The organism is Streptomyces alfalfae, from assembly GCF_004127445.1.
GTDB lineage: Bacteria > Actinomycetota > Actinomycetes > Streptomycetales > Streptomycetaceae > Streptomyces > Streptomyces alfalfae.
The window spans coordinates 226151-282818 of record NZ_QEXM01000051.1 but is presented as its reverse complement, the minus strand read 5'-3'; the positions used below and the strand labels follow the sequence as shown (position 1 = coordinate 282818).

The following is a 56668-nucleotide window of genomic DNA, read 5'->3' as shown; positions in this document are numbered from 1 at the left end:
GGTCCACGAGTTCGTACGCGCCGTCCTCGTCCGAGATGAAGTGCAGCAGCGCGACGAGCGACAGGGCGACGGGCTTGTCGAAGTCCAGGATGCGGGAGGCCTCCTCGAGGATCCTCTCCGGCTCGCGGAAGTCCGCCTGGAGGTACTCGGTGACGCCCTGGGGCGTCGAGCGCAGCAGGGCCTCGGCGTGGGCGAGGACGATCGGGTCGTTGTCGCAGTAGACGACGCGCGCCTCGGGGGCGATCCCCTGGGCGATCTGGTGGAGGTTCGGTTCGGTCGGTATGCCGGTGCCGATGTCGAGGAACTGCCGCACCCCTTCGCCCGCGAGCCAGCGCGTGGCGCGCTGCATGAACGCGCGGTTGTTGCGCGCCATGGTCAGCACGCGCCCGTCCATGGCGACGAGCTGGCGGCCCATCTCCTCGTCCACCGGGTAGTTGTCCTTGCCGCCGAGGAACCAGTCGTACATCCGCGCGGGGTGCGGCTTGCTGGTGTCGATGTACGACGCGTCGGTCACGGCAGCTCCACGGGGCGAAAGGGGGGCGGGGACAGAGGATGCGGGGTCGCCCGGCCGCGGCGACGCGACAGGTGACGCGGTCGGCGGGACGGGATCAGAAAAGCAGAAAGTGCGGGGTCAGGAGAGCAGAAAGTCGGCATCGCCCGCCTTGGCGCCCTGGATGAACGCGTTGATCTCACCGTGCGTGTAGATGAGCGCGGGACCGTCCGGGTCGGCGGACTGGCGCACCGCGACCCTGCCGTCGTCCAGTTTCATGGCTTCGAGGCAGTTGCCGCCGTTGCCGCCGCTCCACGGCTTGTGCCAGCCGTCGCTGCCGAGGTCGCGTGCGGGCATGCCGTTGTAGATGCGGGACTCGCCGCGGTTCTCGGTGCGCGAGTCGTCGCGGGCTCCGGGTGAACGCGGACCGGCGGGACGCGTTCCGGCTCGATGTCGGTCCATGTGTCACAGCTCCTTGCGGACGTCCCGCAGGAAGTCCTTCGTGCGTTGTGCAGTGGCGGCCTGCGCCGCCATGCGGTCCATGACCTCCAGGTGAGTGGCCACCTCGGTGCGCGCGTCCAGGTAGACGGCGCCGGTCAGGTACTCGCTGTAGACCATGTCCGGCAGCTCCGCCATGGCGAAGCGGAAGAGCACGAACGGGCCGTACGTTCCGGGGTGCGGGCCCGCCGAGAACGGCGCGACCTGCAGCGTGACATGGGGCATGTCGGTGGCTTCGAGCAGCCGGTCGAGCTGGCGGCGCATCACCTCGGGCTCGCCCACAGGCCTGCGCAGCGCGGTCTCGTCCATGACCACCCAGAGCCGGGGCGCGTCCTCGCGGGTCAGCAGCGACTGGCGCTCCATGCGCAGCGCCACGTACCGCTCGATGTCGGCGGGCCGGGTCTGCCCTATGGCCCCGGACCGCATCACGCCGCGGGCGTACTCCTCGGTCTGGAGCAGGCCGGGCACGAAGTGCGGCTCGTAGGACCTGATGAGACTGGCCGCGCCCTCCAGGCTGACGTACATGCTGAACCAGCCCGGCAGGATGTCGTGGAACCGCTGCCACCAGCCGGGCTTGTTGGCCTCCTCGGCGAGCGTCACGAAGGCCTCGGCCTCTTCGTCGGGGACGCCGTAGGCCTTGAGGAGCAGCTGGAGGTAGGGGATCTTCAGCGCGACCTCGGCCGTCTCCATGCGGCGGACGGTGGCGGGGGCGACGCGCAGGATCTTCGCGGCCTCCTCGCGCTTCAGCCCCGCGCCCTCGCGCAGGTCTTGCAGGCGACGACCGAGAACGACCTGTCCGACGGTCGGCGCGGACCGCGGTTCGCTCACGTCTTCTACCTCCACCTGACTCCGCGCTGTGCCGACGCACACCGCACCGCGAGCTGTTGGGAGCAGTGTGCCATGCGCGCTCTCGGGGGAACACGCCACTGTGCACTTTTCAGAGTGGGTCTTGCCAAGGTGTTCTGGACGGGGCGATAGTGGATGGCGTGACTCCGCCCGCGCCGTTAGTGACCGAAGCCGCCCAAGGCCGTCTTGGCGTTCTCGCCGAGGCCCGGCCCGAGGGCGCCGCCGAGGTCTGCGTCAGTTTCGTGCTCGCCCCGCATCCGGGCTCCGTCGCGCAGGCCAGACGGCTGATGCGCGCGCAGTTCGGCGTCTGGGCCGTACGGGACGAGGACGCCTGCGACGCGGCGGCTCTCATCCTCTCCGAACTGGTCACCAATGCCGTGGTGCACACCGCGAGCCGGCGGATCATCTGCGAGCTGTGCGCGGAGTCGGAGAAACTGCGAATAACCGTGCGTGACGAAGGGTGCGGTTCAGGCATCCCGCGCCCGGCGCATCGGGGGATGGACGAGGAGCACGGGAGGGGATTGCTTCTCGTCGATGCGGTGAGCAGTGCGTGGGGCGTCCACGACGCGGGGCCCGGAAGCGGGCGGACGGTGTGGGCGGAGTTGCGACGAGTGGCGGAAGCGACGGCGCGGACGTAGGCCGGTCGCGAGGCGCCGACGAAGACCGACGTCGGCGGTGAGCACGAGAACGGGTGAGTCGAGCGTGGCAGTGACGCGGGCGGGAGGCGTGTGAGCGCGGGTACGGTGCGACCGTTGAACCTGGGCACGCTGGTCGGGCTTACCCGGCAGAGACAGCGCGCCGGAGCCCTGATGCCGGCGCACCTCCGGCTTGACCTGCCGGAGGGCATGACCCAGCCGCTCGGCTGCGACGCCGTGGCGGTGCCCGCACGGTTCGGCCCCCGGCTGATGGACCGTCTGCCACGCGTGGGATGCGTGTACGAGGACGGGCCGCGCTGGTGGTGGATCGTGCCGGCGGACTCCGACGTCGCCATGGAGTGGCCCGCGCCGGTCGCCTACTCGGCGGGTGCGGTGGTCAGGGACGCGGGATGCCGCCGTCCCGTGCTGATCAACCGCCCGGAGGGCGACGTCCCCTACACCCCGCCGATCCCTCTGTATCTGGCGCTGTGCGGCGAGACGGGCACGACCCCCGGGTGGTCACGGGCCTGCCTGTAGGGACGCCGCACCCGGCGCGAGGACAGGCCCGTCCGTGGTCGGCGTCATGCCGCCACGGCGGCCTCCGGCTCGCTGACGACCACCAGGAAGGCGTCCGACGCCAGGTCCATCACGACCTCCGCGCGCTGCCCTTCCTCCCGGCGGGCCCGCGCGAACTCCTCCGCGGGCCACGACCCGCGCGGTCCGCCTGCCGGGAACCGCTCCAACACCGTACGTCCGTTCACCATGGTTCCTGTCCCCCGTGCCGTTCCGTCGTGCGGACCGAAGGTCTCGGTGCCGCTTCTCGTACCGGGTAGAACGCGCGGGACACCCCGTAGGGCTCGCGATGTGACCGAACCGCAACGGAGTCGGGCCATGTTCCAGGGTTCTCCCGAGGCCGGCGGAAGCCCCGGGGCTCCGTGGGATCAGTCCTCGTACTCGTCGTGGTACCGCACCCGCGCGCTGCCCGCCGGCGCACCGAACACCGATGCCCGGCCGCGTGGCCGCTCCCACTCCTCCTGCCGGCCGAGCGCCGTGAGGTCGAGGAGGCTGCTGGTGGAGGCGATGCCGTCGAGCCCGCGGGCGAACGTGGCGTACGTGTGGAAGACGCGCTCACCGTCCCGCAGGAAGCAGTTGATCGCGGGCACGTCGTGGGGCTCCTCGTCGGAGGAGGCCTTGAAGTCGTGGTTGAAGTCGCCCCCGTCGGTCGAGAACCACGGCACCGTCCAGCCCATGCGGGCCTTGAAGGCGAGCAGTCTGGTGAACGGCGCGCGGGAGACGGCGACGAAGTTGGTGGAGCGGGCCCGCAGATGCGAGAGGTTCCCGATCTGGTCGAGGAAGGCCGAGCAGCTCCGGCAGCCCGCCTCCCACTCGGGCGCGAACATGAAGTGGTAGACGATGAGCTGGTCACGGCCGTCGAACAGGTCGAGCAGCGTGGCCTTTCCGTCGGAGCCGTCGAAGTAGTACTCCTTGTCGACCTCCACCATCGGCAGCCCGCGCCGCTCGGCGTTGAGCGCGTCTCGCGCGCGGGTGGCCGCCTTCTCCTTGGCCAGTAACTCCTCACGCGCGACGAGCCACTCCTCACGCGTGACGATGTCCGGAAGTCCCATGATGCGTCTCCTCCACCCTTCGGGCGCGTACCTCAGCGAAGGGTGGACCGGCCGCGCCGGCGGAACTCATCGCTCACGCCCGAAGAAGTTCCGGAAGAGTTCGGGAAGAGGTCCCGGAGGAGTTCCGGGAAGCCTCAGAAAGTGACCGGGAGTTCCCTGAGCCCCCTGGTCCGCATGGACGGACGCCAGCGGAGTTCGCCGCGTGGCACGCCGAGCGCGAGGCGCGGGAAGCGTTCGAGGAGGGCGGCGAGCGCGGTCTCGGTCTCCAGGCGGGCCAGGGGCGCGCCGAGGCAGTAGTGGATGCCGTGGCCGAGCGCGACGTGGCCGGTGGCGTCGCGGGCGGGGTCGAAGCGGTCGGGATCGGGGAAGCGCGCGGGGTCGCGGTTGGCGGCGGCGAGGCAGAGCAGCACGGTCTCGCCCGCGGGCACGGTGACGCCGGCGATCGTGACGTCCTGGAGCGGGAAGCGGCGGATGGCGAGCGGCGCGGGCCCGTCGTAGCGGTGGAACTCCTCCACGGCGGCCGGCAGCCGCGCGGGGTCGGCCCGCAGCGCGGCGAGGTGTTCGGGATGGTCGAGGAGGGCGAGCACGGCGTTGCCGATGAGCTGGACGGTGTTCTCGTACCCGGCGAAGAGGATCAGGAAGGCGAGGGACATCAGTTCGTCCTCGCTGAGCCGGTCGCCCGCGTCGCGCACCGCGATCAGGTCGGACAGGATGTCGTCGGCGGGCTCGCGCCGTTTGTCCGCGAGGAGGCCGGTGAAGAAGCCGAGCAGCGAGCCGACGGCCCGTTCGGTCTTCTCCGGGTGCGCGGGGTCGGGTGTGATCAGTGTGTCGGTCCACTCCCGGAAGTCGCGGCGGCCGTCGTCCGGGATCCCGAGGAGGTCGCAGATGACGGTGATCGGCAGCGGGGCGGCGTACGCGGTGATCAGGTCGGCGCGGCCGAGCGGTTCGACGGCGTCGAGCAGGGCGTCGGCGGTGCGCCGGACGGGGGCGCGGAGCCGCTCGACGCGGCGCCGGGTGAACGCCTTGCCGACCAGGCCGCGGATGCGGGTGTGGTCCGGCGGGTCCATGTTGAGGAGGTTGGCCTCCAGCGCGGGCGGCAGCGCGAAGCCGCGGTAACTCCCGGGCGTGGCATGGCTCTTGTCGAGCGAGAGCAGTGGGTCCGCGAGGGCCTCGCGCACGTCGTCATAACGGGTGACCAGCCAGGCGGGGTTCCCGTCGGTTCCCGCGATCCGGTGCACGGGCGCGGTCTCCCGCAACCGGGCGTACACCCCGTACGGGTCGTCGAGGAGGCCGTCGGCGGGGTCCTGGTGGTCGGGCTCGTGCCGCGTGGTGATCGCCATGGTCCCACCCTAGGCAGAGCCCCGACCCGACCCCTCACCCCTCGTACTCCTGGATGCGCTTCCCATGGCTCCGGTCGACGAGTGCGGGCAGCAGGGCGTTCAACTCGCGGACGACGCCCGGCACATCGACGGTGAGCGGTTCCCGGTCGCGCATCAGCACGCGGCCGTCGACGATCGTGTCGCGCACGTCGAAGGAGCGGGCGCTGTGCACGAGGGTGGCGGCGAGATCGTGGACGGGCTGGGTGTGCGGACCGGACAGATCTACGAGGATGATGTCGGCCCGCAGCCCCTCGGCGAGGCTCCCCACCTCCCGCCCGAGGCCGACAGCGCACGCGCTCTGCAGTGTGGCGTGGTCGAGGGCCTGGCGGGCGGTGAGCCAGGTGGGGTCGCGCTCCGTGTGCTTCTGCGTGAGGGCGGTGAGCGTCATGGACTCCCACACGTCGAGGGTGTTGTTGGACGCGGCGCCGTCCGTGGCCAGGCCGACCGGGATCCCGGCCTCGCGCAGGGCCCGTACGGGGGTCGTGTCCCAGCCGAACTTCAGGTAGCCGCGGGGCGCGGACGCCACGGCGACGCGTCCGCGGGCGCGGCGCAGCACGGGCAGGTCGCGGGCGGTGTCGAGGCCGGTGGCGTGCGCGATGAGGAGGTCCACGCCCTCGTCGAGGAGCCCGGCCCGCGCCAGCACCTCGACCGGGGTGTGGCCGTGCCGGGCCAGGCTGTTGTCGGTCTGCTCGCGGTTCTCGGCGGCGTGGATGTGGACCGGCAGGCCGTGTTGCCGGGCGAGGTCCGCGGTGGCCGCGAGGTCGGCGTCGTCGACGGTGTAGGGGGCGTGCGGGGCGAGGCAGGTGGTGACGCGTCCGCCGGCCGTGCCGCGCCGCCGCAGCGCGAAGTCGAGGGAGGCGGCCCTGCCCTCGGGCCCCTGCGAGGTGAAGTAGGCCTGGCCGAGGAGGGCGCGCAGGCCGCACTCCGCCGTGACGTCGGCCACCGTGTCCATGGCGAAGTAGTGGTCGGCGAAGGTGGTGACGCCGCCGCGGATCATCTCGGCGCAGGCGAGCCGGGCCCCCAGCTCGATCACGCGTGCGGTCAGATTGCTCTCGACGGGCCAGATCCAGTCGTTGAACCAGGCGTGGGCCGGCAGGTCCTCGGCGAGGCCGCGCAGGGCCACCATCGGCGTGTGCGTATGGCAGTTGATGAGCCCGGGGAGGGCGGCGCAGCCGCGCCCGTCGATGTGTTCGACGGCGACGGGGCGGGCCGCGGTCTCGCTCCCGGACCCGGTCTCGCCCCCGGTCTCGCTCCCTGTTGCCTCCGACGAGAGGGAGGCGATGCGTCCGTCGCGTACGGCGATGACGGCGTCGTCGACGAAGACGATCTCCCCTCGTGGGCCGTGGGTCAGGGCCGTGCAACCGGTGATGAGGAGGTCGGCGGGAGGCGGCGTCATCTCTCCACGGTAGTGCGAGCGGGGCATCCGGGGCCCGGCGACGGCGGCGGGGTCGGGCCCCGCCGCCGTCGTCCTCAGCCGCGCGGGAGGACGGTCGAGAGAACGCCCGGCAGCGGATACCAGTCGGCCGACACGACACTGGCGTGCCGCCGTGCGAGCAGCGCGACCCGTTCGGCGGCCTGGGCCTCGGTCGGCCGGGTGCCGTCGATGGCGGGCGCGACGTTGTGCGCGTCGGTCATGACGACCAGATAGCGGCGGTCGGCGTACCACTGGGTGTCGATGGCGCCGCCCGCGTACGTCGACGCGTCCCCGTCGAAGAGCACGAACCACGGCCGGATCGACGCGTCCGCGTACCGTCCGCGCGGGTCGCCCGCCTCGGCCCCGAGCACGGCGGGGAAGGCGGCGGCCTCACCGAGGCGGCCGGCCGCGGCGAGGTCGCGCAGGTGGGTGGCGTACTCGCGGTCGGTCCACAGGGTGTCCACGGGGTTGCCCTGCTCGACGGTGCCGGGTATCAGCTCGACGATGAACTTCCCCGCCAGGTCGGCGCGGTCCGGCCAGCCCTCGGCGCGCACGGCGTCGTCCAGGGTGGCGTGTCCGGCGGCCAGCCGGCCCGGCCGGTAGACGGCGTCACCGAGCGCGTTCGTGAGCAGGGCGTCGAGGTCGGCGGGCCCGCGCCCGCGCGTGCCGAGGAACCCGTCCTTCAGCTCCACCTTGAGGACGACGGGCCGGTGGCCCGGGTGGGCGTCGTGCCAGCTGCGGATGTCCCGCAGGCATCCGGCCAGGCTCTGGTTGCGGGACTTGGTGCGCAGCTCGGCCGCGCTCCGCGCGTTCTCGCAGTTGTTGTCGTTGCCCAGCGGATTGCTGTGGGAGACGCGCCAGCCGCTGCCGAACGCGTTGGTCCACACGTCCAGCTCCAGCATGGCGGCGCCGGAGTCGAGGGCGTCGGCGAAGTAGGGGTACTTCGCCTTCTCGTACGCGTTGTGCACGCCGACGCCGGTCGTGGCGGAGTAGGCGGCCGCGGCGGCACGGGCGGCCTCCCCCCGCGGTGCGGGGCCGTCGGCGGCCGAAGCCACGCCCCCGCTCCACGCTCCCCATGCCAGCACGGCCCCCGCCACCAGCCCCACGGCTCCCCTGCGCGCCATTCCGTACACCGTCCTCTCACGTACCGCTGCGGCCAACTCAGCGGAAACGTAGGGGAGTCGGGTGACGCAGGGAAGACGGCGTGGTGGACGTGGCATAGCCGACGGCGGGGTGCGACCGTGCCGGACGAGACGGGCGTGACACGATGACCCTGCGGGAGATCCGGTCGACGGCTCCCTTTCGGGTGACGCAGTGCGAGCGGGACGTTTCGGGCGAGGCATGAGGGCCGTGGGGACGACGGATACGGCGCCGATACCTGCCCCTGGGGCGAGCGGTGAACGGGCGCGCGGCGAACGGACGGCCGGTGAGCGGGCGCGTGGCGGGCAGGCTCGTGGCGAGCCGGCGGACGCCGGGTGGCCCGATCTTCCCGGGGACACGGTCCTGACGATCCGTGTCCCGGAGGCGGATCACCTGGTGCGGGCCGGTTTCCCGGCGCACATCACGGTTCTCTACCCGTTCCTCGGGGAGTCACGGTTCGACGACTCGGCGGCGGGGACCGACGGCTCGGGAGCAGGGGCCGACGGCTCGGCGACGGGGACCGACGGCTCGGCGACGGGGACCGACGGCTCCCGGCCGGAATCCGGTGGCTCCCGGTCAAAGCTTGGCGGCCCGGGAGCGGGGTCCGTCCACGCCGAGTTGGTGGGGCTCTTCGCGGCGCATGCCCCGTTCACGCTCACGTTCACGCGGTTCCGCCGCTATCCGGGGGTCCTCTACCTCCCCCCGGCCCCCGAAGCCCCCCTCCGCGCGCTCACCGAGGCCCTCACCGCCCGCTGGCCCGAGGCCGTCCCCTACCGCGGGATCTTCGACCCGCCCCTGGCCCCCCATCTGACCCTCGCGAACCACGAGGGCCCGGACACCTACGAGGCGGCCTACGACGCCCTGGAGTGCGAACTCGCCCCGCACCTCCCGCTGGTCAGCCGCGTGTCTTCGGTCGACCTCCTCGTGACGGACGGTCCCGGCAAGGGATGGCGGGAGTTCAGGTCGTACCGGCTCGGCGGCGCGGGGGAAGATCCGGCCTGACGCCCTTCCGAGGCCGCGACGTGCCGCCGCGCGGTGGCTACCCGCTGCTCACCGCGGCGTCGATCAGCCTCTCCGTCTCGGTGATCGCCGCGGCGAGTGCGTCGGGGTCCGCCTCCAGCGAGGACAGGACCCCGTCCACGCCGCGCAGCCCGGCCCGCTCAAGGAGCCGCTTCTCATTGGTCACCCACTCCCCGCGTGCCGCGAGCACCCCCTGCCCGGCCTGTGCCGCGGCCGTTGCGACGGCGCCCGCGACCTCGGTGAGGCGGGCGCGCGGGGCGTGGTTGGCGCGGGCGTACCCGAGGGTCGTGCGGGCCCGTTCCAGCCAGACGCGGGGGGCGGTGCGGCGGAGCGCCTCGGGGTAGGCGGGGCGGGGCAGTTCGCCCCGCAGCACGTCGTTGACGGCGAGCTCCGCCAGCACCAGGTAGCTGGGGATGCCGGCGAGGTGGAACATCAGCGGCTCCCACCGGAAGCGGCCCTGCTCCGCTTCGGCGAGCTCATGCTCCACCACGTCCAGATCGCGGTAGTGCACGTCGACGCGGCGTCCCTCCACGGTCAGCCACGCGCCGCCGTTGAAGACGCCGCCACCCCAGTCGCCGATGCCGTGGACCTCCCCTTCCCAGCCGATGCCGCGCAGGTCGGCGGGGTCGAACGCGGGCCCGCGGTAGTACACGGCGAAGTCCCAGTCGCTGTCCGGCGTGTGCGTGCCCTGGGCGCGTGAGCCGCCGAGGGTGACGGCGAGGACGCCGGGCAGGGCGGCGAGCCGGTCGGCGACCCGGTCGAGGAAGGCCGCGTCCTGGTCGGAACCGTCCGTCGCGCCCACCGCGCACTCCCCCCTCTGCCGTCGGCTCCCGCCGCCTCCGCCACCGCCACCGGCCTCACCCGGCACCCCCAACGTAACGCGCCCCGCCCACAATTCAGTGGCGAATCAGCCATGCCACCAGCACGCTGGCCCCATGAAAGCCCAGCACGCCGACAGCACCGCCACGTCCGCCGTCCCGGCCGCCCCGTCCGCCGAGCCGCCCACGCCGGGCCGTCAGATCCGCGCCCTGCACACGGACTCGACGATCACGGTCTACCAGGCCTACGCCCCCGGGCTCGGCGTTCCCGCGGCCCGCGACGGCCGCTTCCCCGCCGCCTGGAAGCGGGACCGCATGACGTGGATCAAACCGTCCTTCCTCTGGATGATGTACCGCAGCGGCTGGGCCACGAAGGAGGGGCAGCAGACCGTGCTGGCCGTCGAGATCACCCGCGAGGGCTTCGACTGGGCGCTGCGCAACGCCTGCCTCTCGCACTACGCGCGCGGCCTCCACCCCGACGAAGCCGCCTGGAAGCGCGCCCTGCGCCAGGCCCCCGCCCGGGTCCAGTGGGACCCCGAACGGGACCTCCGCCTCCATCCCCTGCCCCACCGCTCGCTCCAGCTCGGCCTGGCGGGCGACGCCTCCCGCCGCTACGCGGACGAGTGGACGGTCTCCATCACGGACGTCACCGCCCTGGCGCGGGACGTCCACGCCCTCGTACGCGCCGGAGACCTCTCGGCGGCCGAGAAGCTGCTCCCCGCCGAGCGGCCCTATCCGGCGGGCGACGCCGAACTGGCCCATCTGGGGGCGTGAGCGAGCGGCCCCGCCCGCCAGGCCGTCAGCCGCCGAGAACCGCTGTCAGGGCGCCCACCACGTCCTCGTCCGCCTCTCCCTCCGGCCACCAGTCGTCCGCTCCGGGCTCGCTCTGGTACGGATACCAGCGGCCGTCGCGGCCGAAGCGGAGCTGGAGGGCGCCCTCCGCGTTCGTGAGGTGGTTGCGGTGGATCGTCATGCGGGGAAGGTCCGCCGACGCGAGGGCGCCACGCGCTCGGTCGAAGGGTCCGGCCGGGGGGTCCCAGGGGGATTCGAGGACCGCCAGGCCGTCCTCGCCGCCCTGACGCCAGGCCGCCGCCGCCCGGGAGAGGTCGCCGGGGGTGCGGCCCACCGAGCGGGCCAGCTCGGCGAACTGGCGGCTGAAGGTCCTGCGGCCCGTCAGCCCCGGGTGCGAGGCCGCCAGGCGGACCGCGTCGTGCCAGGGGGACGCGGCCGTGAACGGGTCCGCCCCGGTGGTGAGGAACGCGTGCGCCCGCGTCGCCGCGTCCGTGATCAGGAATTCCAGGGAGGCCGGATCCGGGGCGCCCGGCATGGCCGGCAGGACCGGCGGCTCACCCGGGTGCGCCGGGGGCGCCTGCGGGGGCGGCAGGGGACGACGGACGTCCTTGGCGAGGACGTCCCTGGCCAGGACCCCCGGGAGCGCCGGGCCTCCCGGGAGCGCCGGTGCCGGACCGGCGGTGGGTGCGGGGGACGTGGGCTCGGGCGGGCGCGTGGGGGTGGGCTCCGGCGTCTGCGCAGGTGCGGCGGCGGGGGCCGCGGCAGGCACGGCGGCGGGGGCTGCCGGGGCTGGGGCGGGCGACGGTGCGCCGTCCGGGGCGGTCTGTTCCGCCGCCGAGGCACGGGCGTTGCGGTGGGCCAGCTCGTCCAGGAGGTCGGGCTCCTCGCCGCCGCGCAGGAGCAGCAGGACGAAGGGGTCGGCGTCCAGGAGGCGGGCCGTCTGGTAGGCCAGGGCCGCCGCGTGTTTGCAGGGGTGGCCGCGGTCGGGGCAGGTGCAGGAGGGGGACAGCTCGCGGGCGCCCGGCAGGAGGGGGACGTCCGCGCGGTCCGCCGCGTCGGCCAGGGCGTGCGGCATGTCCTTGTCCAGGAGGGCGGCGATGTGCGCGGGGTCGTCCGTCACCGCGTCCAGGAAGCGGTCCCAGTGCTCGGGCAGCATCGTGCGCAGGCGGATCTCCGCGCGGTAGGGGCGGGGGCGGCTGCCGTGGACGTAAGCCACGATGCGGCCGGGGGCGACGGTGATCGTGTCGACCGCGCCGCCACGCGCGTACGTCCGGCCGCGCGCCAGGCGGGCCTGGTCGAGGGCGCCGGCCTCCAGCGCGTCGATCCAGGCGTTGCCCCACCAGGTCGCGGCGAACGGCGCCTCGGGGTCGGGGTGCGGCGGCAGGGCGGGGAAGACGCGGCCGCTGCCCATGCGGCTCGTCTCGCTCATCCCGCTGGCCCAGCCGAGCCCGCCCCGGCGCCTCATGCCGTCCTCCGCAGGGCGACGAGGTCCGCGAGCTCCGCGTCGGACAGTTCCGTGAGGGCGGCTTCGCCGCCGTCGCCGAGCACCGCGTCCGCCAGCGCCTGCTTCGCGGCGAGCAGTTCGGCGATGCGGTCCTCCACCGTGCCCTCGGTGATCAGGCGGTGCACCTGGACGGGCCGGGTCTGGCCGATGCGGTAGGCGCGGTCCGTGGCCTGCTCCTCGACCGCGGGGTTCCACCAGCGGTCGTAGTGGATGACGTGGCCCGCGCGCGTGAGGTTCAGGCCCGTGCCCGCCGCCTTCAGGGACAGCAGGAAGACCGGGACCTCGCCCGACTGGAAGCGGTCCACCATCTCCTCGCGCCGCGCGACCGGCGTGCCGCCGTGCAGGAGCTGGGTGCCGACGCCCCTGGTGGAGAGGTGGGCCTCCAGGAGCCGCGCCATCTCCACGTACTGCGTGAAGATCAGCACGGCCCCCGCGCTCTCCGACTCGGTGAGGATCGTGTCCAGGAGTTCGTCGAGCAGCTCCAGCTTGCCCGAGCGGGGGCGGCCCGAGCGGGTGCTGAGCGCGCCGTCCTTCAGATACTGCGCCGGGTGGTTGCAGATCTGCTTCAGCGCCATCAGCAGCTTCATCACGAGGCCGCGCCGCGCGATGCCCTTCGACGCCTCGATGCGGGCCAGCGTCTCGCGGACCACCGCCTCGTACAGCGAGGCCTGTTCGCGGGTGAGCGTGACCGGGTGGTCCGTCTCCGTTTTCGGCGGCAGCTCGGGGGCGATGCCCGGGTCGGACTTCTTGCGGCGGAGGAGGAAGGGCCGGACCAGGCGGGCCAGGCGGACCATCGCCTCGTCGTTCTCGGCGTTCTCACCGCCCTCCACCAGGCGCGCGTGCCGGGCGCGGAACGCCTTGAGGGGGCCGAGCAGCCCCGGGGTCGTCCAGTCGAGGAGGGCCCACAGCTCGGAGAGGTTGTTCTCCACGGGGGTGCCGGTGAGGGCGACGCGGGCCGGGGAGGGGATGGTGCGCAGCGCCTTCGCGGTGGCCGCGTGCGGATTCTTGACGTGCTGCGCCTCGTCGGCGACCACCAGGCCCCAGGGCCTGGCGGCGAGGTCGGCGGCGCTCGTGCGCATCGTGGCGTACGTGGTGAGGACGAAGCCGCCGGTCAGGTCCGCGAGGGTGCGGCCCTGGCCGTGGAAGCGGCGCACCGGCACGCCCGGCGCGAACCGCTCGATCTCCCGCTGCCAGTTGCCGAGCAGCGAGGCGGGGCAGACCACCAGCGTCGGCGCGGGGTGCGCGCGGTGGAGGTGCAGGGCGATCAGCGTGACCGTCTTGCCGAGGCCCATGTCGTCGGCGAGGCAGCCGCCGAGGCCGAGGGAGGTCATGCGGTCCAGCCAGGCGAGGCCCCGCAGTTGGTAGTCGCGGAGCGTCGCGTGCAGGCCGGGGGGCTGGGCGACCGTGCCGAGGTCGCCCGTCACGCGCTCGCGCAGCCCGGCCAGCGCGCCGACGGGCACGGCGGGCACCTGTTCGCCGTCGACCTCGGCCGTGCCGGTGAGCGCCACGGACAGCGCGTCCACCGGGTCGAGCAGCCCGAGGTCCCGCTTGCGCGCCTTGCGGACGAGGTCGGGGTCGACGACCACCCACTGGTCGCGGAGCCGGACGACCGGGCGGTGCGCCTCGGCGAGAAGGTCGAGCTCCGCCTCGGTCAGCGGCTCGCCGGCCTGGTCGCCGAGCGCTATCTGCCAGCGGAACTCCAGGAGCTCCTCGGTCTTGAAGAAGTCGAAGTTGTCCGCGGCGGTGCCGGGGGCGGGGCGGACGACAGCCGTGGCGGTGAGGCCGCGCGTCAGCTCGCGCGGCCAGTGGACGGTCACGCCCGCCGCGCCGAGCCGGCCCGCCGCCGCGCCCAGGAGGTCGTACAGCTCCTCCTCGCTGAGCGGCAGCACGTCGGGCACGGGCCGTTCGAGCAGGCGGGCCAGGGGTGGCCAGACGCGGGCCGCGCGCCGCACGGCGAGCAGGGTGTCCACGGTGGCGCGGGGGCCGAAGTGGTCCGCGCCGGCCCAGAGCCGCGGCACGTCGGTGACGAGCGAGGGGTCGGCGAGGCTGTGCACCTGCACGACGGCCGCGGCGGGGCTGGCCACGGCCGCGCGGGAGACCCCTGCGCCCGCCGCCCGGTCCGCCTCGCCGCCGCCCTGGTCCGGCCCCTCCGCGTCCGCCCCGTCGAACACCTCGTGGGCCCGCAGGTCGAGCCGCAGCGACACCCGCACCCCGGCGTCGACCCCGGCCGCGACCTCCGCCGCCCAGCCCCGCGCCCCCGGCAGCCGCTGCGGCTCGCGCGCGGCGAAGGGGGCGCCCACGGCGTGCGCGGCGGCGGGCGACCGCGGCAGGGCGTCGACCACCGCGTCCACGAAGGCCCTGACCAGGGCGAACTGCTCCGGCAGCAGCAGCGGTCCGGCTCCCGGCAGCGGCACGGCGTGCGCCTCGGCGGGCAGGGCGGCGGCGATGGCCCTGAGCTGGGCCACGTCCGACTCGTCCAGCGGTCCCGCCCGCCAGGCGTCGACATCGCCGGTGGTGACACCGGGCAGCAGCCTGCCGCGCGCGGCCAGATGCAGGGCGTGCCGCGCGGCGGCGCCCCAGCAGGCCGCGGCGGGATGCGGGCGCGCGGCGCGCAGCAGCAGCGGCACGGCCTCGGCCACGGGCAGAAACAGCGCGGGGACCGTGCGGGCGCGGGCCCCCTTGCCGTGCCTGCGGGCGACGACGATCTCCCCCCGGTCTCCGGTCCAGGCCTCCCCCGGCCCGAAGCCGTCCGCCGGCTCACCGCTCCCCGGCAGGTCCCCGCCGTCCGCCCGCCAGAACGCGATCCGCCCCTCCCTCGGCGCCTCCGCCGGGAGGAAGACGGCCGCGCAGGATCGCACGACCGAGGCGTGGCCGGCCGTCGCCGCCTCCACCGTCACCGCCACCACCTCGCTCCCTCTCCCGGTGCGCACCCGGCGGGGCCCTCCCCCGAGAATCCACGCGACCTCACGAGAGCCCAGCTCAGAGCACCGGTCCCGCGCACCTGACCCGACATTCGCCACCCTAGGCCAGACCACTGACAACGGGCGCCGACGCCGAAGCGGTGGAGGCGGGGCGCGGCGAAAATCGGATGCGGTGGCGCCCCGGGGCCCCGCATCATCCCCCCATGGCCCCTTCGGAACGCACGGTCGTCCCCACCCTCTTCCCGCCCCCGGGCTACGCGCACGCCGCCGTGGTCGAGGCCGGCGCCCGGCTGGCCTTCATGGCGGGCTCCGTCCCCCTCGACCCGGCGGGCAGGCTCGTCGGTGAGGGAGACGTCACCCGCCAGACCGAGCAGGTCATCGCCAACCTCGACGAGGCCCTGCGCGCGGTGGGCAGCGACCTGTCGCAGGTGGTGGCCAGCACGGTGTACGTGGTGAGCGACGAGGTCTCGGCGCTCAGCGAGGCCTGGGCGGTCGTCCGCGCGTCCGCCCTGCACGCGGGCCCGCACACCTCGACGCTGCTCGGCACCACCTGCCTCGGCTATCCGGGCCAGCTCGTCGAGATCACGGCCACCGCCGTCGTCCCCGAGGGCGCCGGAGCCGGCCCGGACGCCGAGGGCGGCGCGTGATCGCCCCGGTCGAGCTGCGCCCGGCCACCGGGTCCGACGGCGCCGCCGTCGCCGACGTCTATCTGCGCTCCTACGACGCCGCGCTGCCGTCGGTGCGGCGGGCCCACAGCGACGACGAGGTGCGGGACTTCTTCACGTACGTCGTGGTGCCGCGCGGCGGGACCTGGCTCGCACAGGCCGCGGGCGAGCCCGTCGGCATGATGGTGCTGGAGGGCGACGAGCTGAGCCAGCTCTACCTCGCCCCCGAGTGGCGCGGGCACGGCATCGGCGACCGGTTCGTGGCCCTGGCCAAGGAGCACCGCCCGCAGGGCCTCTCGCTCTGGACGTTCCAGGTCAACGCCCCCGCGCACCGCTTCTACGCACGCCATGGCTTCACCGAGGCGGAGCGTACGGACGGCTCCGGCAACGAGGAGCGCGAGCCGGACGTCCGCTTCGTCTGGCGGCCCGGCGCTCAGGCGCCCGGGGGCTGATCCTTGGCCCGTCGCGCCAGGCCGAGGGCGTACTCGGGCCACCACTGCCCGGCCTTCGGCCCGCCGCGGCAGGTTCCGTCGGACTCTCCGGGCCGCTTGACCCACAGGTAGGCGTCGAGCGAGGCGTCGCCGGTCCTCGTGGTGGGCGGGGTGCCCAGCGCCCGGCCCGGCGGGTTGCACCAGGCGTCCACGCCGACGTAGGGGCCGTTGCCGTTGCGGCTGCTGTCGACGACGAAACGCCCGCCGCCGTCGAGCGCCCGGACGAGCCGGTGGCCGTACGCGGTGCTCGCCGCGTCCGTGTAGTGGTTGGCGACGTTCAGCGCGAAGCCGTCGGCCGCGGCGATCCCCGCGGCGCGCAGCGGGCCGACCAGGCGTCGCTCGTCCGGGATCCAGCCCGCGTTGCCCGCGTCCAGGTACACCTTGGTGTTCGGCACGCGCTTCAGGGTCCGTACCGCGTGGGCGAGCAGTTCGTACCGTTCGCCGGCGGCGGCCCCCTTGCAGCCGGCCACCATGTGCGCGACGGCGTCCGGCTCGACGATCACGTACGCGCCCGTGGCGCCGAGCCCGGCGGCGAAGTCGTCGATGTATGCGCGGTACTGGGCGGCGTCGCGGGCGCCGCCCGCGGAGTACGCCCCGCAGTCGCGGTGCGGGATGAAGTAGGCGACGAGGACGGCGGTGCGGCCCTGCTTCGACGCCGCCTCCACCTGGGCGCGCACGGTGGCGCCCGGCCCGTCCTCGTTCAGCCAGACGGCCTGCGGGCGGGCGGCGACGCGCTCGATCATGCGGGCGTCGTCCATCCTGCCCTGCCGTCGCCACACGGCGGCCTGCCGGGCGGCGGCGCTGTCGGGCTCGACCCAGAAGGCGCCCGCGCCCCCTCGTGCCGCCCCGCCGCCACCGGCCCCCTCCCGTGCCGCGGGCCCGCCGTCGGTGTGCGCGTGCCCGGTCGCCGCCGCGGCGAGCAGGAGGGCAGCGGCCGTGAGGACGCGGGCGAGGAGGCGGCGCCTGCCCCGGCGGAGCGGGGGGCGGGGGCGGCTCGGGAGCTGTTCTGGCACCGGGGACTCCACTGGCTCGGCGCCGGTCCTGCCCGGCGCGTTCCCCGGAGTGTGCGGTCGCCGCGCCCCTGCCGCGGCGGCTCCCCCGCCGGGACGGCGGCAGTTCACCCCGGAGAATCACTCCTACGGCAGCGGCGCTCGTCCGACGCCTCGCGCCCAAGTGCGCGCTCCCGCCCGGGGTTTGCTCCCCCGCACCCCGCGCCCCGCACCCCGACCCGCGACTCCCGACCCGCCTCCGCCGGAGCCGCGCTCACCTCGCCGGCAGGGCCCGCGTCACTCCCTGAACCGGTCCGTCGCCGCCGCCAGCCGGTCGGCGATCCCGGGCGCCCCCGCGTTGTGCCCCGCCTCGTCCACGAGGATCAGCTCGCTGCCCGGCCACGCCTCGCGCAGCCGCCACGGGATGCCGAGGAGGTTGCCGAAGTCCAGGCTGCCCTGGACGACCACGCCCGGGATGCCGGCCAGCGAGGGCGCGTCCCGCAGGACCACCTCGTCGCCGCCCAGCCAGTGGTCGTGGGCGAAGTAGTGCGTGACGGTCCGTGCGAAACCGGCCCGGAAGTCCGCGTCCTCGTAGCGTGCGATGGACCTCGGCGGCGCCGGTGCGAACGCCGTCTCCCAGTCCGTCCAGGCCCGCGCGGCGGCGGCCCGTACCGCCGCGTCCGGTGAGGCGAGCAGGCGGTTGTAGGCGGCGGCGAGATCCCCGTCCCGCTCGTCGGCCGGCACGCCGTCCCTGAACGCCCGCCATGCCTCGGGGAAGATCCGCCCCAGCCCGCGCGTGAGCAGCTCGACCTCGGCGCGGCTGCCCGTGGCGAGCCCCGTGAGGACCAGCTCCGAGACCCGGTCGGGGTGCGTCTGCGCGTACCGCAGTCCGAGGACGGAACCGAAGGAGACGCCCCACACCAGCCACTTCTCGATCCGCAGCGCTCGCCGGAGCAGTTCGAGGTCGCCGAGGAGGTGCTTCATGGTGTTGGCGCCCATGTCAGTGGCCGGGTCGCTCGCGTGCGGGGTGGAACGGCCGCTGCCCCGCTGGTCGAGCAGGACGATCCGGTAGGCGTCGGGGTCGAAGTACCGGCGGAAGAAGGGGGTGCAGCCGGAGCCGGGGCCGCCGTGCAGCACCACGGCGGGTTTGCCGAGCGGGTTGCCGCAGACCTCCCAGTACACGCGGTTGCCGTCGCCGACGTCGAGCATGCCGTGGTCGTAGGGTTCGATGTCCGGATAGAGGCCCATCGGCGCAGCCTAGACGCGCCCTCCGTCACTCCGCGCGGGCATTTCTCATGCGCCCGTAGGAGTACACGCAGCCCGCGAGCGCCAGGTCGGAGAGGAGCATGAAGCCGATGGAGTACGAGTCCTTGGCGCTGTAGATCGCGCCCATGACCAGGGGCGGCAGGAAGCCGCCGAGTCCGCCGACCGCGCCCACGATGCCGGTGACGGAGCCGACCTTCGGCTGCGGGGTGACCTGGGAGACGAGCGCGAAGACGCTGCCGCTCGCGGTGCCGAGACCGGCCGCCATGAGCAGGAAGCAGATCGTGCCCACCGGGTTCAGCCGGGGATCGAAGGCCTGTACGACGGCGAAGAGCGCGACCAGCGCGAGGGCGCCCGTGGTGACCGTGGCAGGGTGGAAGCGGTCCGACAGCCAGCCGCCGATGGGTCGGAAGACGACGGTGACCAGCGCGAACCCGGCCGCTTTGGTGCCCGCGTCGGTGGGTGAGAGGTCGTACCAGGTCTTCAGATAGGTGGGCAAGTACACGCCGAAGGCGACGATGCCGCCGAAGCCGATCGCGTAGAGGGCGGAGAGCTCCCAGGTGACCTGCAGCCGTCCCGCCTGCCCGAGGCGGGCGCCGAGGGGCTCGGTGGGCACGGGCCGGTCGGGACGGTCCCTGATGAGCAGCGCGGCGAGCGCCGCGAAGACCGCGAGCGCGATGGCCACGATGACGTACGGCAGGTTGTCGCCGTGTTCGGCGATGCGGGGCGTGAAGTAGCCGGAGAGCGCCACGCCGCCCATGCCCATGCCGAAGACGCCGAGCGCGAAGCCCCTGCGGGCCGGCGGGAACCAGGAGTTGACCAGGGGGATGCCGATGGCGAACGTGGTCCCGCCGAGGCCGAGCAGGAAGCCGACCGCGAGCATCGCGCCGAAGTTGTTCCTGGCCGGGATGATCAGCAGCACCGGGATGATCGTGAGCGCCGAGACGAGCGGGAACATCAGCCGGGCGCCGTAGCGGTCGGTCAGGGCGCCGACCGGCACGCGGCCGAGGGAGCCGACGATCACCGGGACGGCGACCAGGAGCGACTGCTCGAAGGAGCTCAGGCCCAGCCGGTCGCTGAAGTCGCTGCCGAGCGGCGCCACCAGGTCCCAGGCCCAGAAGGTGAGCGTGAAGCCGATGGTGGCGACGGCCAGGTTCCGGTAGGCGGCGCCGGAGGGCTTCCGCGCGCCGGTCGCCGCGGCGCCTGCCCCGGCCTGGGGACCACCGGAGGCACGGGAAGGCGGCTCGGCCGCACGCGTCTCATCCACGCCCTCACGCTAGGAACGGCCACCCGGCACGGCCTGCTCTGCTGGGCCGTTCGGGTGCAGACCCGCTTCGAAGGCCGCCGAGCGCAGCACCTCGCGCAGCATCCCGGGCGTGAGGCGTCCGGTGAACGTGTTGCGCTGGCTGACGTGGAAGCAGCCGAAGACGTCGAGCGGCTCCTGCCCCTGGCCGCCCGCGAGCCGCACATGTGTCCCGTGCCCGAACGCGGGGCGCGGCTTCGGCACCTGCCAGTCCGCCGCCGCGAAGGCGGGCAGCGCCGCCTGCCAGCCGAAGCCGCCGAGCACGACGACCGCCCTGAGCGTGGGCGCGAGCAGCTTCAGCTCACCCACCAGCCAGGAGCGGCACGTGTCGCGCTCCTCCGTCGTGGGCTTGTTGGCGGGCGGGGCGCAGTGCACGGGCGAGGTGATGCGGGTGCCGTACAGCGTCAGGCCGTCGTCGGCGCTCTCGGCGGTGGGCCGCGAGGCGAGGCCGACGTCGTACAGCGCCGGGTAGAGGAACTCCCCCGAGCGGTCGCCCGTGAACATCCGTCCGGTGCGGTTCGCTCCGTGCGCGGCGGGCGCGAGGCCGACGATCAGGAGCGAGGCGTCGTGCGGACCGAAGCCGGGCACCGGGCGCCCCCAGTACGTCCAGTCCTCGAAGGCCGCCCGCTTGGTGCGCGCCACCTCCTCGCGCCACGCGACGAGGCGCGGGCAGGCGCGGCAGCCGATGATCCGCTGGTCCAGTTCGCTCAGGCCGTCCATATCCTCCACCGTACGTACGCGGACACCGCCACCATGGCCACGCCTACCCGCGAACGCTCAGGTCAGCGCGGCAGGCTCGGCACGGTAGCCCCGAACCGTTCTGCCGGGCGCCGGACGCGGTCTATGGTCGGTGCATGGCTTCGGAGACTTCGGGCGGCGGCCAGGAACGCACGCCGGGCAGCACGCGGACCGACGAGGGCGCCGTGCGCGTGGACAGCTGGATCTGGTCGGTCCGCCTCACCAAGACGCGCTCCGCGGGCGCCGCCGCCTGCAAGGGCGGCCACGTACGGGTCAACGGGGAGCGCGTCAAGCCCGCGTACGGCCTGCGTGTGGGCGACGAGGTGCGGCTGCGGCAGGCGGGCAACCGGGAGCGGATCGTCGTCGTCAAGCGCCTCATCCGCAAGCGCGTCGGCGCCCCGGTCGCCGTGGAGTGCTACGTCGACAACTCCCCGCCGCCCCCGCCGCGCGTGGCCGCCGCCCCCGCGGGCATCCGCGACCGGGGCGCCGGCCGCCCCACGAAGCGCGACCGCCGCGAACTGGAACGCCTGCTCGGCAGCGGGGAGGGCTAGCGTCGGGGCGGCGGGGTGGCGCACTGGTCCGGCACCCGCCCCGCATCGGCTCTGTGCGCGTCCAGCGCGTTCCCGTCCTCCTTATCTATCCTGGAATGGAGGGAGACGAACGCCGATGTCGCATACGCACCGAATCCAGCACCACACCCGGCACCGCACCCCGCACCACAGCTCACACCCGCCCCGTACCGGCAGTGAACCGGTGACCGCGCGGAGTCCGCTCCGCATGCGCCTGTGGTTCAGCGTGTGGGGACTGCTCTGGGCCGCCTTCGGGACCACGGCCTTCGCCCTGACCGGGCGCACGGGCTGGGCGGTGGCGTGCGGTGTGCTGCTGCTCGTCGTCGCGGCCGACCTGGCGTGGGTGGCGCACCGGCTGCGCCAGGGCCCGCACTTCCAGCCGGGCCGCGACATCCCGCCGTACGAGCCGCCGGACCCGCGTTAGCCCGCATGGGCCGAAGACGCCCCGTGACGGTGCGGCGGTGACAGACGGGAGCGGGCTCAGCCCTCGTCGTCGAAGCGGGCCGCCGCCAGGTACTCCGGCTGGGGGTCGAGCGCCGCGGCGAGGCGGAAGTGGCGGCGCGCCCGCTCGGGCTGCGCGCCGCGCTCATAGGTGCGGGCCAGCGCGAAGTGCGCGAAGGCGTTGTCCGGCTCCCGCTCCAGGACGATGCTGAACTCCAGCTCGGCGGCGCGCAGTTGCGCGGAGGCGAAGAAGGCGCGCGCTCTCAGCAGCCTGGCCGCGGTGTTCTCGGGGTGCGCGGCGATGACCGTGTCCAGCAGCTTGACCGCGCCGCGCGGATCGCGCGCGGCAAGGAGCTGCTCCGCCGCGCGGAAGTCGATGACATGCGTTTCCGGGGTGATGTCGGGCACGCCGGACTCCTTCCCTCACTCCCCCGCGCCAACGCCCGCCGCAGCGGCATCTATTCCTCGGACACCGTCCGCCACAGCGGCAGGCATTCCTCGGACACCGTCCGCCACAACGGCAGGCATTCCGTGGACACCGCCCGCGACGTCACGGACGCGCCCTGCGTACGAGGTCCGCCCACACCTCGGCCACCCGCTCCCGGAGACCGTCGAGCGGCCCGTCGTTGTCGATCACGATGTCCGCGATCTCCAGACGCTTGTCGCGGGTGGCCTGCGCGGCCATCCGCGCGCGGGCGTCCTCCTCGCTCATGCCGCGCAGCCGCACCAGGCGGTCGAGCTGCGTCCGCGGGCTCGCGTCGACGACGATCACCAGGTCGTAGAGGGGCGCGAGGCCGTTCTCGGTGAGCAGCGGCACGTCATGGACGACCACCGCGTCCTCGGCGGCGGAGCGTTCGAGTTCGGCGGAGCGGGCGCCGACGAGCGGGTGCACGATCGAGTTGAGCACGGAGAGCTTCTCGGCGTCGGCAAAGACGACCGAGCCGAGGCGCGGCCGGTCCAGGGAGCCGTCGGGGGCGAGGACCTCCTCGCCGAAGGCCTCGACGACGGCCGCGAGGCCGGGAGTCCCCGGCTCGACCACCTCGCGCGCGATCTTGTCGGCGTCGATCAGGACGGCTCCGGACGCGGCCAGCAGCCGCGAGACTTCACTCTTGCCGGCGCCGATCCCACCGGTCAGGCCCACCTTCAGCATGACCGGAAGCCTAGACCCTGGGTCCGGCACCGGCTTCGGGGCCCCGGGCCGGCAACCGACCCCAGGGCCCCGGTGTCACGCCTCGCCCTCCCGCTCGGCGAGGAAGCGCTCGAACTCGCGGCCGATCTCGTCGGCGGAGGGGATGTCGGCCGGTTCGGCCAGCATGTTGCCGCGGTCCTGGGCCCCCGCGGCGGCGTCGTACTGGTGCTCAAGGCCCTGGACGAGCGCGACCAGTTCCTCGTCGCCCTCCTGGATCTGCCGGTCGATCTCGGTCTGGGTGCGGTGGGCCTCGGTGCGCAGTCCGTGCGCGGCGCCGGGCAGCACCAGGCCGGTCGCGGCGGTGATCGCCTCAAGGACGGTGAGCGCCGCGTCCGGGTACGCGGAGCGGGCGATGTAGTGCGGGACGTGGGCGGCGAGGCCCAGCACGTCGTGCCCCGCTTCCAGGAGGCGGTACTCCACCAGGGAGGCCGCGCTCCCCGGCACCTGCGCCTCGTCGAAGGGGCTGCGGTGGCCCGGCACCAGGTCGGTGCGGTTGCCGTGCGGGGTGAGGCCCACGGGGCGGGTGTGCGGCACGCCCATCGGGATGCCGTGGAAGTTCACCGCGAGGCGGACGCCGAGCCGCTCCACGATCTCCTTGACGGCCGCCGCGAACCGCTCCCACTCGATGTCCGGCTCGGGGCCGGAGAGCAGCAGGAAGGGCGCCCCCGTGGCGTCCTGGAGCAGCCGGACGTCGAGCGTCGGGACCTCGTAGTCGGTCCAGCGGTCGCGCCGGAAGGTGAGCAGCGGACGGCGGGCGCGGTAGTCGACGAGCCGGTCGTGGTCGAACCGCGCCACCACCTGCCCGGGAAGGCTGTCCGTCAGCCGCTCGACGATCTGGTCGCCGGTTTCGCCCGCATCGATGTAGCCGTCGAAGTGGTAGAGCATGACAAGACCGGCCGATTCCTGGGCCAGCGCCATGTCGACGACGGCCAGGCCCTTCGGCTCCCATGCGTACAAACCCTGCGGATCAAGCACTGTGACCGCTCCTCCTCGTGTTCCTGAAGAAGAACAAGCCGTCCGGCCCGCACATTCCCGCCCGCCCCGCGATTCCGCCCCGTGAACACCCCGACAGCGCCGCCCAGTTCACCCCCGGACGCCTCGCACGCACCTCTGGTCCAGACCTTGACGCGGACATGTCCCGCCCCTACGTTCATGTGGACACCCGGCGTTCATGTACGAGAACCGTGCGGGAACGCCCCCTCCGGACGGGAAGGCACCCCCCATGCGCACCCGACGCACACTGCTCACCGCCCTGCTGACCGCGACGGCCGCCACCGCCGGCCTGGCCGTGAGCGCCACCGCCGCCCCCGGCGCGGCACCCGCGCGGACCATCGAGGTGTCCACCGCGGCCCAGCTCAAGGCGGCGCTCACCGGCGCCTCCCCCGGCGACACGATCCACCTGGCCGAGGGAAGCTACTCCGGGAACTTCACGACCTCGGTGGCGGCGAGCGCCGGCTCCCGCATCACGCTGACCGGCTCGTCGAAGGCGGTGCTCAAGGCAGGCGGCGGCTACGGCCTGCACCTGAACGGGGCCGCCTACTGGACGGTCAAGGGCATCACCGTCACCGGCGGCCAGAAGGGCATCATGATCGACTCGGCCCGCGGCGTCGTCCTGGACGGCGTCACGGTGCACGGCCTCGACATGGAGGGCGTCCACTTCCGCAAGTCGAGCCGCGACGGCGTGATCAGGAATTCACGCGTCTACGACACGGGCAACGACGGCCGCGGCATGGGCGAGGGCGTCTACGTGGGCACCGCCAACACGCTGTCCGACAAGAGCGACAACGTCCGGATCCTCGGCAACACGATCGGCCCCGGCGTCGGCGGCGAGGCGGTCGACATCAAGGAGGGCACCACCGGCGGCACGGTCTCGGGCAACACCTTCGACGGCGAGGGCCTGACCGGCGTCCACTACGACGACTCGTGGATCGACGTGAAGGGCAACGGCTACGTCATCGAGAACAACACCGGCAAGAACACCACGAACAACGGCTACGAGACCCACTCCCAGCAGCCCGGCTGGGGCTGCGGCACGGTCTTCCGCGGCAACAGGTCCACCCTGACGGGCGCGACGGGCGGCAAGCAACTCGCCATCAACGTGACGAACCACAGCGGAAGCTGCAAGACGACGGTCCACGCCAGCAACACGGTGACGGGCGGCAAGGGCCTGACGAACATCCCGGTCACACCGTAGGAGAGCGCCGCCCCGAGTGGGCGAGGTCCCGCAGGGACGAGCCCTCGGGGGCGCGGGGAACTGCGCGACAAGCCCCCCACCAACCGCCGGCCGAAGGCCTCCGCACCCGAGAGGCCCCCACGCACAGCCCCCGGCACACGAAACGGGCCCGCATCCCCCCGAAGGGGAACGCGGGCCCGCAGCGCTATTCAGCTACGCCCAGGGGCGAGCCTCAGCTCTGGCCACCGGCCAGCTTCTCGCGAAGCGCGGCGAGCGCCTCGTCCGAAGCCAGGGCGCCGGAGTTGTCGTCCGACTCCGAGGAGTACGAACCGCCGCCGCCACCGGAGGCGGCCGGAGCGGCGCCGGCCGGAGCCGCCGCACCCTCGGCCTCGGCCTGCGCGTCGGCCTCGCGGGACTTGATGACCTGAGCCTGGTGCTGCTCGAAGCGCTGCTGCGCCTCGGCGTACTGGGTCTCCCAGGCCTCGCGCTGGGTCTCGTAGCCCTCGAGCCAGTCGTTGGTCTCGGGGTCGAAGCCCTCCGGGTAGATGTAGTTGCCCTGGTCGTCGTAGGACGCGGCCATGCCGTACAGGGTCGGGTCGAACTCGACGGCCGACGGGTCGGCGCCGAAGGACTCGTTGGCCTGCTTCAGCGACAGCGAGATCCGGCGACGCTCGAGGTCGATGTCGATGACCTTGACGAAGATCTCGTCGTTGACCTGGACGACCTGCTCCGGGATCTCCACGTGGCGCTCGGCCAGCTCGGAGATGTGGACCAGGCCCTCGATGCCCTCGTCGACGCGCACGAACGCACCGAACGGAACGAGCTTGGTGACCTTACCGGGAACGACCTGCCCGATCTGGTGCGTGCGGGCGAACTGCTGCCACGGGTCTTCCTGCGTCGCCTTGAGCGACAGGGAGACGCGCTCGCGGTCCATGTCCACGTCGAGAACCTCGACGGTGACTTCCTGGCCGACCTCGACAACCTCGGAGGGGTGGTCGATGTGCTTCCAGGAAAGCTCGGAGACGTGCACGAGACCGTCGACGCCGCCGAGGTCCACGAACGCGCCGAAGTTGACGATCGAGGAAACGACGCCGGAGCGGACCTGGCCCTTCTGCAGGGTCGTGAGGAAGGTCTGGCGGACCTCGCTCTGGGTCTGCTCGAGCCAGGCACGGCGGGACAGGACCACGTTGTTGCGGTTCTTGTCCAGCTCGATGATCTTGGCCTCGAGCTCCTTGCCCACGTAGGGCTGGAGGTCGCGGACGCGGCGCATCTCGACGAGGGAGGCCGGCAGGAAGCCACGGAGGCCGATGTCGAGGATGAGACCACCCTTGACGACCTCGATGACGGTACCGGTGACGATGCCGTCTTCTTCCTTGATCTTCTCGATCGTGCCCCAGGCACGCTCGTACTGAGCGCGCTTCTTGGACAGGATCAGACGGCCTTCCTTGTCCTCCTTCTGGAGAACCAGGGCCTCGATCTCGTCACCGACGGCGACGACCTCGTTCGGGTCGACGTCGTGCTTGATGGAGAGCTCGCGGCTCGGGATGACGCCTTCGGTCTTGTAACCGATGTCGAGCAGGACCTCGTCCCGGTCGACCTTCACGATGACGCCGTCGACGATGTCGCCGTCGTTGAAATACTTGATCGTCTCGTCGATCGCGGCGAGGAAGGCTTCCTCGTTACCGATGTCGTTGACCGCTACCTGCGGGGTGGTGGCGGTGGTCTCGGTGCTGCTCGTCATGTGGGTTAGGGCTCCGGTACGGACATTGAAGTCGTAGGTACTGCAACGCCGGGAGCCGATTTCGCTCTGCAGAAGCCGGACAGCCTAGGAAGCGCGACTTCCGGCGAGCGGAAGGCGCCTCGACAACCGAGGGGACATACAACAGACGCGAGCGCAGCCTGCTATGTCTGAGGAGCGCAGGCTCGCAGCGCAACTTGTAGCATACGGGGGCAGCCGGGCAGGGTCAATGCGCGAAGACGCACACCCGGGGCGGATCGCCGCATACCCGGCACAAAACCTGTCACATGAGGCCACACGGGCCGCACGGCGCGCCCTCGCGACGGTCCGACGAAGATTACGACGATGGAGCCGATCATCCAAGAGCCCGAACCGCCCGAGCCCGAAGCCACCCGCCGTGCCGCCGACGTCACCGAGAGCAGCCGCGCCAACCGCGGCTGGTGGGACCGGAACGCCGACGACTACCAGGTCGAGCACGGCACGTTCCTCGGCGACGACCGCTTCGTGTGGGGCCCCGAGGGGCTCGACGAAGTAGAGGCGGAGCTCCTCGGTCCGCCCGAGGAGCTGAAGGGCAAGGACATCCTGGAGATCGGCGCCGGCGCCGCCCAGTGCTCGCGCTGGCTGCTCTCCCAGGGCGCCAGGCCCGTCGCCCTCGACCTCTCCCACCGCCAGCTCCAGCACGCGCTGCGGATCGGCGGCTCGGTGCCGCTGGTGCAGGCCGACGCGGGGGTGCTGCCCTTCCGGGACGGCTCCTTCGACCTGGCCTGCTCCGCCTACGGCGCGCTGCCCTTCGTCGCCGACCCGGTGCTCGTCCTCAAAGACGTGCACCGCGTGCTGCGGCCCGGCGGCCGGTTCGTCTTCTCCGCCACGCACCCCATCCGCTGGGCCTTCCCCGACGAGCCGGGCCCCGAGGGCCTGTCCGTGGCGGCCTCGTACTTCGACCGCACTCCGTACGTGGAGCAGGACGAGGAGGGCAACGCCGTCTACGTGGAGCACCACAGGACCCTCGGCGACCGGGTGCGGGACATCGTCGCGGGCGGCTTCCGCCTGGTCGACATCGTCGAGCCGGAGTGGCCCGCCTGGAACACCCAGGAGTGGGGCGGCTGGTCCCCGCTGCGCGGCAACCTGATCCCGGGTACGGCCATCTACGTGTGCGTACGAGACTGACCGGGTGATCCCTGACGCCGCCGCACTGAACCTGCCCGTCCGCGAGGCGCTGCCCGCCCTCCGCGCCGCTCTGGAGGGCCCCGGCAGCGCCGTGCTCTGCGCGCCGCCCGGCACCGGCAAGACGACGCTGGTGCCGCTGGCGCTCGCGGGCCTGGCCGGCCCGCCGGACGACGCCTGTGCCGGAGTACGCCGTGTCGTCGTCGCCGAGCCGCGGCGGATCGCCGCACGGGCCGCCGCGCGGCGCATGGCCTGGCTGCTCGGCGAGAAGGCGGGCGACCGCGTCGGCTACACCGTGCGCGGGGAGCGCGTCGTGGGCCCGCACACGCGCGTGGAGGTCGTCACGACCGGTGTCCTGCTCCAGCGGCTCCAGCGGGACCAGGAACTGGCCGGCGTGGACGCCGTGATCATCGACGAGTGCCACGAGCGGCATCTGGACGCCGACACCGTGGCGGCCTTCCTCGTCGACGTACGGGCCGCGCTCCGGCCCGAGCTGCGCCTCGTGGCCGCGTCGGCGACGACCGACGCGGCGGGCTGGGCGCGGGTCCTCGGGGACGCGCCCGTGGTGGAGGCGCGGGGCGTCAGCCACCCCGTGGAGGTGGTCTGGGCGCCGCCCGCGGCTCCCGTGCGGCCGCCGCACGGCATGCGGGTCGACCCCGCGCTGCTCACGCATGTGGCGTCCGTGGTGCGGCGGGCCCTCGCCGAGCGGGACGGTGACGTCCTGTGCTTCCTGCCCGGGGTCGGCGAGATCGCGCGGGTGGCCGGGCAGCTGGACGGTCTGGGCGTGGAGGTGCTCCAGGTGCACGGGCGGGCTCCCGCCGCGGTGCAGGACGCGGTCCTCGCCGGGTCGGCGGGCCGCCGGGTCGTGCTCGCCACGTCTGTGGCCGAATCGTCGTTGACGGTGCCCGGGGTGCGGGTGGTCGTGGACTCCGGGCTGGCGCGCGAGCCGCGCGTGGACCACGCGCGCGGGCTGAGCGCCCTGGCGACGGTGCGTGCCTCGCAGGCGGCGGGGCGGCAGCGCGCGGGCCGGGCGGGACGTGAGGCATCGGGCGCCGTGTACCGCTGCTGGGCGGAGGCCGAGGACGGGCGTCTGCCGCGTTTCCCCGCGCCGGAGATCAAGGTGGCCGACCTCTCCGCGTTCGCCCTCCAGGCGGCCTGCTGGGGCGATCCGGACGCCTCCGGGCTCGCCCTGCTCGACCCACCGCCCGGCGGCGCGATGGCGGCGGCGCGGGGCGTGCTCACGGCGGTGGGAGCGGTGGACGCGGAGACGGGGCGGGTCACGGAGCGCGGCACGCGGCTGGCCCGGGTGGGCCTGCATCCGCGCCTGGCCCGCGCCCTGCTCGACGCGGCACCCCTGGTGGGCACGCGTGAGGCCGCGGAAATCGTCGCCCTGCTGAGCGAGGAACCGCCGCGGGAGTACGGGGACGACCTGGGCGCGGCGTGGCGGGCGGCGCGGCGGGGCGGGGACGGGTACGCGGGGCGGTGGCGCGCGGAGACGAGGCGGCTGACGGGGGCCTTGACGGCTGCCGGGCGGCAGGCCGGCGGGAGGGCGGACTCCCTCGGGGGCGGAGCCGTGGAGGGGACCGTGGCGGCGCTCGCCTTTCCCGAGCGGGTGGCTCGGCGGGTCGATGGCGGGGCCTATCTCATGGCCAACGGCACCCGTGCCGAGCTGCGGCCGGGATCGGCGCTGACCGACGCCCCCTGGCTGGCCGTGGCCGCCGCGGACCGTCCCGTCGGCGCCGGCCACGCGCGCGTGCTGCTCGCCGCCGCCGTCGACGAGGACGTCGCACGGAGCGCCGCCGCGGCGCTGTACCGGGCGGGGGACGAGGTGGCCTGGTCCGGAGGTGACTTGGTGGCGCGGCACGTCGAGTACCTCGGAGCGGTGGAGCTGAGCGCCCGCCCGCTCCGTGACCCGGACCCCCGTCTCGTACGAGAAGGCCTGCTGAGCGGTCTGCGGGAGGAAGGGACCGAGCTGCTGAAGTGGTCCCGGGGCGCGCGTGAGCTGCGGGAGCGGCTGGCGTTCCTGCACCGGCATCTCGGCGCGCCCTGGCCCGACGTGTCGGAGGACGCCCTCCACGCGCGCGTGGACGAGTGGCTGGAGCCCGAGCTCTCGCGGGCGCGGCGTCGCTCCGATCTCGGCAGGATCGACGCGGGGCAGTGCCTCCAGCGGCTGCTGCCGTGGGCCGGGGGCCGGGCCGCGCGCCTGGACGAGCTGGCCCCGGAGCGCCTTGAGGTGCCGAGCGGGTCGCGGGTGCGGCTCGACTACGCCGATCCCGAGCGGCCCGTCCTGGCGGTGAAGCTCCAGGAGATGTTCGGGCTCGCGGAGACGCCGCGGATCGCGGACGGGGCCGTGCCCGTCCAGGTCCATCTGCTCTCCCCCGCGGGGCGGCCGGCGGCCGTCACGGCGGACCTCGCCTCGTTCTGGCGCGAGGGCTACCGCGCGGTCCGTGCCGAGCTGCGCGGCCGGTACCCGAAGCACCCGTGGCCCGAGGACCCCGCGACCGCCGCGCCTACCCGGCACACCAAGGCCCGCCAGGCGCTGCGGGACGCCGGCGGCTAGGCCGTGGCCGGTTCCGGTTCGGGGTCGCTGGAGGCCGTCGGTCCGGGGCCGCCGCGACCTCGGCCGCGGGCCTCCAGCCAGAGCGAGAGGGCGAGCAGGAGCAGCCCGAGGCCGAGGCAGCCCCAAGGCAGGTACGAGGTCAGCAGGAGCACCAGGACGCGCTGGGACTTCACGAGGTCGACCGTGCTCTCGATGTAGTCATCGCGCATCTTCACGTGCCCCTCGAAGACCGTGAGCCTGTCGCGGTCGCCCAGGAGCGTGCCGCCGCGCAGCTCGTTCTTCTGGATCTCCTCGCCGTAGACGGGCGCTCCGGTGGCCGGCTCGACCCAGAACTTGCGGACGGTGGTGTACCAGCGTGTGGTGCCGGTCTCGGCGAGCGACGCGGCGGTGATGCCCTTGACCGGCATCACCTTGGGGAAGGGCACCTTCGTCCAGGGGATGGTCTGTTCGAAGTAGTAGACCTCCATGCCCCGGAAGGTCCGCGTCCCCTTGTAGTGGATGGGCTTGGTGACGCGGGCCTGCGCGTCGAAGTACTCGTAGTCCCGCTTCTCGGTCAGGAACGGCCACTTGAACTCCAGGCCCTGGCGTCTGACCGGGTCCCCGTCGACGGACTCCCCGGCGGCGTGCACCGGCTCCTGGCTGTGGGCGTCGAAGATGTAGCGCTCGGGGATCTTGGAGACCGGCCTGCCCTTGTCGTCCTCGACGTAGCTGAGGGCGTCCCAGACCACGACGTCGCGGTCGGTGCTCTCCTCGATCTTCTCGGAGGCCTCCACGTTGCCCTTGAGGGTCTGCACGATGGTCACCTTGTCGATCTTCTTGGCGGTCATCGTGGCGTAGTCGATCAGGGTCGGGTTCTTCGCCTCCAGGACCGCGTCCTGGTACTGGCCCGGCGGGATCTTCGCGAGGCGCGGGAAGGCGTACCAGCGCATGAGCGGGGACATCGCCGTGAAGAACACGGCGAAGGCGAGCAGAACGAGGCCTGCCTTGCGGCGCATCGCGGCGGCCCTCCCTCCGTCTACGGGGCTCTGGGCGGTGGCTACGGGTGCTCGGGCACCGTGGTGAGCAGCGGCTCCGGCGATGTCTCGCCCGGCGAGGCGCCGATCGCCGTCACGACCAGGACCAGGGCGAACGCTGCCGCGAGGCCGATGACGGCGGCGATGAGGGCACGCATACGGGGCCTCCCGGCGGAATCCGGACCGGAACTGATAGGGCGTCAGGTCCGGCACCGTAGCAACGCGGCGGCGAGATGAGAACACGTCGCACGCGACAGGACCGCCCCCGCGCCGTGGTCGGCGCGGGGGCGGTCCTGTCCGGGTTCGCGGGTGTCCCGCGGCTGGCGGGGCCGGGTCAGGCGGCGGGCTCGGTCGTCGCGTCCGGGGCGGTCGTGGCGTCCGGAGCCGCCGCCTGCGCCACCTTCAGTTCGACGGTGAGCGTGGCGCCGCCCTCGGTGACGATGCGGAGCACGTACGTGCCCGCCGCGTCGTCCGCGTACAGCCTCGGCAGCTTCAACAGGCCGTCGCCGTCGGTCTTCAGGCCCTTCAGGGCCCGCACCGGCTTGCCGTCCGCGTCCTTGAAGTAGGGGCCCTTGTCGTTGACGGACGCGTCCGCCGCGGACTTGACGAGGGTGGCGGTGGCCGCGACACCGTCGGCGGCCTCGCCCTTGTACGTGGCCTTGACCTCGACCCGGTCCGCGAACTCCTTGCCGGGCTCGCACATCAGGTCCTTGTCGCTGGTCCTCTTCAGGGCGTCGGCCCGGCGCGCGGTGACCTCGGCGGCGAAGTCGAGGCCCGGCAGCTTCCGGCCCACGACCGTGGCCCGCACGGTGAACGCGCCCGCCTTCTCGCCCGCCCTCAGCGCGGGAGCGGTGGCCTTGCCGGCGGCGTTGGTGGTGACGTAGACGCTGCGCACACCGCCTTCGAAGCGGGTGTCGGTGTCGCCGACGACCCGGAACTTCACCTTGACCTTGCCGACGGCCGCGCCCGACGTGGCCTCCGTGCGCACAGAGACGCGCCCGGCGAAGGCGTCGCCCGCCGTCGCGGCGAGCTTGCCGGTGCCCGCGTTCTCCAGGCGGGCGACCCGCTCGGTGGGCGAGGGGGTCGGGCCGGGGGTCTCGGAACCGCCGCCGGACGGGGGCTTGGTGGGACCGGTGCCGCCGCCGCCCGGCGTGGTCGGGTCCTTCGGCTTCTCAGGCTTGGCGGGGCCCTTCGGCTTGTCCGACTTGTCCGACCCGCCCGGTTTCGGGGTGGTCGACGGCGGGGTGGAGGGGACCGGCGTCGGGCTCGCGCCGGGGACGTTCTCGTCGCTGCGGTCGTCCGGCAGGACGCCCCTGCCGTCCGGGACCTCGTGGGTGCCCTTGCGGTAGTACTCCAGCCACGACAGGACGGTGTTGAGGTACTCCGTGGAACGGTTGTAGCTCAGGATCGCCTTGTGCAGGTCGTCGTCGACGGACAGGTCGCGGTCGTTGGCGCACAGGTAGTGGCCGGCCGCGAGCGCCGCGTCGTAGATGTTGTTGGGGTCCTTCTCGCCGTCGTTGTTGCCGTCCCGGCCCGCGAACGCCCACGTCGACGGAATGAACTGCATGGGGCCGACCGCGCGGTCGTGGACCGTGTCGCCGTCGTACGCGCCGTCGTCGGTGTCGGTGATCTTCGCGAAGCCGATGCCGTTGAGGGGCGGGCCGAGGATCGGCTTGAGCGTCGTGCCGTCGGCGTCGACGCGGCCGCCGCGGGCCTGGCCCGACTCGACCTTGCCTATCGCGGCGAGCAGCTGCCAGGGCAGGTTGCAGCCGGGCTTGGACTCGGCGAGCGCCGACTCGGCCTTCTTGTACGCGTCGAGGACGGTGGCGGGCAGGCCGGCCTCCGCCTCCTTGTCACCGCCGTTCGGCGGGGCTCCGGTCGGCGGCACGGGGCTGTGCAGGGGCGGCAGATCCGTGTAGTAGGGCGAGTCACCGGTCGCCGAGTCACCCGCCGGGGTGGGCGAGTCCGCGGCTCCCGCCGCCGTCCCGTCGCGCGGGACCGTCACACCCGGGGCCTGCGACGCGGCGAGCGCCGCCACCGCCGCCGCGGCGACCGCACTGGTCACCGCTCCCCTCCGCAGCCGCCTGCCGAATACCGGCGCCATGACCGAGCCACCCCTCCCCTTCGCAGACCGTTGCGCGCCGACCCCACCTCCGTACACGCTCGCCTTCCTGCGCGCGTGCTCCCCGATGGGGTGACCCTGGCGACACTACGACAACTTCCGGCGCCCAGGCACCCGTTCGTGCCCGGTTTTTACCGGTTGACCGGCGGTCGCGACAGGGCTGTTACGTCAACGGGCCGCCGCCCGGCCTCTCCGCCGGAGCCGAGCCGTCCGGAACCTCGCTGATCTCGCTCTCCGGGGTGAAGTCCTGGCTTGCGGCGCGCCCCCGGTGGAGGTTGCGGTGCACCGCCTGCGCGACCCGCTCCACGGTACGCACGCCGTACGCCATCGAGGGATTGCCGTGGGAGAGGATCGCCATGCGGTACGTGCGGCCGCCGCCGGTGAACGTGCCGATGCTGTGCACCCGCCAGCCGTGCCTGGCACGCGGCAGCCAGCCGTTCTTGAGGTGGGCGCGCAGGCCGCGCGGCATCCCCGCGGTGACGCCCCAGCGCTGGTCGCGCCGTACGGCGGCCATCTGCCGCAGCCCGTACGCACGCGCGCGTGCCGTGAGGACCCCCCGGTCGTCGGCGAGCGCGCCCAGCAGCCGCAGCTGGTCGGCGGCCGTGGTGGCGGTCAGCCCCCAGTAGCCGTACGAGCCCGGGGTGGTGCGGGTCGTCTTCGCGACGCGCAGGAACCGCTTGAGGTAGGCGTGGCCGAGGTCGGCCCAGAGCCGCCGGGCGGCCTCGTTGTCCGAGCGGGTGATCATGGGGCGGACCCTCGCCCGCTCCCAGGCGGTGAGGGGCCGCCGCCGCTCCTGCGCCCGGCGCAGCGTGGCCTCCATCATCAGGACCTTGGCGACGCTGGCCGCGTCGTAGCGGCGGTGGTTCGCCAGCCGGCAGACGGTGTGGGTGCGGGGGTCGTACATGGCGAGCGAGACGGAGCCCCTGCGGTGGGCCAGCGCCGCCCTGATGTCCTGGGTCATCCGGCCGGCGAGGGTGCGGTCCCGGTCGGTGGTGCACAGGGCGGCGTCTGTCGCCGCGGTTGCCGCGGCGGTGCCCCGCGGCCGGCCCGCGTCCGCGGCGGTCGCCGTACCAGCGCCCCGCGACCGGCCCGCATCGGCGGCGGTCGCCGGCACCGGGGTGAGGAGGGCCGTGGCGAGTACCGCGGCGAGCACGGAACGGCGGCGCTTCGGCGGGCGGCTCCTACGGCGTGGGCTCATCCCGCCATCCTTGCCCCGCCGCCCCTCCCGGGCGCGAGGGCAGCACCCACGCGAGTGAGATCCCCGCCCACCAGAGCCACGCCTCGCCAAAGCCGCGCCTGGGGGGCGCGGGGAACTGCGCGGCCCGCCACGACGCGCCCGCAGACACATCACACCGACACCCCCGGCGGGGACTCTGCGGGGGCCCGCAGGTCCGTGCTCGACCGCAAGCACGCCCGGGTTGCTCGCGCAGTTCCCCGCGCCCCCAAAACAGGGCACCTCCACCCCCGGGCAGGGGCAACAACCGCGCCCACCAGGGGCGCGGGAAACTGCGCGGCCCGCCACGACGCACCCGCAGACACATCACACCGACACCCCCGGCGGGGACTCTGCGGGGGCCCGCAGGTCCGTGCTCGACCGCAAGCACGCCCGGGTTGCTCGCGCAGTTCCCCGCGCCCCCAAAACAGGGCACCTCCACCCCCGGGCAGGCGCAACAACCACGCCCACCAGGGGCGCGGGGAACTGCGCGGCCCGCCACGACGCACCCGCAGACACTCACACCGACACCCCCGGCGAAGACACCACCGGGACCCACAAGTCCGTGCTCGACCGCACCCGCGCCCCCAGACGGGGCGCCTCCAATCCGGGCAGGGGTGGAACTCGGCCAGGGGCGAAGCCTCGGGTGGGGCCGTTGCCCGGCCCGGGAGGGCTAGTGCGCGGCGGATTCCCAGTTCGGGCCGACGCCCACCGAGACGTCCAGCGGGGCCCGCAGCGTCACCGCTCCCGCCATCTCCCTGCGGACCAGCTCCTCCACCCGGGAACGCTCGCCCGGGGCGATCTCCAGGACGATTTCGTCGTGGACCTGGAGCAGCATGCGGGAGTCGAGCTTCGCCTCCGTCAGCGCACGGTGCACGTTCAGCATGGCGATCTTGACGATGTCCGCCGCCGTCCCCTGGATGGGGGCGTTCAGCGCCATCCGCTCGGCCATCTCGCGGCGCTGGCGGTTGTCGCTGTTGAGGTCGGGGAGATAGCGGCGGCGGCCGAGCATCGTCTCCGTGTACCCCGTGGCGCGGGCCTCGTCGACCGCGCGGCGCAGATAGTCCCGCACCCCGCCGAACCGCTCGAAGTAGGTGTCCATCAGACCCCGCGCCTCGCCCGCGTCGATGTTCAGCTGCTGGGAGAGGCCGAAGGCGGAGAGGCCGTACGCCAGGCCGTAGGACATGGCCTTGATCTTGCGGCGCATCTCTGCGTCGACGGCGTCGCGCTCGACGGAGAAGACCTGCGAGGCCACCGTGGTGTGCAGGTCCTCGCCCGAGGTGAACGCCTCGAGGAGGCCCTCGTCCTCGGAGAGGTGCGCCATGACGCGCAGCTCGATCTGGCTGTAGTCCGCGGTCATCAGCGATTCGAAGCCCTCGCCGACCACGAAGCCGCGGCGGATCGCCCGGCCCTCGTCCGTGCGGACGGGGATGTTCTGGAGGTTCGGCTCCGTGGAGGAGAGGCGGCCCGTGGCCGCGACCGTCTGGTTGAACGTGGTGTGGATACGGCCGTCCGCGGCGATCGACTTGATCAGGCCCTCGACGGTGACCCGCAGCTTCGCCTGCTCGCGGTGGCGGAGCATGATGACGGGCAGTTCGTTCTCCGTCTGGGCCGCCAGCCAGGCCAGGGCGTCGGCGTCCGTGGTGTACCCGGTCTTGGTCTTCTTCGTCTTCGGCAGGTTCAGCTCGCCGAAGAGGACTTCCTGGAGCTGCTTGGGCGAGCCGAGGTTGAACTCGTGGCCCGCCGCGGCGTGCGCCTCCTTCACCGCCTGCTGCACGGCTCCGGCGAACTGCTGCTCCATCGCCTCCAGGTGCGCGCGGTCGGCGGCGATGCCGTGCCGCTCCAGCCGGGCCAGGAGCGCGGACGTCGGCAGCTCCACGTCAGCGAGCAGCTCGCTGGCGCGGACCTCCCGCAGCTTCTCGCCGAAGGCGGTGCCCAGGTCGAGGACGGTGCGGGCCTGCGACATCAGCGAGTCGGCCTCGGCCCGGTCGTCCTCCTCCGTGCCGAAGGCGAGCTGCCCGTCGGCGGCGGAGGCGGGCGCGAGCTCACGGCCCAGATACTCCAGGGAGAGCGCGTCCAGCGCGAAGGAGCGGCGACCGGGCTTGACGAGATACGCGGCGAGCGCGGTGTCCATGGTGACGCCGGCCACGCTCCAGCCGTGCTCGGGAAAGACCCGCATCACCGACTTGGCGTTGTGCATGACCTTGGGCTTGGCCGGGTCGGAGATCCACGCCGCGAAGGCGTTCTCGTCCGCCTCGTCCAGGGCGGCCGGGTCGAACCAGGCGGCCGCTCCCCCGGCGGCGGCGAGCGCCACCTCGGTGACCGTGCCCGAGCCGAGCTGCCAGGTGTCGACCGTGGCGACGCCGAGGACCGCCTTGCCGTGCTCGGCGAGCCACGGGGCGAGCTCGCCCGCGCCGAGCACCGCGCCGTCCAGCTCGACGCCCGGCTCGGCCGGGGTCTGCTCGGCCTCCTCGGCGCCCGGGTCCACCGCGAGGAGCCGCTCGCGCAGCGAGGGGTTACGGATCTCCAGGGTGTCCAGGACCATGGCGAGCGCCGTCCTGTCGTACGGAGCGCGCTCCAAATCGGCGACTGTCCTGGGCAGTTCGACGTCGCGGACCATCTCGGTCAGGCGGCGGTTGAGCTTGACCGCCTCCAGGTGGTCGCGGAAGTTCTGTCCGGCCTTGCCCTTGACCTCGTCGGCGCGCTCGACCAGCTCGGCGAAGGAACCGAACTGATTGATCCACTTCGCGGCGGTCTTCTCGCCGACGCCGGGGATGCCGGGGAGGTTGTCCGACGGGTCGCCGCGCAGCGCCGCGAAGTCGGGGTACTGGCTGGGGGTGAGGCCGTACTTCTCCTGGACCTTCTCGGGGGTGAAGCGGGTCAGCTCCGAGACGCCCTTCGTGGGATACAGCACCGTGACGTGGTCGGAGATGAGCTGGAAGGAGTCCCGGTCACCCGTGACGATCAGCACCTCGAAGCCGGCCGCCTCCGCCTGCGTGGCGAGCGTCGCGATGACGTCGTCCGCCTCGAAGCCGTCGACGGCGAAACGCACCGCGTGCATCGCGTCGAGCATCTCGCCGATCAGCTCCACCTGCCCCTTGAACTCGTCCGGGGTCTTGGAGCGGTTCGCCTTGTAGTCCGAGAACTCCTCGGAGCGCCACGTCTTGCGCGAGACGTCGAACGCCACCGCGAAGTGCGTGGGCGCCTCGTCGCGCAGCGTGTTCGCCAGCATCGACGCGAAGCCGTAGATCGCGTTCGTCGGCTGGCCCGTCGCCGTCGTGAAATTCTCCGCGGGCAGCGCGAAGAACGCCCGGTAGGCCAGGGAGTGCCCGTCCATGAGGAGCAGGCGCGGGCGCTGCCCGGCGCTCGCCTCGCCGGCCTTCGTCGCCACGGTCTCGGACTTCTTCTTCGCTGCTGTTTCTGCCACGTCCCCGATCCTGCCACGCCCCACTGACAGTCCAGGACTCCGCGGCACCCGGACCCCGCGATGTCACTGCCGCGTGGCAGGATCGACAGACGCAGCCGACACCCGTGCTCGAAGGGGAGCCGACCATGGCAAGCAAGCCGCCCAAGGGCGATCCGGTCCAGGACGCGCCGCAGGTCGCCCCGGCGCGGCACGCCGCGGCCGGCCTTCCCGCCATCGGGCACACCCTGAAGATCGCGCAGCGGCAGATGGGCGTGCGCCGCACCGCCCTGACCCTGCTCCGCGTCAATCAGAAGGACGGCTTCGACTGCCCCGGCTGCGCCTGGCCCGAGCCGGACCACCGCCACAAGGCGGAGTTCTGTGAGAACGGCGCGAAGGCGGTGGCCGAGGAGGCCACGCTGCGCCGCGTCACGCCCGCCTTCTTCGCCGAGCACCCGGTGGCCGACCTCGCCACCCGCAGTGGTTACTGGCTGGGCCAGCAGGGCCGCCTCACCCACCCGATGTACCTGGCGGAGGGCGCCGAGCGGTACGAGCCCGTCTCGTGGGAGCGCGCCTTCGACATCGTCGCCGAGGAGCTCACCGCGCTGGACGGCCCGGACGAGTCCGTCTTCTACACCTCGGGCCGCACCAGCAACGAAGCGGCGTTCCTCTATCAGCTCTTCGCCCGCGAGTTCGGCACGAACAACCTCCCCGACTGTTCGAACATGTGCCATGAGTCGTCCGGCTCCGCCCTGACCGAGACGCTCGGCGTCGGCAAGGGCAGCGTCCTCCTCGACGACCTCCACCAGTCGGACCTGATCATCGTCGCCGGGCAGAACCCGGGCACGAACCACCCGCGCATGCTGTCCGCCCTGGAGAAGGCGAAGAACAACGGCGCGAGGATCATCACCGTCAATCCGCTGCCCGAGGCGGGCCTGGAGCGCTTCAAGAACCCCCAGACCCCGCAGGGCATGCTCAAGGGCACCGCCCTGACCGACCTCTTCCTCCAGGTCCGCATCGGCGGCGACCAGGCCCTCTTCCGCCTCCTGAACAAGCTCATCCTCGAGACGGAGGGCGCGGTCGACAAGGAGTTCATCGACGCCCACACCCACGGGTACGAGGAGTTCGCCGCCGCCGCGCGGGACGCCGACTGGGACGACACCCTGAAGGCCACGGGCCTGGAGCGCGCCCGCGTCGAGGAAGCCCTGCGCATGGTCCTCGCCTCCGAGCGCACCGTCGTGTGCTGGGCGATGGGCCTGACCCAGCACAAGCACTCCGTGCCCACCATCCGCGAGGTCGTCAACTTCCTCCTGCTGCGCGGCAATATCGGCCGCCCCGGCGCCGGCGTCTGCCCCGTCCGCGGCCACTCGAACGTCCAGGGCGATCGCACCATGGGCATCTTCGAGCGGCCCGCGCCCGCCTTCCTCGACGCCCTGGAGAAGGAGTTCGGCTTCGCGCCGCCCCGCCACCACGGCCTCGACGTCGTCCGCGCCATCCGCGCCCTGCGCGACGGCGAGGCGAAGGTCTTCTTCGCCATGGGCGGCAACTTCGTGGCGGCCTCCCCCGACACCGAGGTGACCGAGGCGGCCATGCGCAAGGCCCGCCTGACCGTCCACGTCTCCACCAAGCTGAACCGCTCGCACGTCGTCACCGGCGCCCGCGCCCTGATCCTGCCCACCCTCGGCCGCACCGAGCGCGACGTCCAGGGCGGCACGGAGCAGTTCGTGACCGTCGAGGACTCCATGGGCATGGTGCACGCCTCCCGCGGCCGCCTTCAGCCCGCGAGCCCGGCGCTCCTCTCCGAGCCCGCCATCGTGTGCCGCCTGGCCCGCCGCGTCCTCGGCAGCGCCTCGCGCACCCCCTGGGAGGAGTTCGAGAAGGACTACGCCGCCGTGCGCGACCGCATCGCGCGCGTGGTCCCCGGCTTCGAGGACTTCAACACCAAGGTCGCGGCCCCCGGCGGCTTCGCCCTGCCGCACGCCCCGCGCGACGAGCGCCGCTTCCCCACCGCCACCGGCAAGGCCAACTTCACGGCCGCCCCCGTCGAGTGCCCGACGGTGCCCGAAGGACGGCTGCTGCTGCAGACCCTGCGCTCCCACGACCAGTACAACACCACCATCTACGGCCTCGACGACCGCTACCGCGGCATCAGGAACGGCCGCCGCGTGGTCCTCGTCCACCCCGACGACGCCCGCGCCCTCGGCTTCGCCGACGGGTCCTACGCCGACCTGGTCAGCGAGTGGCGCGACGGCGTAGAGCGCCGCGCGCCCGGCTTCCGGATCGTCCACTACCCCACGGCCAGGGGCTGCGCCGCCGCGTACTACCCCGAGACCAACGTCCTGGTGCCGCTGGACGCCACCGCGGACACCAGCAACACCCCTGCCAGCAAGTCCGTCGTCGTACGCCTGGAACAATCGGCGGTCGACTGAGCGTTCGCTCAGTGACGGCTGAGCGCTTGCTCAGCGACAGGTGCGACGACGAACGGACGGAGCCGGGCCCATGGGCGAGCAGAACAGCGTGAAGTTCCCGCAGGAGGTCATCGACGAGTACGCCACGCTCGGCGTCGACCTGCCCTCCCTGTTCTCGGCGGGACACCTCGGCACCCGCATGGGCGTCCAGATCCTGGAGGCCTCCGCCGAGCGCGTCGTCGGCACCATGCCCGTCGAAGGCAACACCCAGCCCTACGGCCTGCTGCACGGCGGCGCCTCCGCCGTCCTCGCCGAGACCCTCGGCTCGGTCGGCGCCATGCTCCACGGCGGCATCACCAAACTCGCCGTCGGCGTGGACCTGAACTGCACCCACCACCGCGGCGCCCGCTCCGGCCTCGTCACCGGCGTGGCCACCCCCGTCCACCGGGGCCGCTCCACGGCCACGTACGAGATCGTCATCACCGACGAACACGACAAGCGGGTCTGCAGCGCCCGCCTGACCTGCATGCTGCGGGACGCCCCCGAGGGCGGCGCGCCCAACTAGCCGCACCGCCCCCGCCCGGCCGCTCCCCGACACCGCCGAGGACAACGGCCGGGCCCCCGGCCGAGCCCCGCACGCCCGTCCGACGCGGCCATGCCCGAGCCGCGCACACCATTGTCGGCGCGCGCACCCCGGTCTAGCGTCATCGCATGACGCACCGGACACGGCTCTGTGCGCTCGCCCTCACCGTCCTCCTCACCCTCACGCCCACGACGGCCGCCTGCGCCGGTTCCGGGCCGGCCCCCGGCCCCACAGCCGCCCCCGCACCCTCGGCCCGCGCCACCTCCCCCGCCGAGCTGTGCACCGCGATCATCACCAAGTGGGCCCGGCAGCTGTACGAGGCACACGACTCCACGTACGGCGACTACCAGTCGATGGGCCTGTCGAACGGGCAGTACACGATCCTGCGCGACATCCTCGACGTCGCCCGCGCCGAGCGCGGGGCAGGCTCCGAGGCGGCCGGGCGCGAGCTGATCGACCGGCAGGCACGCGAGCGCTGCGCCGAGCGCCACCAGGACGGCGGACCGAGCGGCGGGCCCTGGGTGTGAACGCCATCGGCCCCGTCGAACCGGGCGAGGACACCTACGACCACGAGAGCATCCCCGCACCCCCGGTGCGGCGACTCTCCCCGCGCCGCGCCCGGCGCCTGCGCACCGCCCTCACCGCGGCCACGGCGGCCGGCATCGCCGCCGCCGGAGTGACCCTGTACCTGACGCGGCCGGAGCCGCCGCCCGAGCCGCTGCCGCCCTGGCCGTCGCAGAGCGTGTCGGTGGCATACGCCGGCGAGATGTCACGGCCGCGCGCCGGGGAGCGGAACCTCACCTTCGCCGTCATCTTCCGGCAGGGGTCGGCTCCGCCCACGACCGTCCGCCGCATCGCCCAGCCCTCGGCAGCCCTTTCCGTGACCGCATCACCGCCCACCCCATTCGCGGTGAAAACAGGAAAACCCCGGAAGTTGATCATCACGATGCACATTCGCGAATGCGGAGAAGTGCCACGGAATGCCGGACTCCCTTTCCTGGAAGTAACACTGCGTAATGCGCGCGCAAACGAGAAGCACAGTTACATCCTCGGTCCGGAATACGCGAACGATCTTTCCGGAGCACTGACCGCCGCATGCCCGCGAACACGGGTGTCATGAGTCAAACCCCCTGACACTCCTGCAAGTTGCGCTGGGAGTTCTCAGCATGCGGATACGTCGAGAACGGACGAATGAGGCTGGATTCAGCCCCAACCACCCCTCCCGTTCCAGCCCGGAATACTCCGTGGCATAACAAGAGCGTCACAGCCTTGGTCCGACCACTCCACCTGGCACAAAGCCGCCCTTAGAGTCACGGCCAGTCACCGCGCCCACCGGATTCCTGTCAGTTCGGTTCCGCGCTCGACTCGGCATCCCAACAAGGGACAGCCGTGCCAGGGAAAGGACTGATCGTGCGTCAACGTTCGCTCATAGCCATTACCGCCGCACTCACCGCGGGGGCCCTCACCCTCACCGCCTGTGGCTCGCGCGACGACAGCAAGGACAAGGACGACGCCGGGGGCGGCGGCACCACAGTCGTCATCGGCGTCGACGCGCCACTGACCGGTGACCTCTCCGCACTCGGCCTCGGCATCCGCAACTCCGTCGACCTCGCCGTCAAGCAGGCCAACAAGAAGAAGTACGTCGACGGCATCACCTTCAAGATGGAGTCCGCCGACGACCAGGGCCAGCCCTCCTCCGGCCAGACGAACGCCACCAAGTTCGTCGCCAACAAGGACATCCTCGGCGCCGTCGGCCCCCTGAACTCCTCCGTCGGCGAGTCCATGCAGAAGGTCTTCGACGACGCCAAACTCGTCCAGGTCTCCCCCGCCAACACCAACCCGGCCATGACCCAGGGCCCGGACTGGAACGGCGGCAAGAAGACCCGCCCCTACAAGGCCTACTTCCGCACCGCCACCACGGACGCCATCCAGGGCCCCTTCGCCGCGCAGTACCTGTACAACAAGGCCAAGAAGAAGAAGGTCTTCGTCATCGACGACAAGAAGACCTACGGCGCCGGCCTCGCCGCCACCTTCAAGGACGAGTTCACCAAGCTCGGCGGCAAGGTCGCCGGCACCGAACACGTCAACCCCGACACCAAGGACTTCGGCGCCGTCGCCACCAAGATCCGCAACTCCGACGCCGACGTCGTCTACTACGGCGGCGAATACCCCGCGGCCGGCCCCCTCAGCAAGCAGATGAAGAAGGCCGGAGCCAAGATCCCCCTCGTCGGCGGCGACGGCATCTACAGCGCCGACTACATCAAACTCTCCGGCAAGGACGGCAAGGGCGACTACGCCACCTCCGTCGGCCAGCCCGTCGAACAGCTTCCCTCCGCCAAGGAGTTCATCGCGAACTACAAGGAAGCCGGCTACAAGGAAGCCTACGAGGCCTACGGCGGCTACTCCTACGACTCCGCCTGGGCGATCATCGAGGCCGTCAAGAAGGTCGTCGAGGACAACGACGGCAAACTGCCCTCCGACGCCCGCGCCAAGATCGTCGACGCCATGCAGGACGTCTCCTTCGACGGCGTCACCGGCAAGGTCTCCTTCGACGAATACGGCGACGCCACCAACAAGCAACTCACCGTCTACCAGGTCAAGGACACCGCCGACCCCGCCAAGGGCTGGAAGCCCGTCGAGTCCGGCACCTTCACCGGCTGACCCACCACCCGCAGTCACGACACAACCGCGCGGGGCGCTGCCCGACAGCGCCCCGCGCGGCGTCACATCCGACGCGTGTCGCAATCCGTCGCATTCGAAAGACTCGGAGGACCTGCGGTGCACGAACTGCCGCAACAGCTGGTCAACGGCCTGCTACTGGGATCCATGTACGGCCTGATCGCCATCGGCTACACAATGGTCTACGGCATCGTCCAGCTCATCAACTTCGCCCACGGCGAGATCTTCATGGTCGGCGGCTTCGGCGCCCTCACCGTCTGGCTCTGGCTCCCCGGCGGCACCACCATGTGGGTGGCCATACCCCTCATGATCATAGGCGCCGTCATCGTCTCCACCACCGTCGCCGTCGGAGCCGAACGCTTCGCCTACCGACCCCTGCGCGGCGCCCCCCGACTCGCCCCACTCATCACCGCCATCGGCCTCTCCCTCGCCCTGCAACAAGCCGTCTGGGCCTGGTACCCCAACGCCAAATCCTCCCGCACCTTCCCCGAGATCCCCGGCGACTCCATCCACATCGGCAGCGTCACCATCCAACCCGGCGACCTCTTCCTCGTCGTGGCCGCACCGATCTGCATGTTCGCCCTCGGCTGGTTCGTGATGAAAACCCGCGTCGGCCGCGGCATGCAAGCCACCGCACAAGACCCCGACACCGCCAAACTCATGGGCGTCAACACCGACCGCGTCATCGTCGTCGCCTTCGCCCTCGGAGCCGCCTTCGCCGGCATCGCCGCCGTCGCCTACGGCTTCCGCTACGGCGAAGTCAACTTCCGCATGGGCTTCCTCTGGGGCCTCAAAGCCTTCACCGCCGCCGTCCTCGGCGGCATCGGCAACATCTACGGCGCCATGATCGGCGGCCTCGTCCTCGGCATCGCCGAAGCCATGGCCACCGCCTACATGAACGACATCCCCGGCATGGACAAACTCGGCGGCCAGTCCTGGGCCGACGTCTGGGCGTTCGTACTCCTCATCGTCGTCCTCCTCGTCAGGCCCCAAGGCCTACTCGGCGAGCGCGTCGCGGACAGGGCGTGACCACCATGAACACACACACCACCACGAACGACAACGCCCCCCACAAAGAGAAGCCGCCCACCGGCCTCATCCCCATCCCCACCACCACCGCCCGCGCCCTCGCCACCGGCGGCGGCGCACTCACCATCATCTCCGCCTTCCTCGCCTGGACCTGGACCGCCGCGTTCCCCGGCGACCTCACCGTCTACGGCTACCCCGGCGGACTCCAATGGCTCGTCCTCATCACCGGCGCCCTCACCACACTCCTCGGACTCGCCTCCTACGACATCAAAGGCATCCGAGCCATCACCCCCGGCAACGCCGACGCCGCCCTCAAATACGCCGCCCTCGCCGCCTTCGGCACCGCCTGGTACACCATCCTCGCCATCAGCACCCACCTCGGCGGACTCGCCAACCTCGAACCCGGCGGCTGGATCACCGCCATCGCCACCCTCACCGCCCTCACCGGCGCCCTCGCACTCCCCTACCCACGCCCCCGGACCTACCCCGTCGACCCCGAAGACACCAGCTGGGAACAGTTCAAACACCGCACACGCAACGGCATGACCGTCCTCAAGGGCGCCTTCGCCGCCGAAACACCCCCCACACCACGCAAACTCAACTCATACCTCGAAATCCTCATCATCATCACCGCCCTCGCCACAGGCCTCCTCGTCTTCACCTACGGCATCGGCACCGAATACGACGAACTCTTCATCGGCTTCCTCATCTCCGTCGGCCTCGGCTTCGCCGCCCTCGCCAAAGCCGGAATCGTCGCCCAGATCTCCGTCTACACCGCACGCCACCGCAACATCACCCTCATCGGCGCCTTCCTCGCCGCCGCCGCATTCCCCTTCACCCAAAGCGACGACCAATACGCCACCATCGGCGTCTACATCCTCATCTTCGCCACCGTCGCCCTCGGCCTGAACATCGTCGTCGGACTCGCCGGACTCCTCGACCTCGGATACGTCGCCTTCCTCGGCGTCGGCGCCTACGCCGCCTCCATGGTCTCCGGCTCCCCCAGCAGCCCCTTCGACATCCACCTCCCCTTCTGGGCCGCCATCCTCGTCGGCGCCGCCGCATCCCTCATCTTCGGCGTCCTCATCGGCGCACCCACCCTCCGCCTGCGCGGCGACTACCTCGCCATCGTCACCCTCGGATTCGGCGAAATCTTCCGCCTCGTCGCCATGAACTCCGACGGCGCCTCCGGACCCGACATCACCAACGGATCCAACGGCATCAGCTCCATCCCCAACCTCAAGATCCTCGGCTTCGACTTCGGCATCGAACACAGCATCGCCGGCTTCACCATCGGCCGATTCGCCAACTACTTCTTCCTGATGCTGCTCATCACCCTCGTCGTCGTCCTCGTCTTCCGCCGCAGCGGAGACTCACGCATCGGACGCGCCTGGGTCGCCATCCGCGAAGACGAAACCGCCGCACTCGCCATGGGCATCAACGGCTTCCGCGTCAAACTCATCGCCTTCGCCCTCGGCGCCGCACTCGCCGGACTCGCCGGAACCGTCCAGGCCCACGTCACCTACACCGTCACCCCCGAGCAATACCAATTCGCCAACACCGTCCCTCCCAACTCCGCATTCCTCCTCGCCGCCGTCGTCCTCGGCGGCATGGGAACCATCAGCGGGCCCCTCGTCGGCGCCGCACTCCTCTACCTCATCCCCAACAAACTCGCCTTCCTCGGCGACTACCAGCTCTTCGCCTTCGGACTCGCCCTCGCACTCCTCATGCGATTCCGCCCCGAAGGCCTCATCCCCAACCGACGCCGCCAACTCGAATTCCACGAGGCCGAACTCGCCCCCGGCGAGACACCGCCACCCGCAGTCCTCAGCAAGACAGGGGCCTGACCCATGACCACCAACACCACCGAACAAGGCCAGACCCCGGCCGCCCCCGCCGGACAAACCGTCCTCGACGCCCGCGGCGTCACCATGCGCTTCGGCGGCCTCACCGCCGTACGCTCCGTCGACCTCACCGTCAACAGCGGCGAAATCGTCGGACTCATCGGACCCAACGGCGCCGGCAAAACCACCTTCTTCAACTGCCTCACCGGCCTCTACATCCCCACCGAAGGCGAAGTCCGCTACAAAGGCGACATCCTCCCCGCAAAATCCTTCAAAGTCACCGCCGCAGGAATCGCCCGCACCTTCCAGAACATCCGCCTCTTCGCCAACATGACCGTCCTCGAAAACGTCCTCGTAGGACGCCACACCCGCACCAAAGAAGGCCTCTGGTCAGCCCTCCTCCGCGGCCCCGGATTCCACAAGGCAGAAGCCGCATCCAAAGCACGCGCCATGGAACTCCTCGAATTCGTAGGACTCGCAGACAAAGCCGAACACCTCTCACGCAACCTCCCCTACGGAGAACAACGCAAACTGGAAATCGCACGCGCCCTCGCCAGCGAACCAGGACTGCTGCTCCTCGACGAACCCACCGCCGGCATGAACCCCCAGGAAACCCGCGCCACCGAAGAACTCGTCTTCGCCATCCGCGACATGGGAATCGCCGTCCTCGTCATCGAGCACGACATGCGCTTCATCTTCAACCTCTGCGACCGCGTGGCCGTCCTCGTACAAGGCGAAAAACTCGTCGAAGGATCCAGCGAAACAGTCCAGCAGGACGACCGCGTCATCGCCGCCTACCTCGGCGAGCCCTTCGAGGAGAACAAGTCATGACCGCACTCCTCGAAGTCGAGGACCTCCGCGTCGCCTACGGCAAGATCGAAGCCGTCAAAGGCATCTCCTTCACCGTGGAAGCCGGCCAGGTCGTCACCCTCATCGGCACCAACGGCGCAGGAAAAACCACGACACTCCGCACCCTGTCGGGCCTCCTCAAGCCCGTGGGCGGCAGCATCAAATTCAACGGAAAAACCCTGCGTAAATACCGCGCCGACCAAATCGTCTCCCTCGGCCTCGCCCACTCCCCCGAAGGCCGCCACATCTTCCCCCGCATGACCATCGAGAACAACCTCCGCCTCGGCGCCTACCTCCGCACCGACAAAACAGGCATCGAAAAAGACATCCAGCGCGCCTACGACCTCTTCCCCATCCTCGGAGAACGCCGCAAACAAGCCGCAGGCACCCTCTCCGGCGGCGAACAACAAATGCTCGCCATGGGCCGCGCCCTCATGTCCCAGCCCAAACTCCTCATGCTCGACGAACCCTCCATGGGCCTCTCGCCGATCATGATGCAGAAGATCATGGCCACCATCGCCGAACTCAAGGCCGGCGGCACCACGATCCTCCTCGTCGAACAGAACGCCCAGGCCGCGCTCTCCCTCGCCGACCACGGCCACGTCATGGAAGTCGGCAAGATCGTCCTCTCCGGCACGGGAGGCGACCTCCTGCACGACGAATCCGTGCGGAAGGCATACCTCGGCGAGGACTGACCCCACGCCGCGCGCTTGCGCACACGAAGAGGCCCGCACCCCCTGGCCTGGGGACGCGGGCCTCTCCGTACGACCGTGCCTGTCCGGGCTAGCCCTTGGCCGCCTTCTTCTCCTCGGCGTCCTCGATGACCGCCTCCGCCACCTGCTGCATCGAGAGGCGCCGGTCCATCGACGTCTTCTGGATCCACCGGAACGCGGCCGGCTCCGTCAGGCCGTACTCCGTCTGCAGAATCGACTTCGCGCGGTCCACCAGCTTCCGCGTCTCCAGCCGCTGCGAGAGGTCCGCGACCTCCTTCTCCAGCGTCTTCAGCTCCGTGAACCGCGAGACGGCCATCTCGATCGCCGGGACGACGTCACTCTTGCTGAACGGCTTCACGAGGTACGCCATCGCACCCGCGTCCCTCGCCCGCTCGACGAGGTCGCGCTGCGAGAACGCGGTCAGCATGAGCACCGGGGCGATGGACTCCTCGGCGATCTTCTCCGCCGCGGTGATGCCGTCCATCACGGGCATCTTCACGTCCAGGATCACGAGGTCCGGCCGGTGCTCGCGGGCCAGCTCGACGGCCTTCTCGCCGTCACCGGCCTCGCCTACGACGGTGTAGCCCTCTTCCTCGAGCATCTCTTTGAGGTCGAGCCGGATCAGGGCCTCGTCCTCGGCGATGACGACGCGGGTCGTCAGCGGCGGCACGTGCGACTGGTCGTCGTCGGACACGTCGTCTGCGGGCTGGGGCGACTCGGGGGCGGTCACGGGGGCTCCTTGATGCGGGCCGGGAAGGTGCTACTCCCCAGAGCCTACCTAGCTACGATAAGGTGGTGACGCAAGGGGGCTAGGCTACCCTTCCTTTCTAAGGCCCCAGTACTCCAACTGGTCAGAGAGGCCGCTCTCAAACAGCGGACAGTGTGGGTTCGAATCCCACCTGGGGCACTTTTCCTTCATTTCCAAGGTCACGCGAACTTCGCTGAGCTTCACTTGATCGTGTACGCAATCTGTTTTATCCCTCGCCGGGATGTCGTATGCGATCAGCCTCGACCTCATGTACGACATGCGCACACGTAGGCGAGTGCTGGCTCTGATCGAGGAAGGCCGCAGCCTGAACTCCGTCAGCAAAGAGACTGGCGTCTCGCGGGCGGCAATGCGGGCCTGGCAGGCGCGCGTCGAACCACTCTCACGTGCCACGCCATGCCCACGATGCCTGATCGAACCCGAGCTTCCCTCAAGCCCTGCGGCCTACGCCTACCTACTGGGGCTGTATCTCGGTGACGGCTGCATCACCCACCACTGCCGCGGCGTGTACTTCCTCCGTGTCACGTGCGCCGACGCCTGGCCCGGACTTATCGACGCATGCGCCGAGGCCATGCAGATATTGCGCCCGGACAACCGAGTCTTCCGCGTCCAGCGACAGGGCTGCCAGAACGTCACTTGTTACAGCAAGCACTGGCCCTGCCTCTTCCCCCAGCACGGGCCCGGCAAGAAGCACGCGCGCGAGATCTCCCTGGAGCCCTGGCAGCAGGAGATCGTGGACGCCCATCCGTGGGAATTCGTCCAGGGGCTGATCCACTCCGACGGTTGCCGCGTCACGAACCGGACGACCCGCATGGTTCAGGGCGAGCGCAAGCGCTACGAGTACCCGCGGTACTTCTTCACCAACGTCTCCGACGACATCCGGGGGCTGTACACCGACACCCTCGACAAGCTCGGCATCACCTGGACGCACTGCACCCGCCACGGCAACCCGTACAACATCTCCGTGGCCCGCAAAGCCTCCGTAGCCCTCATGGACGCCCACGTCGGCCCCAAGCACTGAGAGCTACCGCGGGCTGTCGTCCTCGCCGATGTGGTGGACCCGGACCAGGTTCGTGGAGCCCGCGACCCCCGGCGGGGAGCCGGCCGTGATGACGACCACGTCGCCCCGCTCGCAGCGGCCGCTCCGCAGGAGGAGTTCGTCGACCTGGTCGACCATCGCGTCGGTGGAGTCGACGTGCGGGCCGAGCAGGGTCTCCACACCCCACGTCAGGTTGAGCTGCGCCCGGGTCGCCGCGTCCGGGGTGAAGGCGAGGAGCGGGATGGGTGAGCGGTAGCGGCTGAGGCGGCGGACGGTGTCGCCGGACTGGGTGAAGGCGACGAGGAACTTGGCGCCGAGGAAGTCGCCCATTTCGGCGGCGGCTCGGGCGACGGCGCCGCCCTGGGTGCGGGGTTTGCTGCGTTCGGTGAGGGGCGGGAGGCCCTTGGCGAGGATGTCTTCTTCCGCGGCTTCGACGATGCGGGCCATGGTGCGGACGGTTTCGATGGGGTATTTGCCGACGCTGGTCTCGCCGGAGAGCATGACGGCGTCGGTGCCGTCGATGACGGCGTTGGCGACGTCGGAGGCTTCGGCGCGGGTGGGCCGGGAGTTGTCGATCATCGAGTCGAGCATCTGGGTGGCGACGATGACCGGTTTGGCGTTGCGCTTGGCGAGTTTGATGGCGCGCTTCTGGACGATGGGGACTTGTTCGAGGGGCATTTCGACGCCGAGGTCGCCTCGGGCGACCATGATGCCGTCGAAGGCGGCGACGATGTCCTCGATGTTGTCGACGGCCTGGGGTTTTTCGACCTTGGCGATGACGGGGAGGCGGCGGCCTTCTTCGTCCATGATGCGGTGGACGTCTTCGATGTCGCGGCCGCTGCGGACGAAGGAGAGGGCGATGATGTCGCAGCCGGTGCGCAGGGCCCAGCGGAGGTCTTCTTGGTCCTTGTCGGAGAGTGCGGGGACGGAGACGGCGACGCCGGGGAGGTTGAGGCCTTTGTGGTCGGAGACCATGCCGCCTTCGATGACGGTGGTGGTGACGCGGGGGCCGTTGACGGCGGTGACTTCGAGGGTGACTTTGCCGTCGTCGACGAGGATGCGTTCGCCGGTGGTGACGTCCTCGGCGAGGCCGCTGTAGGTGGTGCCGCACTGTTGGCGGTCGCCTTGGGTGTCGGGTTCGACGGTGATGGTGAATTCGTCGCCGCGTTCAAGGAGTACGGGGCCTTCGTGGAAGCGGCCGAGGCGGATCTTCGGGCCTTGAAGGTCGGCGAGGACGCCGACGCTGCGGCCGCTCTCTTCGGAGGCCTTGCGCACGCGCTGGTAGCGCTCCTCGTGTTCGGCGTGGGTGCCGTGGCTGAGGTTGAAGCGTGCTACGTCCATTCCGGCTGCGACCAGGGCCTTGATCTGGTCGTACGAGTCGGTGGCGGGTCCCAGGGTGCTGACGATTTTTGCTCGGCGCATGGTGTGAGCCTAGGGCTTACCCGTTGGTAGGGAATTGGTTGGACGTGACTGCTCAACAACCTTTGCGTGAAGGGTAATTGACAAGTGTTGAAGTGTGCGGGGTGTTGCTCCGATGAGCATCTTTCAGAGGGCGGGTGGCGTCATGGTGAAGCGTGCGTTGACGGTGGCGTAGACGTGCTGGCGTTGTGGTTCGAGGTCGAGGGGGGTGGCTTCGGTGGCGTGGTCGGCGGCTCCGGCGTAGGCGGCGCGCAGGGTGCCGGCGGGGGCTCCGTAGCCGTGGGCGGGGGTGTCGTCGGCGCCGGTGTCGGCGAGTTCGACGAGGGCGGCGAGTGAGGCGCCGAGGGCTTCGGCGTATTCGCGGGCGCGTTGGACGGCTTCGCGTACGGCTTGTTGGCGTGCGTGGCGGTGGGTGGGTGAGTCGGGGCGCAGGGCCCACCAGGGGCCTTCGACGTGGGTGAGTTCGAGGTCGGCGAGGCGGGTGGTGAGTTCGCCGAGTGCGGTGAAGTCGGTGAGTTCGGCGGTGATGTGGACGCGGCCGCGGTAGGCGCGGACGCGTTCGGCGCGACCGTGTCGGGTGAGTTCGGGGCTGATGGAGAAGGCGCCGGTTTCGATGTTCTCGATGGCGTCGCCGTAGGTCTTGATGAGGTCGAGGGCGTGGGTGTTGCGGCGGGTGAGGTCGTCGAGGGTGTCGCGGCGGTCGGTGCCGCGGGCGTGGACGGTGATGGTGATGCGGGCGATTTCGGGGTCGGCTTCGAGGTGGGCTTCGCCCCGGACGGCGAGGCGGGGTGCGTCGGGGGTGCCGTAGGGGGTGGGGGCGGGGTTCGTGTCCATGGGGCCACTGTGGCACTGCTGAGCTGTGGTGGGGTTCCTCTGACAGTCATCGGATCGCAACCTGTGGGGTCTGTTGCGGGTGTGGTGGTGGGGGCCAGAATCTACGCGCGTTATCTACGCGCGTTACCGAGGTCTGATCGAGGAGTTCTGAGAGATGCCGTTGAACCGCAGGAAGTTCCTGGGCACGTCTGCCGCGTCGGGTGTGGGTCTGGCTGTGACGGGTGCGGTGGCGGCTCCGTCGTCGGCGGAGGCGTATGGCGGGCGTGGTGGGCGCGGTCGTCGGAAGAAGCGGTATTCGTTCACCGTCCTCGGTACGACGGATCTGCACGGCAATGTCTTCAACTGGGATTATTTCACTGACAAGGAGTTCGACGACAAGGACCACAATGATGTGGGTCTGGCGAAGATCTCGACGTTGGTGAATGAGGTCCGCGAGGAGAAGGGCCGCCGGAACACTCTTCTCATCGACGCAGGTGACACGATCCAGGGGACGCAGCTCTCGTATTACTACGCGAAGGTCGATCCGATCACCGCGCGGCGTGGTCCGGTGCATCCGATGGCGCAGGCGATGAACGCCATCGGGTATGACGCGGCGGCGCTGGGGAATCACGAGTTCAATTATGGTATCCCGGTGCTCCGGAAGTTCGAGGAGCAGTGTGATTTCCCGCTGCTGGGCGCCAACGCGTTGGACGCGAAGACGCTGCGTCCGGCTTTTCCGCCGTATGTCATGAAGCGGTTGCGGACTCCGCACGGGAGGGATGTGCGGGTGGCGGTGCTGGGGTTGACGAATCCGGGTATCGCGATCTGGGACAAGGCGAACGTGCAGGGCAGGATGACGTTCCCGGGTCTTGAGGAGCAGGCGGCGAAGTGGGTGCCGAGGCTGCGGTCGATGGGTGCGGATGTGGTGATCGTGTCGGCGCACTCGGGGTCGAGTGGTACGTCGTCGTACGGGGATCAGTTGCCGTATGTGGAGAACGCGGCGGGTCTGGTGGCGGAGCAGGTGGCGGGTATCGACGCGATTCTCGTGGGTCATGCGCACACGGAGATTCCCGAGTACTTCGTGGAGAACAAGGCGACGGGCAAGAAGGTGGTGCTCTCGGAGCCGCTGAAGTGGGGGCAGCGGTTGACGCTGTTCGACTTCGACCTGGTGTGGGAGAAGGGCCGCTGGACGGTGGAGAGGGTCGGGGCGCAGGTCCGGAACTCCAACACGGCAGTGGAGGACGAGAAGATCACGCGGTTGCTGGCCGATGAGCACGAGAAGGTCGTGGCGTACGTCAATCAGGTCATCGGCACGTCGATGACGGCGATGAGCACGGCGGAGGGGCCGTACAAGGATGTCCCGATCATTGATCTGATCAATGAGGTGCAGCGGGAGACGGTGGCGGAGGCGTTGAAGGGCGGGGCGTATGCGTCGCTGCCGGTGCTTTCGCAGGCGTCGTGTTTCTCGCGTACGGCGCGTATCCCGGCGGGTGAGGTGACCATCCGGGATGCGGCGGGTCTGTATCCCTTCGAGAACACGCTGGAGGCGCGGTTGGTGACGGGTGCGCAGCTGAAGGAGTATCTGGAGTTCTCGGCGAGGTATTACGTGCGGACGGCGGCGGATGCTCCGGTGGATCCGGCGACGTTGACGAACGCGGAGGGCATTCCGGATTACAACTACGACGCGGTGTCCGGTGTGTCGTATGAGATCGACATCGCGAAGCCGGTGGGTTCGCGGATCGTGGGGTTGTCGTTCCGGGGTGCGGCGATCGATCCGAAGGCGGAGTTCGTGCTCGCGGTGAACAACTACCGGGCGAGTGGTGGGGGCAACTTCCCGCATGTCGCGGGTGCCAAGCAGGTGTGGGCGAATTCGGAGGAGATCCGGAACACGATCATCGGTTGGGTGAAGGCGAAGGGGACGATCGACCCGGATCAGTTCGCGTCGGTGGACTGGAAGCTGACCCGGGACGGTACGCCGGTGTTCTAGTGTCCGTGCCGGTTTTCTGGTGTTCGCGCCGGTTTTCTGGTGTTCGCGCCGGTTTTCTGGTGTCCGTGCCGCTCAGTTCTTGAGGGTGGCGAGGTCGACGGTGTCGGCGAGTGCCTGGGCGCCGGCGTCGTTGACGTGGAGGCCGTCGCCGCTGTCGTAGTCGTCGTGGATCCGGTCGGGGTCGGCGGGGTCCGCGACGGCGGCGGCGAAGTCGGCGTAGGCGTCGAAGGGGCTGTCCGCGCCGCGTATCCAGGCGTTGACCTCGCGGGCGACGGCGACGCCTTCGGGGGTGGAGTAGCCCTCGTAGACGGTGTCCTTGTAGGGGCCGACGGTGGTGGTGATGGCGGTGAGGCCGGCGGCGTGGATGCGGTCGGCGAGGGTGGTGAGGCCGGTGATGAGGTCGGCTGCGGTGGGGATGGGGGCGGGGTCGGGGTAGGCCTCCTGGCCGGGGATGCCGAGGTCGTTGAGGCCGAAGTGGATCAGCACGTGGGTGGCGCCGGGGATGTCGAGGGCGTCGCGCTGGAGGCGGGCGAGGGCGTGTTCGCCGATTTCGTCGGTGAGCAGGCGGTTGGCGGAGATGCCGGTGTTGACGGTCCAGCCGGGGTGTCCGGCGGCGCGGAGGCGGTTGTTGAGCAGGTCGGGGAAGCGGTTGTCGGTGTCGTGGGTGGTGCCGGCGCCTTCGAACCAGGAGTCGCCGAAGGCGACGGTGACGGGTGTGCCGGTGGGGGCGAGGACGTCGGCGCCGCTGATGTAGTGGCGGGTGGCGAGTTCCTGGAGGTCTTCGGCGCCGTCGAGGGTGGGTGCGGTGAGGGCGTTGCCGGGGACGGTGTAGCCGGTGCGCAGGGGGACGGCGGAGTAGGTGGCGGGGCCCGTGTCGTCGGGGAGCCAGAGGGTGAGGGCCCATTCGTCGCCCGCGGTGACGGTCTGGTGGAGGGGGTCGGTGGTGACGTCGGCGCCGGCGGGGATGGTGAAGTCGTGGGCGCCGTCGACGGTGAGGGGGGTGTCGGTGGTGGGGTCGATGGTGCTGCCCGTGGTGCGTCGGGCGAGGTGGGCGCCGCCGATGTGGAGGGGTTGTCGGCCGTAGCGGTTGCTGAGGTGGAGGCGCAGGGCGGTGCCGCCGCCGTCGAGGCGGATGACTTGGCGGAGGGTCTGGGCGGTGAAGCTGCGGATCTCGAAGAGGTCGATGCTCTCGTGGGGGCTGATGACGGCGGAGCGGAAGGCCGCGGTCCAGGTGGTGCCGGTGGTGGGTGTGGCGCTGGTGTGGGTGGTCATGCTGGGCTGAACAGGCTTGTGTGGCGCGGTATTTCGTTGTGGGTCGTTTTTTTTCGCAGGGAATGTCCGAGGGTGCCGGGGGTGTCGTCTCAGCTTTTGAGGCGGACGAGTTTTCCGCGTTGTCCGCCGATGGGTCCGGTGGTGGCGCCGGGGGTGTGGGGGCTCTGGAGGCCGAAGCTGGTGAAGGCGGTGCGGGCCGGCAGTGGGTAGGGGTGGGCGCCGGTGAGGGTGTTGAGGATGGTGGCGCTGCGCCAGGCGGCGAGGCCGAGGTCGGGGGCGCCGACGCCGTGGCTGTGGCGTTCGGCGTTCTGTACGTAGATGTTGCTGCCGGTGCGGGTGATGGCGGGGTCGAGGTCGAGGCGGTACTGCTCGTCGATACGGGGGCGGTCGGCGGTGTCCTTGCGGATGTGGGGGTCGAGTCCGGCGAGGAGTTGGTCGAGGGGGCGTTCGTGGTAGCCGGTGGCGAGGATGACGGCGTCGGTGGTGAGGCGGGAGCGGGTGCCTTGCTGGAGGTGTTCCAGGTGGAGTTCGACGCGGGTGGCGCCGACGCGTCCGGCGGTGCGTACGGCGACGCCGGGGGTGAGGACGGCGTCGGGCCAGCCGCCGTGGAGGGTGCGTTGGTAGAGCTGGTCGTGGATGGCGGCGATGGTGTCGGCGTCGATGCCTTTGTGGAGTTGCCATTGGCGGGGGGTGAGGCCGTCGCGTACGGCTTCGGGGAGTGCGTGGAAATAGCGGGTGTAGTCGGGGGTGAAGTGTTCGAGGCCGAGCTTGGAGTACTCCATGGGTGCGAAGGCTTCGGTACGGGCGAGCCAGTGGAGTTTTTCGTGTCCGGTGGGGCGGGCGCGGAGCAGGTCGAGGAAGATCTCGGCGCCTGACTGGCCGGAGCCGATGACGGTGATGTGTTCGGCCTTCAGGAGGGTGTCGCGGTGGTCGAGGTAGTCGGCGGAGTGGATGACGGGGACGCCGGGCGCCTGGGTGAGGGGTTTGAGGGGTTCGGGGATGTGGGGGGCGGTGCCGATGCCGAGGGCGATGTTCTTGGTGTGGGTGCGGCAGAGGGCTTCGGCTTCTCCTTGGGTGTCGAGTCGGGTGTGGTCGACTTCGAAGAGTGCGTGTTCGGGGTTCCAGCGGACGGCGTCGACGTGGTGGCGGAA

At 71.6% G+C, this 56668-nt stretch carries 51 protein-coding genes and 1 tRNA gene (2 of these 52 cut by a window edge); 23 read left to right on the top strand and 29 right to left on the bottom strand.

Going from position 1 to position 56668, the window contains the following annotated elements; genetic code table 11:
- The 3 genes from DCW30_RS33265 to DCW30_RS33255 all read right to left on the bottom strand — a co-directional run.
- Positions 1-514 carry the 5' portion of an SAM-dependent methyltransferase gene (locus DCW30_RS33265; RefSeq protein WP_076686807.1) on the bottom strand. Its footprint begins 284 nt before the window's first position, so only the first 514 of its 798 coding nucleotides appear in the window; its start codon is at positions 512-514; the stop codon falls past the left edge of the window.
- 117 nt (positions 515-631) lie between these two features.
- The gene (locus DCW30_RS33260; RefSeq protein ID WP_079107404.1) at positions 632-952 is read right to left on the bottom strand and encodes a DUF397 domain-containing protein; all 321 of its coding nucleotides are present in this window, start codon (positions 950-952) and stop codon (positions 632-634) included.
- Positions 953-955: 3 nt separating this feature from the next.
- Positions 956-1816, bottom strand: coding sequence for a helix-turn-helix domain-containing protein (locus DCW30_RS33255; RefSeq protein ID WP_062776783.1), 861 nt, complete (start codon positions 1814-1816; stop codon positions 956-958).
- 158 nt (positions 1817-1974) lie between these two features.
- On the opposite strand from DCW30_RS33255, the gene DCW30_RS33250 reads away from it, so the two are divergent.
- Positions 1975-2472: an ATP-binding protein gene (locus tag DCW30_RS33250; RefSeq protein ID WP_234381572.1), complete on the top strand. Its 498-nt coding sequence runs from the start codon at positions 1975-1977 to the stop codon at positions 2470-2472.
- A gap of 171 nt (positions 2473-2643) precedes the next feature.
- Entirely contained in the window at positions 2644-3006 is a 363-nt protein-coding gene (locus DCW30_RS33245) for a hypothetical protein (RefSeq protein ID WP_062776779.1), read from the top strand.
- A gap of 44 nt (positions 3007-3050) precedes the next feature.
- On the opposite strand, the gene DCW30_RS33240 is transcribed toward DCW30_RS33245, so the two are convergent.
- From DCW30_RS33240 to DCW30_RS33220, 5 genes are all read right to left on the bottom strand, one after another.
- Positions 3051-3233, bottom strand: a complete 183-nt coding sequence (locus DCW30_RS33240; protein WP_198502339.1) for a hypothetical protein — start codon at positions 3231-3233, stop codon at positions 3051-3053.
- A 177-nt stretch (positions 3234-3410) separates the two neighbouring features.
- The gene (locus DCW30_RS33235; protein WP_062776777.1) at positions 3411-4094 is read right to left on the bottom strand and encodes a DUF899 domain-containing protein; all 684 of its coding nucleotides are present in this window, start codon (positions 4092-4094) and stop codon (positions 3411-3413) included.
- Between the two features lie 134 nt (positions 4095-4228).
- Positions 4229-5434, bottom strand: a complete 1206-nt coding sequence (locus DCW30_RS33230; RefSeq protein ID WP_076686805.1) for a cytochrome P450 family protein — start codon at positions 5432-5434, stop codon at positions 4229-4231.
- 34 nt (positions 5435-5468) lie between these two features.
- Positions 5469-6869 (bottom strand): amidohydrolase, encoded by a 1401-nt coding sequence (locus DCW30_RS33225; protein WP_076686804.1) that lies wholly within the window; start codon positions 6867-6869, stop codon positions 5469-5471.
- A gap of 74 nt (positions 6870-6943) precedes the next feature.
- Positions 6944-8011: a phosphatidylinositol-specific phospholipase C domain-containing protein gene (locus tag DCW30_RS33220; RefSeq protein WP_079250173.1), complete on the bottom strand. Its 1068-nt coding sequence runs from the start codon at positions 8009-8011 to the stop codon at positions 6944-6946.
- Positions 8012-8423: 412 nt separating this feature from the next.
- Here DCW30_RS33220 and DCW30_RS33215 point away from each other — a divergent pair, with 412 nt between their 5' ends.
- Complete coding sequence (locus tag DCW30_RS33215; RefSeq protein WP_076686802.1) at positions 8424-9029, top strand: 2'-5' RNA ligase family protein; 606 nt, start codon at positions 8424-8426, stop codon at positions 9027-9029.
- Positions 9030-9066: 37 nt separating this feature from the next.
- Here the strand turns inward: DCW30_RS33215 and DCW30_RS33210 are convergent, their stop codons facing one another.
- The gene (locus DCW30_RS33210; protein ID WP_076686801.1) at positions 9067-9849 is read right to left on the bottom strand and encodes a nucleotidyltransferase domain-containing protein; all 783 of its coding nucleotides are present in this window, start codon (positions 9847-9849) and stop codon (positions 9067-9069) included.
- A gap of 133 nt (positions 9850-9982) precedes the next feature.
- On the opposite strand from DCW30_RS33210, the gene DCW30_RS33205 reads away from it, so the two are divergent.
- Positions 9983-10639, top strand: coding sequence for a DUF4291 domain-containing protein (locus DCW30_RS33205; protein ID WP_079250170.1), 657 nt, complete (start codon positions 9983-9985; stop codon positions 10637-10639).
- 25 nt (positions 10640-10664) lie between these two features.
- On the opposite strand, the gene DCW30_RS33200 is transcribed toward DCW30_RS33205, so the two are convergent.
- Positions 10665-12122: an SWIM zinc finger family protein gene (locus DCW30_RS33200; RefSeq protein ID WP_237283453.1), complete on the bottom strand. Its 1458-nt coding sequence runs from the start codon at positions 12120-12122 to the stop codon at positions 10665-10667.
- Positions 12119-15058: a DEAD/DEAH box helicase gene (locus DCW30_RS33195; RefSeq protein ID WP_418347333.1), complete on the bottom strand. Its 2940-nt coding sequence runs from the start codon at positions 15056-15058 to the stop codon at positions 12119-12121. Before DCW30_RS33195 ends, DCW30_RS33200 begins: the two co-directional genes overlap by 4 nt.
- Before the next feature lie 227 nt (positions 15059-15285).
- Here DCW30_RS33195 and DCW30_RS33190 point away from each other — a divergent pair, with 227 nt between their 5' ends.
- Positions 15286-15729, top strand: coding sequence for a RidA family protein (locus tag DCW30_RS33190; protein WP_237283452.1), 444 nt, complete (start codon positions 15286-15288; stop codon positions 15727-15729).
- The gene (locus DCW30_RS33185; protein WP_103557511.1) at positions 15726-16199 is read left to right on the top strand and encodes a GNAT family N-acetyltransferase; all 474 of its coding nucleotides are present in this window, start codon (positions 15726-15728) and stop codon (positions 16197-16199) included. The genes DCW30_RS33190 and DCW30_RS33185 overlap by 4 nt, the downstream gene beginning before the upstream one ends.
- On the opposite strand, the gene DCW30_RS33180 is transcribed toward DCW30_RS33185, so the two are convergent.
- From DCW30_RS33180 to DCW30_RS33165, 4 genes are all read right to left on the bottom strand, one after another.
- Complete coding sequence (locus DCW30_RS33180) at positions 16181-17161, bottom strand: glycoside hydrolase family 6 protein (RefSeq protein WP_079250421.1); 981 nt, start codon at positions 17159-17161, stop codon at positions 16181-16183. The genes DCW30_RS33185 and DCW30_RS33180 overlap by 19 nt on opposite strands.
- A gap of 363 nt (positions 17162-17524) precedes the next feature.
- Positions 17525-18475 (bottom strand): prolyl aminopeptidase, encoded by a 951-nt coding sequence (gene pip, locus DCW30_RS33175; protein WP_076686798.1) that lies wholly within the window; start codon positions 18473-18475, stop codon positions 17525-17527.
- Between the two features lie 25 nt (positions 18476-18500).
- Entirely contained in the window at positions 18501-19643 is a 1143-nt protein-coding gene (locus DCW30_RS33170) for an MFS transporter (protein WP_076689441.1), read from the bottom strand.
- 123 nt (positions 19644-19766) lie between these two features.
- A complete protein-coding gene (locus tag DCW30_RS33165; protein ID WP_076686797.1) occupies positions 19767-20513 on the bottom strand; it encodes a uracil-DNA glycosylase in 747 nt (248 codons plus the stop codon).
- Between the two features lie 134 nt (positions 20514-20647).
- On the opposite strand from DCW30_RS33165, the gene DCW30_RS33160 reads away from it, so the two are divergent.
- A complete protein-coding gene (locus DCW30_RS33160) occupies positions 20648-21082 on the top strand; it encodes an RNA-binding S4 domain-containing protein (RefSeq protein WP_076686796.1) in 435 nt (144 codons plus the stop codon).
- 115 nt (positions 21083-21197) lie between these two features.
- Positions 21198-21524: a DUF6343 family protein gene (locus DCW30_RS33155; RefSeq protein ID WP_237283451.1), complete on the top strand. Its 327-nt coding sequence runs from the start codon at positions 21198-21200 to the stop codon at positions 21522-21524.
- A 56-nt stretch (positions 21525-21580) separates the two neighbouring features.
- Here DCW30_RS33155 and DCW30_RS33150 read toward each other — a convergent pair whose 3' ends face one another.
- From DCW30_RS33150 to DCW30_RS33140, 3 genes are all read right to left on the bottom strand, one after another.
- On the bottom strand, positions 21581-21949 hold the full coding sequence (locus tag DCW30_RS33150) for a tetratricopeptide repeat protein (RefSeq protein ID WP_076686794.1): 369 nt from the start codon (positions 21947-21949) through the stop codon (positions 21581-21583).
- Between the two features lie 142 nt (positions 21950-22091).
- A complete protein-coding gene (gene coaE, locus DCW30_RS33145) occupies positions 22092-22691 on the bottom strand; it encodes a dephospho-CoA kinase (protein WP_076686793.1) in 600 nt (199 codons plus the stop codon).
- 75 nt (positions 22692-22766) lie between these two features.
- Positions 22767-23705 (bottom strand): PAC2 family protein, encoded by a 939-nt coding sequence (locus tag DCW30_RS33140; protein ID WP_062780338.1) that lies wholly within the window; start codon positions 23703-23705, stop codon positions 22767-22769.
- Positions 23706-23952: 247 nt separating this feature from the next.
- Between DCW30_RS33140 and DCW30_RS33135 the strand changes: the two genes are divergently transcribed.
- The gene (locus DCW30_RS33135; RefSeq protein ID WP_076686792.1) at positions 23953-24924 is read left to right on the top strand and encodes a right-handed parallel beta-helix repeat-containing protein; all 972 of its coding nucleotides are present in this window, start codon (positions 23953-23955) and stop codon (positions 24922-24924) included.
- A gap of 211 nt (positions 24925-25135) precedes the next feature.
- Here the strand turns inward: DCW30_RS33135 and rpsA are convergent, their stop codons facing one another.
- Complete coding sequence (gene rpsA, locus DCW30_RS33130) at positions 25136-26644, bottom strand: 30S ribosomal protein S1 (protein ID WP_062780336.1); 1509 nt, start codon at positions 26642-26644, stop codon at positions 25136-25138.
- A 342-nt stretch (positions 26645-26986) separates the two neighbouring features.
- On the opposite strand from rpsA, the gene DCW30_RS33125 reads away from it, so the two are divergent.
- Positions 26987-27808 carry a class I SAM-dependent methyltransferase gene (locus DCW30_RS33125; protein WP_103557510.1) on the top strand — a complete coding sequence of 274 codons (822 nt, stop codon included), beginning with the start codon at positions 26987-26989 and terminating at the stop codon, positions 27806-27808.
- 4 nt (positions 27809-27812) lie between these two features.
- Complete coding sequence (hrpB, locus tag DCW30_RS33120) at positions 27813-30365, top strand: ATP-dependent helicase HrpB (protein ID WP_076686791.1); 2553 nt, start codon at positions 27813-27815, stop codon at positions 30363-30365.
- Here hrpB and pgfA read toward each other — a convergent pair.
- The 5 genes from pgfA to polA all read right to left on the bottom strand — a co-directional run bounded on the left by pgfA (position 30362) and on the right by polA (position 38050).
- On the bottom strand, positions 30362-31360 hold the full coding sequence (gene pgfA, locus DCW30_RS33115; protein ID WP_076686790.1) for a cell envelope lipid trafficking protein PgfA: 999 nt from the start codon (positions 31358-31360) through the stop codon (positions 30362-30364). The genes hrpB and pgfA overlap by 4 nt on opposite strands.
- Before the next feature lie 41 nt (positions 31361-31401).
- Positions 31402-31536 (bottom strand): SPW_0924 family protein, encoded by a 135-nt coding sequence (locus DCW30_RS33110; protein WP_103557509.1) that lies wholly within the window; start codon positions 31534-31536, stop codon positions 31402-31404.
- Between the two features lie 176 nt (positions 31537-31712).
- Entirely contained in the window at positions 31713-33482 is a 1770-nt protein-coding gene (locus tag DCW30_RS33105) for a lytic transglycosylase domain-containing protein (protein ID WP_076686789.1), read from the bottom strand.
- Between the two features lie 181 nt (positions 33483-33663).
- Positions 33664-34698 (bottom strand): serine hydrolase, encoded by a 1035-nt coding sequence (locus DCW30_RS33100; RefSeq protein WP_162933593.1) that lies wholly within the window; start codon positions 34696-34698, stop codon positions 33664-33666.
- Positions 34699-35386: 688 nt separating this feature from the next.
- Positions 35387-38050 carry a DNA polymerase I gene (gene polA / locus DCW30_RS33095; RefSeq protein ID WP_416069397.1) on the bottom strand — a complete coding sequence of 888 codons (2664 nt, stop codon included), beginning with the start codon at positions 38048-38050 and terminating at the stop codon, positions 35387-35389.
- 215 nt (positions 38051-38265) lie between these two features.
- On the opposite strand from polA, the gene DCW30_RS33090 reads away from it, so the two are divergent.
- The 9 genes from DCW30_RS33090 to DCW30_RS33055 all read left to right on the top strand — a co-directional run bounded on the left by DCW30_RS33090 (position 38266) and on the right by DCW30_RS33055 (position 48203).
- Entirely contained in the window at positions 38266-40545 is a 2280-nt protein-coding gene (locus DCW30_RS33090) for an FdhF/YdeP family oxidoreductase (RefSeq protein ID WP_076686787.1), read from the top strand.
- A gap of 70 nt (positions 40546-40615) precedes the next feature.
- Positions 40616-41089, top strand: coding sequence for a PaaI family thioesterase (locus DCW30_RS33085; RefSeq protein ID WP_076686786.1), 474 nt, complete (start codon positions 40616-40618; stop codon positions 41087-41089).
- A 146-nt stretch (positions 41090-41235) separates the two neighbouring features.
- Entirely contained in the window at positions 41236-41634 is a 399-nt protein-coding gene (locus DCW30_RS36930) for a hypothetical protein (RefSeq protein ID WP_076686785.1), read from the top strand.
- Complete coding sequence (locus DCW30_RS33080; protein ID WP_076686784.1) at positions 41631-42227, top strand: hypothetical protein; 597 nt, start codon at positions 41631-41633, stop codon at positions 42225-42227. Before DCW30_RS36930 ends, DCW30_RS33080 begins: the two co-directional genes overlap by 4 nt.
- A 290-nt stretch (positions 42228-42517) precedes the next feature.
- Positions 42518-43768 (top strand): branched-chain amino acid ABC transporter substrate-binding protein, encoded by a 1251-nt coding sequence (locus tag DCW30_RS33075; protein WP_062780326.1) that lies wholly within the window; start codon positions 42518-42520, stop codon positions 43766-43768.
- Positions 43769-43885: 117 nt separating this feature from the next.
- Positions 43886-44815 carry a branched-chain amino acid ABC transporter permease gene (locus DCW30_RS33070; protein WP_062780325.1) on the top strand — a complete coding sequence of 310 codons (930 nt, stop codon included), beginning with the start codon at positions 43886-43888 and terminating at the stop codon, positions 44813-44815.
- A 5-nt stretch (positions 44816-44820) separates the two neighbouring features.
- Positions 44821-46662: a branched-chain amino acid ABC transporter permease gene (locus tag DCW30_RS33065; RefSeq protein WP_076689436.1), complete on the top strand. Its 1842-nt coding sequence runs from the start codon at positions 44821-44823 to the stop codon at positions 46660-46662.
- 3 nt (positions 46663-46665) lie between these two features.
- Entirely contained in the window at positions 46666-47490 is an 825-nt protein-coding gene (locus DCW30_RS33060) for an ABC transporter ATP-binding protein (protein ID WP_237283450.1), read from the top strand.
- Positions 47487-48203, top strand: coding sequence for an ABC transporter ATP-binding protein (locus DCW30_RS33055; RefSeq protein ID WP_062780324.1), 717 nt, complete (start codon positions 47487-47489; stop codon positions 48201-48203). The genes DCW30_RS33060 and DCW30_RS33055 overlap by 4 nt, the downstream gene beginning before the upstream one ends.
- Before the next feature lie 88 nt (positions 48204-48291).
- Here the strand turns inward: DCW30_RS33055 and DCW30_RS33050 are convergent, their stop codons facing one another.
- Complete coding sequence (locus tag DCW30_RS33050; RefSeq protein WP_062780323.1) at positions 48292-48951, bottom strand: ANTAR domain-containing response regulator; 660 nt, start codon at positions 48949-48951, stop codon at positions 48292-48294.
- Between the two features lie 102 nt (positions 48952-49053).
- Between DCW30_RS33050 and DCW30_RS33045 the strand changes: the two genes are divergently transcribed.
- Positions 49054-49128: transfer RNA gene (locus DCW30_RS33045), tRNA-Leu, on the top strand.
- A gap of 109 nt (positions 49129-49237) precedes the next feature.
- The gene (locus tag DCW30_RS33040) at positions 49238-50008 is read left to right on the top strand and encodes a transcriptional regulator (RefSeq protein WP_103557658.1); all 771 of its coding nucleotides are present in this window, start codon (positions 49238-49240) and stop codon (positions 50006-50008) included.
- Positions 50009-50011: 3 nt separating this feature from the next.
- On the opposite strand, the gene pyk is transcribed toward DCW30_RS33040, so the two are convergent.
- Entirely contained in the window at positions 50012-51448 is a 1437-nt protein-coding gene (gene pyk / locus DCW30_RS33035; RefSeq protein ID WP_076686782.1) for a pyruvate kinase, read from the bottom strand.
- A gap of 123 nt (positions 51449-51571) precedes the next feature.
- A complete protein-coding gene (locus DCW30_RS33030) occupies positions 51572-52279 on the bottom strand; it encodes an SIMPL domain-containing protein (RefSeq protein WP_076686781.1) in 708 nt (235 codons plus the stop codon).
- Positions 52280-52433: 154 nt separating this feature from the next.
- Here DCW30_RS33030 and DCW30_RS33025 point away from each other — a divergent pair, with 154 nt between their 5' ends.
- Positions 52434-54245, top strand: a complete 1812-nt coding sequence (locus DCW30_RS33025) for a bifunctional metallophosphatase/5'-nucleotidase (RefSeq protein WP_076686780.1) — start codon at positions 52434-52436, stop codon at positions 54243-54245.
- A 72-nt stretch (positions 54246-54317) separates the two neighbouring features.
- On the opposite strand, the gene DCW30_RS37990 is transcribed toward DCW30_RS33025, so the two are convergent.
- A complete protein-coding gene (locus DCW30_RS37990; protein ID WP_076686779.1) occupies positions 54318-55517 on the bottom strand; it encodes a GDSL-type esterase/lipase family protein in 1200 nt (399 codons plus the stop codon).
- An 89-nt stretch (positions 55518-55606) separates the two neighbouring features.
- Positions 55607-56668, bottom strand: the 3' portion of a protein-coding gene (locus tag DCW30_RS33015) for a lysine N(6)-hydroxylase/L-ornithine N(5)-oxygenase family protein (RefSeq protein WP_076686778.1). It continues 387 nt past the right edge of the window; 1062 of the gene's 1449 nt are visible here — the last part of the coding sequence; its start codon lies off the right edge, out of view; it ends in the stop codon at positions 55607-55609.

Excerpts from the sequence above, each read along its gene's own strand:
- DCW30_RS33260 (WP_079107404.1), bottom strand. The coding sequence starts at position 952 with ATGGACCGACATCGAGCCGGAACGCGTCCCGCCGGTCCGCGTTCACCC.
- DCW30_RS33245 (WP_062776779.1), top strand. The coding sequence starts at position 2,644 with ATGCCGGCGCACCTCCGGCTTGACCTGCCGGAGGGCATGACCCAGCCG.
- DCW30_RS33240 (WP_198502339.1), bottom strand. The coding sequence starts at position 3,233 with ATGGTGAACGGACGTACGGTGTTGGAGCGGTTCCCGGCAGGCGGACCG.
- DCW30_RS33235 (WP_062776777.1), bottom strand. The coding sequence starts at position 4,094 with ATGGGACTTCCGGACATCGTCACGCGTGAGGAGTGGCTCGTCGCGCGT.
- DCW30_RS33230 (WP_076686805.1), bottom strand. The coding sequence starts at position 5,434 with ATGGCGATCACCACGCGGCACGAGCCCGACCACCAGGACCCCGCCGAC.
- DCW30_RS33225 (WP_076686804.1), bottom strand. The coding sequence starts at position 6,869 with ATGACGCCGCCTCCCGCCGACCTCCTCATCACCGGTTGCACGGCCCTG.
- DCW30_RS33220 (WP_079250173.1), bottom strand. The coding sequence starts at position 8,011 with ATGGCGCGCAGGGGAGCCGTGGGGCTGGTGGCGGGGGCCGTGCTGGCA.
- DCW30_RS33205 (WP_079250170.1), top strand. The coding sequence starts at position 9,983 with ATGAAAGCCCAGCACGCCGACAGCACCGCCACGTCCGCCGTCCCGGCC.
- DCW30_RS33200 (WP_237283453.1), bottom strand. The coding sequence starts at position 12,122 with ATGAGGCGCCGGGGCGGGCTCGGCTGGGCCAGCGGGATGAGCGAGACG.
- DCW30_RS33190 (WP_237283452.1), top strand. The coding sequence starts at position 15,286 with ATGGCCCCTTCGGAACGCACGGTCGTCCCCACCCTCTTCCCGCCCCCG.
- pip (WP_076686798.1), bottom strand. The coding sequence starts at position 18,475 with ATGGGCCTCTATCCGGACATCGAACCCTACGACCACGGCATGCTCGAC.
- DCW30_RS33165 (WP_076686797.1), bottom strand. The coding sequence starts at position 20,513 with ATGGACGGCCTGAGCGAACTGGACCAGCGGATCATCGGCTGCCGCGCC.
- DCW30_RS33160 (WP_076686796.1), top strand. The coding sequence starts at position 20,648 with ATGGCTTCGGAGACTTCGGGCGGCGGCCAGGAACGCACGCCGGGCAGC.
- DCW30_RS33155 (WP_237283451.1), top strand. The coding sequence starts at position 21,198 with ATGTCGCATACGCACCGAATCCAGCACCACACCCGGCACCGCACCCCG.
- coaE (WP_076686793.1), bottom strand. The coding sequence starts at position 22,691 with ATGCTGAAGGTGGGCCTGACCGGTGGGATCGGCGCCGGCAAGAGTGAA.
- DCW30_RS33135 (WP_076686792.1), top strand. The coding sequence starts at position 23,953 with ATGCGCACCCGACGCACACTGCTCACCGCCCTGCTGACCGCGACGGCC.
- rpsA (WP_062780336.1), bottom strand. The coding sequence starts at position 26,644 with ATGACGAGCAGCACCGAGACCACCGCCACCACCCCGCAGGTAGCGGTC.
- DCW30_RS33125 (WP_103557510.1), top strand. The coding sequence starts at position 26,987 with ATGGAGCCGATCATCCAAGAGCCCGAACCGCCCGAGCCCGAAGCCACC.
- pgfA (WP_076686790.1), bottom strand. The coding sequence starts at position 31,360 with ATGCGCCGCAAGGCAGGCCTCGTTCTGCTCGCCTTCGCCGTGTTCTTC.
- DCW30_RS33110 (WP_103557509.1), bottom strand. The coding sequence starts at position 31,536 with ATGCGTGCCCTCATCGCCGCCGTCATCGGCCTCGCGGCAGCGTTCGCC.
- DCW30_RS33105 (WP_076686789.1), bottom strand. The coding sequence starts at position 33,482 with ATGGCGCCGGTATTCGGCAGGCGGCTGCGGAGGGGAGCGGTGACCAGT.
- DCW30_RS33100 (WP_162933593.1), bottom strand. The coding sequence starts at position 34,698 with ATGAGCCCACGCCGTAGGAGCCGCCCGCCGAAGCGCCGCCGTTCCGTG.
- polA (WP_416069397.1), bottom strand. The coding sequence starts at position 38,050 with ATGGACGGGCACTCCCTGGCCTACCGGGCGTTCTTCGCGCTGCCCGCG.
- DCW30_RS33090 (WP_076686787.1), top strand. The coding sequence starts at position 38,266 with ATGGCAAGCAAGCCGCCCAAGGGCGATCCGGTCCAGGACGCGCCGCAG.
- DCW30_RS33085 (WP_076686786.1), top strand. The coding sequence starts at position 40,616 with ATGGGCGAGCAGAACAGCGTGAAGTTCCCGCAGGAGGTCATCGACGAG.
- DCW30_RS36930 (WP_076686785.1), top strand. The coding sequence starts at position 41,236 with ATGACGCACCGGACACGGCTCTGTGCGCTCGCCCTCACCGTCCTCCTC.
- DCW30_RS33065 (WP_076689436.1), top strand. The coding sequence starts at position 44,821 with ATGAACACACACACCACCACGAACGACAACGCCCCCCACAAAGAGAAG.
- DCW30_RS33060 (WP_237283450.1), top strand. The coding sequence starts at position 46,666 with ATGACCACCAACACCACCGAACAAGGCCAGACCCCGGCCGCCCCCGCC.
- DCW30_RS33055 (WP_062780324.1), top strand. The coding sequence starts at position 47,487 with ATGACCGCACTCCTCGAAGTCGAGGACCTCCGCGTCGCCTACGGCAAG.
- DCW30_RS33040 (WP_103557658.1), top strand. The coding sequence starts at position 49,238 with ATGTACGACATGCGCACACGTAGGCGAGTGCTGGCTCTGATCGAGGAA.
- pyk (WP_076686782.1), bottom strand. The coding sequence starts at position 51,448 with ATGCGCCGAGCAAAAATCGTCAGCACCCTGGGACCCGCCACCGACTCG.
- DCW30_RS33030 (WP_076686781.1), bottom strand. The coding sequence starts at position 52,279 with ATGGACACGAACCCCGCCCCCACCCCCTACGGCACCCCCGACGCACCC.
- DCW30_RS33025 (WP_076686780.1), top strand. The coding sequence starts at position 52,434 with ATGCCGTTGAACCGCAGGAAGTTCCTGGGCACGTCTGCCGCGTCGGGT.
- DCW30_RS37990 (WP_076686779.1), bottom strand. The coding sequence starts at position 55,517 with ATGACCACCCACACCAGCGCCACACCCACCACCGGCACCACCTGGACC.